The organism is Streptomyces sp. NBC_01006, assembly GCF_045162725.1.
Lineage (GTDB): Bacteria > Actinomycetota > Actinomycetes > Streptomycetales > Streptomycetaceae > Streptomyces.
Genome location: NZ_CP108701.1, coordinates 57,672 through 113,735 on the forward strand (window position 1 = coordinate 57,672; position 56,064 = coordinate 113,735).

Here is a 56,064-nt window from a genome sequence, read left to right on the forward strand (position 1 = left end):
TGCCAGGCGGCCATCCATGTGTGATCAGCAGAAGATCAACGGTAACCATCGGAGCCCAACCATCGGGGTCAGCAGTCCCAACGGGGCGGTGAGGAGTTTGCACAGCAGCATGCCGCGGGCGGTGCCGAAGCGCCGGACCGTGGGCGTGGCGATGAGCGCTCCTCCGAACGCCCTCGGTTCGCACCGGACACGCCTGGACACCGGCCGGGACCGCGAGGGTCTCTCCGCGCCGGGCACGCTCGGGCACTCCGGGTACACCGAGGTCCGCGAGAAGTTCCGCCGGCCGCCCGGGCACCGCCTCGGCGGAGCGGACCTCGCGCTACCACGACCTCTGCCGGGCTGACCCGGCAGAGGGCTCTGGATGCCTGTGCCCCACCGGGGGGGGAGGGGCACGAGGCGGTCTATGCAGGCCGCTCGACGTGGAGTGCGACCCCGATGCCGACCCAAAAGCCGCGGCCGGCGGTGGTGCTGGCCGCCTGCGGCCAGGCGGCGCGGTGCGCTGCCGTTCCGACATGACGACGCCGTTTGCGACCGGCCCCGACCATCCGGCCTGCGGGATCTGTCCGGCGGCACGGCTCTCTCGCGAAGGATTCGTGGCCTATGACCGTCCCAGTCGCGAGTGCCCGTTCAACGCGGCCGATGGCCACCGGTACACCGCCGACGGCAACCCGGCCTGTGTCCACCCCGACAAGGTCAGGCTGGACCCGGACCGGACTGCCCCTCCGCCGGAGCCGGTCGTCGTGCCTGCGGAACCAGTCGGCGGCGGGACTGTAAAAGAAACGGTGTAACTCCGATCATGGCGGATTGCACCTGTGCCCAGCGAGAACATAGCCACACCGTCCGAGGCGGAGGCCGCGACGGCGGCGTGGATAACCGGTTGCTGAACGAGCTCGTGGCCCGGGTTCAGGCCGAGGGCTTGCAGCTGACGGGTGAGGGTGGGCTGCTTCAGCAGCTGACGAAGCGGCTGTTGGAGTCCGCCCTTGAGGGCGAGATGAGCGACCGTCTCGGCTATGACCGGCACGATCCGGCCGGGAAGAACGGCGGCGACTCGAAGAACGGAAAGCGCTCGAAGACGGTCGTCGCGGACGTCAGCCTGTTGAGATCGACGTGCCGCGGGACCGCGAGGGAGCGTTCGAGCCGCAGATCGTCAAGAAGCGGCGGCGCCGGCTGACCGGTGTCGACGAGATGGTCCTGTCGCTGTCGGCGAAGGGCCTGACGCACGGCGAGATCTCCGCGCATCTGGCCGCGGTCTACGGCGCCGAGGTCTCCAAGCAGACCATCTCCACGATCACCGATTCGGTGATGGAGGGCATGGCCGAATGGCAGGCCCGCCCGCTCGACCGCGTCTACCCGGTCGTGTTCATCGACTGCATCAACAAGCTCAAGCAATGGCGCGGCCTGGCCACCAGATACGACAAGACCGCCACCATCTACCTCGCCGGACTCCACCTCGCCGCCATCTTCATCTGGTCAGCGAGGTGATCCGAAGGAAACCGCCTGGACGGCCTGGTCCCGGCACTGAGCTGACGCCGCCCGAAACCCCCGTCCTCGGGCGGCGTCAGCTCAGTGCCAGGACCGCGAGAGGCCCCCGGTCGTCGGCGGGGGCTCCGGTTTCCCGTCCCCTCACCGACCCTCCGGCGCCCACTCTGCCAAGCCCCGGAGCACCGCGCATTGGCCTGGCGTGCACAGTGTCTTGACGGAGAGTCGCCCCGCCGCCCGCGCCCCGGGGCCCCGGCTCTTGTTGCGCGGGCCGCCACGGCCGGTGTAGACCCATGATCATGCTGCCCGAGAGAACGTTCCGCAGCGCGGAACTAGCGCCCGCCGACCGTTTCGAGAGCTGGCGGGCCCTGATGTCGGAGACGCATGCGCCCATGGAGATGCGCAGTGAGCACGCCGCCGACTTCTGGGTGAACCAGCGCGTCATCTCGCTCGGCGGGATCACGGTCTATCCGATGGAATGCCGTCCCCTGACTTTCCAGCGCACACCGAAGCTGATAGCGAGGTCGGACCCCGAGGCGTTCCACCTCTCGCTGATCAAACGCGGGGCGGGAGCGGTAACGCTGGGCAAGGACACCGTGGTGCATGGTGTGTTCGACATCCACACCAGTGACACGTCACGGCCGTTCGAGATCAGTTCCGGCCCGCATTCCGTCGAGATCATCGGGGTCGAGGTACCCAAGGCGCTGCTGCCGCTGCCCCCGCACACCGCTGGCCGGGTCATCGGCAAGCGCATCTCGGCCCGGGAGGGAATGGGGGCCCTGCTGGCCACCTTCCTCGACCAGGTGACCAAGGACAGCCGGTCCTACCGGCCGGCCGAGGGCCCGCGCCTGAGCGGCGTACTGGCCGATCTCGTCGCCTCGCTCTTCGCCGGCGTCCTCGAAGCGGACCGGTCCTTGACCCCGGAGACGCACCGGCGCGCCTTGGCGCTCCGCGTGATGGCCTTCATCCGGGACAACGCCGACGATCCGCTGCTGGACGTCCCCGCGATCGCCGCCGCCCACCACATCTCCGTCAGCTATCTCCACCGGGTGTTCCAGCAGGAGGGGGACGGGGCGACGGTCGCGGCCTTCCTTCAGGGCCAGCGGCTCGCGCGGGCACGCCAGGACCTGGTGGACCCGCTGCACCAGGAGGTGCCCGTGCACGTCATCGGCGCCCGGCGGGGCTTCCGGCACGCGTCCGCGTTCAGCCGGGCGTTCCGCGAGGCCTACGGCCTGCCGCCCGCGGCCTTCCGCGGGCAGGCCCGGGCGGAAGACCTGGCCGGGACGCCCCTGCGGCCATCAACCTGATGAACGCCGTGGGCAACTTGGCCGTCGTGTCTACCGCAGGCAGGCACAGCGCCGGGTCCTCTACATGGCCACCGAGCCGGTCGTCCGCCAACTGCAGGGCAGCCCGGGCCCGGATGGGTGGTGGGCCGACGGCGTCGCCCAAGAGCTCGGTCTGCTCCCGCAGGGCGAACCCCGCCCGGATGCCGGCAGGCACCTCGGCGTTCGGCCGTTCACCTCCGGGGACGCGGTCGTGGCCCGCCGGGCGGCTGCCGCCCTCACCCGTTCGCCATAAAAGGCCGTTTGATCTGCGGCTTCACGAGAGCACAACCTGGGACACAGAAGCGGGCACACACCTCCGCCCCGGATCCCTCAGCGGATCCGGGGCGGAGGTGTGCGCCGACCGCTCGGCGCCAGGATGGACAGCCGGCGCATGGGCGACCGTGCCGGACCGGAGCCGGTCTACTCCTTGACGGTGTGCCAGACGTCCTTGAAGCCGTCGCCGGTGCGGTCCCCTGGGTTCTTGTCCTTGAAGAAGGTGTACAGCGGCTTGCCCTTGTAGGCCCACTGCATCGAGCCGTCGTCGCGCTTGATCTCCCAGAAGGGGCAGCACCCCAGCCCGGCGACCGTCCTGCGGATGCTCCGGGACCACGACGACCAGATGGCCGCCGACGCCGAGATGCAGACGCAGCCGACCACGCCGTAGGCCTCCAGGCGTGCATCAGCCCCTGTTAGGTCCAATGGGCCCAACAGGGGCTGACGGCCCCGGTCTCCTATCTCTGACCCACGGTGCAAAGTGGCCGGGGAGCTACTTGCTGCTCTCCAACTGCCGGGGGATGCGGGAGTTCGCTCAGTGCCGGGTCGGAGGGGGTGTCCCCCGCCTGTGAGCGGCGGCTGGGTACGCCGTCTCCAGCAGAGGGTGGGGTGTGGAGCGTCAGGGCAGTCGGACGAGCACCCGATGGCTACTCCTCGCGGGCGGTGTTGCCGATGTCTCCGAGAGTGCCGGGGCGTCCGTTGGCGGCGCTGATCGTGCCGATGCCGGACGCGTCGCCGGCCGTGCCTGCGCTGCCGGCGGCTCCTCCGGTGATGGTGGCCTGGTTTGCGTGGGTAACGGTGACGGTGCCCTTGTTGCCGGTTCCGCCGTTGCCGCCGTTGCCGCCGGCGCCTGCGGCGTCCTTGCCAGCGCTGGCGGTTCGGCCGGCCTTGCCGCCGTTGCCCCCGTGGCCGCCTGCCCCGCCGGCGACTGTGATGGTGGCCTCGGGACCGTCTGCCTTGACGGTGCCCTTGTCACTGTTGCCCGTTCCCCCGTTGCCGCCCTGGGTGCCACCACCAGCCCGCCCGTTGGAGTTCGAAGCGTCGGATCCGTCCTCCCCGGTCTTGCCGCGACCGCCGCTTCCTCCCTCGACCAGGAGTTTCCCGGTGGCGGTGATCTTCCCGCTGTTTCCGTTCCCGCCGTCGTGACCGTTCCAGGCCCTGCCGGATGAGCCTGCGCCACCCCTGACGGCTGCGTCGGTGGCGGTGACGGTGCCTGTGTTGCCGATACCGCCGGGGGCGCCTTCGCCGCCCGTCACCACGGACTCGGTGGCGGTGATGGTGCCCGTGTTGCCGATACCGCCGGAGGTGCCTTCGCCTCCGCCGCTGCCGTCGTAGCCCCTGCCCCCGGTCGCCTTGGCGGTGGCCGCGCTGACGGAGCCCGCGTTACCCACACCGCCGGGACTGAAGGCATCGGTGTCACCGCCGGTCGCCTCGACGGTGCCTGCGGTGATCGCACCACCGGAGGCGTTGCCGTCCGCGCCGGCTCCGCCGCGCGCGATCACGGTGCCTCCGGGAACGTCGACCCTGCCCAGGTTGGCCGCCTGACCATCGCCGCCGACCAGCGTGATCTTGCTGCTCTCGCCCTTGATGACGCCCCCCTTGCCGTTGGCGGGCAGAGCGGCGGGGCGAATGGCCTCCGGCACCGCGATCTGCTGCAACTCCTCATCAGAGAATTCGACCAGCCCAGCTCCGCCGACCTTCACGGTCGCGCCGGTGGCCTCGATGGTTCCGCTGTTCGCCGCAGCGTCCCCTGAATCCGCCGTTACGGTGATCTCGTCACCCGTTCCGACCCGCAGGACGCCCGACCCACGGACAGGGGCTTCTCCCTTCACCGTGATGGTGTCCTTGCCCGCCCCGCCGTCGACCGTGCCCCCCACACTGCCCTTGACGGTGATCTCGGCACCGCCATCACCCGCGGCAATCTTGGCCCCTTCGGCGACATTCCCCGTGATGACGAACCTGTCCTTACGGCCCGAACCCTGAAGCTCATTGCCCTTGGCCAAGCCCTCCGTGCACGTGATGACGACCCCTCCACCTTCCACGGCGTACGGCTGCTGAGAACAGCCGCTCGGCAGATTCGCCCCGTCGGCGTGGGCGAAAGGAGCAACGCCCGCAAGCCCACCGACAAGCAGGGCAGCAGTCCCCAGGGCCCGCCCTCCTGCCAGTGCGGCAGCAAGCATCTTGTCCCGGCGTAGTGTCACAGCAGAAACCCTGCGTAGCGGAGCGCATCAACCGCTTCCCGGCCACGCTCCAAGATCACGTACGCGTGATCAACTACGCACCGGGCATGAGGACACGGCCGCCGAGCCGGCCAGGCAAGAGTTCATGTGCGGCATGTGGCGAGACCGCCTCATTGGCCCGGCTCAACGGCGGAACAAGCTGGTCCAGCAGGGTGGAGGGTTGGGGCGGACGAGCGCTTCATCCGCACCCTGGCCGGTCCTGCCGACCCGCGGGGGAGGACCGGCAGTGATGGGTACGCCGAGCGGGACAACAGGTCCTACTTCCCCAAGTCCTCCGCCGGCACCTTCACCACGTCGGCCACATAGTCGACCGCGGCCTGCGGGAACTCAGGAATCCGAGCGGCTCCGTGCCGCGAAATTCCCGCCCGGCGGACGATCCGGCCGTAACCGAGATGGCATGGACCCCGTGCCCGGCCACGCCCCCTTCCTGCCTCCCCCCGCAGCTCGACCAGCTCCTGGTCATACGCCGCTGGCTCGAGCTCACGCTCGCCCGCGTCGACGAAAAGATCACCGCCGTCCGCTACGAGAACGTCGAGATGAACCGGCGCCGCCCACCCTTGCCCCCTCCCCAACCGGAGTGGTGGATCGAGTACGGCGCCCGCGGCGCCCCGGCTCCGCTACCCGCACCACCCCGACCGGCTGTCCGGCTCCTGGAGCAGGTGATGCCGCGCCCGAGGAAGAAGCGCCGCCGCCGCGAGGTGAACCGGGTGCCCCGTTGTGACGCGGCGCTGCCCGAGTACGACCGCAGCACGCTGCCCGAGGGGCTCGTCACCAGGCGCCAGTTACGGGAGACGGGCCTGAGCCCCGGTGGCGACGAGGGCCCGGTCGCGATCCTGCGCTGCAAGCTGTGCGCGCCCCGGCCCCAGTGGTCGTGCACGCACGCCACCCGCGGTTAACCTGCTCCGGGTCGACCTGGCGAAGCCCAAACGGACGCCGACGCTCGCACAGGAGAGGTCCCTCGACCAGGCGATGGCGGCCCGGCAGACATGCGGCGAATGCGGGAGGCGGTTCTACATCTGCCTCCAGGCTGCCGTATTGCATTCGATGCAACATCCGCCGCGTTGGGCCGGGTCGCTGACCTGCAGGTGGAGTTCACGTTAGCGCTGCGCTGGCGTCTGGTCCTGCGGTCCTGACCAGGCCCCCGTTACCAACTCAACGATGTTGCGTTAGATGCATCGTGAGCGTGGTTGATGAACTGCCCGGGGCCGCGCATCTGGTCCTGGCTGACGGAGTCGTGCACCTGGATCCAGAACCTGCGGTTCTGGAAGCGATGCTGGAGGGGTGGGCGCGACAGCAGCGCACGCGATTCCTGAACTTCGAGTCGACGATCCGTCCCAGAATCTTGTTGGTTCGGAGGCTGGCTGCCTTCACGAATGAGTACCCGTGGCAGTGGGCGCCAGGGGAGGTGGAGGCCTTCTTCGATCACCTGCGGACACGCCGTCCGGGCAGGCCCCTAACGGTGTCGACAGCCCGGAACTACCAGAATGATCTACGGCTGTTCTTCGACTACGTCACCGACACCCGGTATGGATGGCCGGCCACGTGCAGGGAACGTTTCGGACGGGCTCCGGTTCAGGTCCTGCACGAATGGAACACCGTCACCCACACCAGTGGATACGAGGGGGCCGCGGAGCGCCGGCCTCTCACGTACGACGAAGTGCAGGATCTCTTCGACGCGGCGGACGGCCGTGTCGAAGAGATCCGAAAGCGTCGACGCAAGGGCTCGCTCGCCGCCCTTCGGGACGCCATGGTCTTGAAGGCGGTCTACGCCTACGGCCTGCGGCGCCAGGAAGCATGCGGCCTGGACCTGTGTGACCTGCGACGGAATCCGAAGGTCACTGCCTACGGCCGTTTCGGGGCAGTCTTCGTCCGCTACGGCAAGGCGTCCAAGGGAGGGCCGCCCAAACGCCGCACTGTTCTGACCGTTCCAGAGATGGACTGGATCGTCGAAGTTCTCGACCAGTACGTCACCGAGGTCCGCCCGGCCTTCCTGCCGGGCAAGCATCCGGCGTTCTGGATCACCGAGCGGCGGGGACGGATGTCCTTGCGGCGGCTCAACGACGCCTTCGAATCGGCTCGCCGGTCAGCCGACCTGCCGGAGGAGCTGGATCTGCACTCCCTGCGGCATAGCTACGTGACGCATCTGATCGAGTTCGGTTATCCGGAGAAGTTCGTCCAGGACCAGGTCGGCCACGCGTACGCCAGCACCACGGCCATCTACAGCCACGTCTCGGACGAGTACCGAAACCGGCTCCTGCTGAGCTCGCTGCAGGCCCGGCATGGCGACCTTTGGGAGCAGTAAACATGATCCGGAAGATGGGCATCGCCTGGCAGCTGAGGATCCGGATGGCGGAGAAAGGCATGTTCCAGACCACAGACCTTGTCCCACTGCTGGCCGAACGTGGCGTTCACCTGTCGCGCGAGCAGGTTTTTCGTCTCGTGACCCAGACCCCGCAGAGACTCTCCATGGACACGCTTGCCGCGCTGTGCGACATCCTCGTGTGCGAACCGAACGATCTGATCCAAGTCGAAGTCGCCAACGCCGAGCTACGCAAGGCCGCCGGCGAGCAGACGCCGGTCAGGCCGCAGACGCGCCGCACCACGGTCCGGCGCCCGGGGACGACATGACCGCCCCGCTCCGTACCGACGAGGCGCGTCGCCGGGTGGTCGCCCACCTGACCTCACAGCTCGTGGGAGTGACCAGCGAGCAGGCACTGGAGGTGCTTGAGCACGCGAAGATCACAGACCGTTCCTGCGTCAGCCTGACCCGCCATTTCGAGCAGCACGCAGACGCCCTGATGAATCCAGGACCGACTCCTCCAGCGACCCTCGTGCGTCTCGCCCATGCCCTGGTGGCAGCCGGGCACGGGATGGTCGCTTTGCCGGCGTGCACCGGCTGCGGAAAGACCTCGCCCTACCTCACGCACCGCATTGCAGCTGGACGTTGCTGTTCGAGCTGTTCCTACCGAGTTCGGCCGACGAAGACCTGTGCGGGTTGCGGGCGGCAGATGCGGATCAACGCCGTGGGACCGAGCGGGCCCCTCTGCGGCACCTGCTACGGCAAACACGCGGCCACGGAATGTGGACAGTGCGGACGCGTACGTCGTGCATGCTGGCGTATGCCTGACGGCAGTGTCCGCTACCAGGGATGCCATGAGCGCCCCGAGTACACATGTGTCGGCTGCGGAACCCAGGCCGCTGCTCAGGCCCTCTCGGCAGACGGCCCCGTCTGCCGGCGGTGCTATAAGCAGCCCAAGCGCCCTTGCGGAGAATGCGGAGAGATTCGCATCATCAACAAGCGCGCCGGCCGGGACACCCCGGACCTGTGCTCCACCTGCTACCGCCCACCTCCCGTTGCCTGCTCCGCCTGCGGACGGATCCGACCCTGTGCTCAGAAACGGGCAGGCAAACCACTCTGCCAAGGCTGCTATCCCCGTCCTACACGCAAGTGCATTCGCTGCTCTCGCGACCGCCCAGTCCATACCGGCTGGCCCATGGGCCCGGTGTGTAAGACCTGCTACGCGGCGATCCGCAACCACCCCAGCGCCTGCCATCAGTGCGGACAGCACCGTCCGCTCATCGGCGTCACCTTCGAAGGCCACGGCATCTGCGGACCCTGCGCAGGAACCGATCTCACCTATGCGTGCCAGCGGTGCGGCGTGAACGACAAGCTTCACCGCAGTCACCTGTGCACCCGCTGCTTCGCAACGAAGCAGCTGGGCACAGCGCTTGGCGCGGATGGCGCCACCATTCCCTTTGCAAGACCTGCACACGGCTCTCGCGGCTGCCGGACGCCCACGTCGGGTACTGCACTGGCTGACCCGCAGCGGCGTTGCTGCCCTCCTGTCACAGCTGGCGGCCTGCGAGGAACAGCTCACCCACCAGCAGCTGGAGGACCTGCCCAACACGCCGTCCACCCGCTACATCCGCGACGTCCTCGTCGCCGCCGCCGTATTGCCAGTGAGGGATGAACGCCTGGAGGGCCTGCCCCGCTGGGCAGACGCTCTTCTGAGCCATGCACCCGCACACCACCGACACCTCGCCACCCCCTTTACACACTGGTACCTGCTTCACCGCATCCGGCGGGCACACCGGGACCGGCCCCTGCGAGTCAGCACCGAGAGCGTGATGCGATCCAAACTGCGCCGGGCATTGGAACTGCTCGGCTGGCTCGACGAAACCGGCATCAGCCTCGGGCAGCTCACGCAGTCAGCACTCGAAGGGTGGCTGGAGCAAGGACCTGCCAACCGGCGGGACGTGCGAGCGTTCATCACCTGGGCCCGGAGTCGCCGCCTCATCGGAGACCTCACCATCCCCCTGGCAGCCGTTCCCGCACCCAGCATCTTCACCACAGAAGGGGAACAGGCAGACCAACTGCACCGGTGTCTGACCGACGACGCCATGCCCATCGACGTCCGCACGGCCGGCGCGCTAACGCTTCTGTTCGGGCTCCAGCCCACCAGACTGCTCGAACTCACGGTGCACGACCTGGTAGACGGCGAAACATCCGCAGCCCTCAATCTCGACGGCCATCGGATTCCACTGCCGCCCAAGGTCGCTCGGCTGGTCCGCGCGCTAAGAGACCGATGCCAAGAACGCTGGCAGCTCGACCAGACGGCCAGCACCATCCCCTGGCTGTTCCCCGGGCAGGAGCCCGCGCGCCCCCTCGGAGCTATTTACCTCAGCCTGAAACTCCGGCAGCACGGGATCACACCCCGTGCCGGCCGCAACAGCGCCCGCCTCGCCCTGACCGCCGACCTGCCGGCATCCGTCCTCGCCGATTTCACCGGAACCAGCATCAGCAACGCCACCCGATGGACCGGATACGCCAGACGCGACTGGTTCGACTACATCGCATCCCGTACGCAGATCTGACCGCTCCGTCATTTCGCTTCGGCGCATTCGTCCAGTTTACCGACCGTCGAACTTGCCGTGTTGCCTCTGAGCTGGGGTTATGCGTCGCGTAGGCGTCAGTGACGTGGTGGGGGTTGGGCGGTCCCGCCGGGCGGAGTCCGGCGGGACCGCCTGGCACGAGGGTCAGCCCTCAGACAGTGTCCCGCTCACGGTGTTGTAGCTCAGTACCTCGTCCTTGCCGAAGTCCGGGTTGACGGGCTGCACGTGGAATTGCTGGGTGGGGACGTTGGCTGTGATGTGGACGCTGCTTCTTGCGTCGTCCATGCGAGATTGGATGGCGGGTGTGGTGCCGGCGACAGACGTGGTGTCGGTGGTCACCAGGGCGTAGGCCCGGGCGAGTTCTTCCAGGGCCTTGGATGCCTGGCCCGGGAACTTGTCCGTGGCGTTCTGGGCTTCCTGGCCGATGGCCCGCAGCAGCGCGTCGCGGGCGTCTGCGACGGCGGGCAGCTCCGTCACGCTCATTACGATCGGGATCTGCTGGATACCCTCGCCGGCGGTCGCTTCGGCGGATTCTTCGGGGCTGGCTGAGGTCATGCGATGGTTCCGTCCTCGTTGGCGGTGATGCATGGTGTCGCGTGCCAAGCGAAGCGGACCGACTACGGAGAGCGAAAGAGCCAAATCGGGCCACTCGATCTGGCCAACAGTCGATTCCTGCTGTCCCAAGAGCTGGGCTTCGAAGGTCGGCGATGCGCTTGTCCGCGAAGCGGAGGTTGGAACGGGCACCTTCGGCGACAACCTACGTGCCTCGTCATGCACACCCGCACATCTATGGCTCCTGCGGCGACTTGGCGCCGGAATACCGCGCCTACGGAACAAGCGCACTCCGCCAATACAGGACCTCGTTATCACGGAGGTGTGGATGACCGCGGCTCTCGAAGTGACGTGCGGGACGCCGTACCAGTTTTTCGTACCACCCCTCAGCGGATATGGACTGAGAGGTACAGGTCGCTACGGTTCCCCTCATGGTCTGGGTATCCCATCCCTGGCAGCACGAGGAACGCGCCCGAGCTGATGCCCGGCGCAAAGGTGATGGTGAGTGACTGCGGTGTTCCCGGGAGGTGACCGGAGCCCACGCATGATCGGCAAATCCCCGTAGCAGTCATTCCCCGTCCGCTGCAGGCGGAACACGTCTCATGTACGTTCGCCAGGAAAGCCATGGGTCCGCCTGACGTGGCTGCCGCGCGGCTAAGGCGCAGCTCCTGAATGGCGGGGCTCTGATCGACGGGCACTCCATTAAAGGCGTCTTTCAGCCGTCCCCATAGCGGCGGGCGGCGGGGCGCGGGGACAACTTCGAGGAACATGGGCCTGTGCGCGGACTCCGCGTGTGGGTCGATGAGCCGGGTGTTCTGGGGCACCTTTAGACGTAGTACGTGCTCCGCGGCTGCGGCGATGTCAGCGAGGATCGCGGCGGGAAGCCAGGGCTGCGCCGGGTCAGGGGCAGAGATTTCGCGGAGAGCAGCGCTCAGCGGTGGGCGCCGATACGGATTCTTGTCGAGAAGTGCTGCCAGCAAGTCGGCGATGCGGGGGGAAAGGCCTGCGAGATCTGGCGGCTCGTGAACGGATCGGTATTGCACCTGTTCCCAGCGTCCCTGTCCGAAGGGGTGCCGCCCGGTCGCAGCATAGGCAAGTACTGCTCCGAAGGCGAAGAGATCAGCCCGCTCGTCTGCTGTCGCGGTAGTGAGGTACTCAGGTGCCATGTACCCGATCGTGCCGACGGCTTGGCCCACGTTGGTTAGGGCACTGTCGTTGTGTGTGCGGGCGATTCCAAAGTCGATCAGGCGTGGACCCGTGCGTGACAGCAGGACGTTGGCAGGTTTCAGATCCCGGTGGACCGTGCCAGCCTCGTGAACAGTGTGAAGAGCGGTTCCCAGCTGGTGAGCCACACCTGCCCAAGCTGGCGTTTCCAATGGGCCGTGCCGGATGACTGCGTCAGCAAGCGTGGGGCCCGCGATGTATTCGGTAGCCAGCCATGGCTGGGCCGCCTCCATGTCTGCAGCAACGATCTTGACCAGCCCGGGTCCCGTCATTCCTTGCGCGATGCGAACTTCGCGCATGAACCGGCGGCGGAACTCGCTGTCGCTCGCGTATTGGGGGCGCACCACTTTAAGGGCAACCACGTCGCCCTCCGGCCCGCGACCGATGTAGACCACACCCATTCCACCCTGACCAAGCCGGCCCAGGAGCTGGTAGCCGCCGAGCTCTACTGGGTCATCCATCAGTAGCTGCTGCACTCGTCCCCCATCTACATGGCTCACGCAGCATGCCACCTGCCGGTGTCCGCTTAGGCAAGCGACTTTGCGGTCTTCTTTCCGGTCGTAGCTACCCAGGTGACAGGAATACGACCGCTGCGGAACAAGTGCTCTCCGCCAGTAAAGGCGGTCACATACTCGCTGGCCTCCGCGCGTATGTGGCGAGCGACAGAGCGGCCTTCGTCAAGGCTCGCGTCCCTAGCGTGACGTCGGCGATGCGGTGGGCCGCCTCTTCGGCACGAAGGGGATCGGTCACGGCAAGGGCTGCCACGACGGCGGCCAGCAACGGGTCCCGGTCAGGGCCAGGCAGCTGGTCGACGAGTTGCTCGGCGGTGTGCGGATCTGTGCCGGCCAGGACCTGCAGAGATTCCCACGCCTGATAGACATACTGCTCGACTTCGGGAGGTCGGCGAACTATCTGCCAGGCACGACGGATTAGCCCCTTTGCGTGCTGCAGATCTGTGGCGGCCGATGCCACGGAGGCAGTGACCAGGGCCTTGGCCAATGAAAGCCGTTGGAGGTCATTGGGCGGCTCGGAGCGGCGGGACTCGGCCAGGCCGACGAGCCGCACAGCCTGAGCCGGGTCCACGGCGGCGAGGTACTCGGCGGCCAGCACCAGCGTCCACAACACTTCGTCGTTGCCAATGGCAGAGACGAGGTGCCCAGCGGCCTTGACGGCGAGTGCCGGGTCGATGTCGGCGGCTGCCGCGGCGATGGCTCCCAGCGCCTCGATGCGGTCGCCGCCTTCGGTTTCGCTGTAGATACTGGGTCGGATCTGAGGCGCCGTCTCATAGGCGGCATCCAGCCAGCGCCGAGCTTGATCGGGTTTGGAGGCGGCTGCCTGGTTGGCCATGCCGACCAGAGCGTTGACCCGGGCGATCAGATCGGTAATTCGCAAAGCGAGGTGTTCGGCCCGCATGGGGTCTGCCGCCGCCGCAGATACCGCAACCTCTACCAGATCACCGCTGCCGTCCTCCTCCGGGTTCTCCACCAGGTCCACGGCGTCATACTGACGGGTCTTGCGGGAGCGCCACCACCTGGGGGTGGCGCGCTGTTCAGCTTGCACCGGCTCGGCGGGGACCTGCTCCCGAGCCTGCACCGGCCCGACAAGGGCCTGCTCGGCCGCGTCGATCAGGTGCAGCGCGTTTCCGGGGCCCGCAGCGGCCTCCTTGATCACTCCTGCCCACGCCGATGCCTGGATGTAGCGCTCGGAGATGTGCCCAATGACCTGCTCCGCCCGCAGGGGGTCGACCCGCGCCGTCGTGATAGCCACGGATTCGAGCGCGTGATTGCGATCTGTCGCTTTGGCCAGGCCCAGTGCGGTCTGCTCCGCGAGGTCGATGAGGCGCCGAGAGCAATACGTGTCGGCGTCGCGGCCAGCGTTGGCGATGTCCACCAACTGTCCAGGCAGCCAGAACGTGTAGTTGGGGTCGGGGGGCAGTTCGCGGGCGGCCAACTCGACCCGCCCCATGAGTCGGCGCGCGCGATCAGGGTCGACGACGGCCATAGAGCCAGCCAATTCACCCAGAGCTTCGATGTGCATTGCGGCGTACTCGTCGCTGTGGAAGTCGTGATCGAGGCACATGCGTTCTACGCGGTCCAGCAGCAGCACGATTCGGTCACTGGCGATGCCTGCCGCTTGGACTGCCAAGTCCCAAAAGCCTCGGGCCTCATCGAGGCCCCACTGAGCGTTTAGAGGAATCTGTAGCAGTCCGTCGATGTGGACTATCGCCTTCGCGGGATCCGGGCCGAGCAGGTGCAGCGCCAGGCTCAGGTGGGATGCAGCCCGTTCGTCAGGATCGGGGCTCAGCATGATGAGCGGCTCGGCTTCGCCGATCAGCCGCCGAGCCAGGTCGATGTCGTCTACCCCGGCGGCCACATCCAGCAGCATGTGCCCGAGGTAGTCCGCGGGTATCGACGGGATGATCTCGTCGATGAGCCAGGGTGCGGTCTTGGCTATCTCACCGAGCGCCGCTGCTCTCTCGAACGAACCGTTAATGGAGCAGGCGATCCGGACGGCGCAGTCAAGCAGCTCGCTCTGCTCAGTGGTGAGCGGCGGCCGGCTGGCCGGGATTGTTCCGATGTTCGCCGGTTGTGTGGGTGGTTGCACCGCCGTCTGTGTTGAGGACACGGTGACTGCGGTTTGGCCGCTCTGCAGCAGTACCTTCGTCTGTCGGGCGGTGGGGCGGGCGCCGGGATCCTTGTCCAGCAGTCGCAGGATGGGCTCGGCCAGCCAACCGGCCGAGGCCGATGGGGCTGGAGGGTCCATGGCGATTGCCCGGATCGTCGCCATCACCGTGTTTCGGCGGAATGGCGATATGCCATCGAGCGTCTCGTACAGGGTCACGCCCAGCGCCCACAAGTCTCCTGGCGGGCCGTCAGTACCGTCGAACCGCTCGGGGGCCATGTATTCGACGGTGCCCACAGCCATGCCCGTTTGAGTGATCTTGGTGTCTGAGTGATGCCTGGCGATACCGAAGTCAACAAGCAGGATCCGCCCGTCGTCGGCCAGCATGATGTTCCCCGGCTTCACATCCCGGTGCGTGATCCCCTGCGCGTGTGCGGCATCCAGGGCCTCCAACACCTGCCGGCCGATCCGTGCGGCCTGGTCCGGTCCGAAGCGGTCGCCGATGGCCAGGGCCTGCGCCAGGGATCGTCCAGCAACCAGATCCATCACCGTCCACGGGATCCCGTCGTCGTCCTCGATCACATCGTGGACGGCCGCGACGTTCGGGTGCGTCCGCAGCGCGGCGGCGTGGCGGGACTCCTTGACCGCGTAGGCCAGGGCGGTCCGCCGCTGCTCCCGCGTGGCATGCGGGTCCAAGACCAGGCGCTTGGCCGCGACATCGACCAGTAGCCTTTGATCGCGAGCCCTCCACACCTCGCCCATACCGCCACCGCCCAGACGCTCGGCTAACCGGTAGCGTCCGGCGATCACGGTCCCGTCGGAAAGATCCAATGCCCCGCCCCTCGTGCCCGTACCCCGCATCAAGCAATGAGAGCGTAGTGGGGGGGACGGCTGGTCGGGAACGCCTACAGAGGCGATCGGGACCGCTTGAGCGGTGCGGATCGATCTCGATCTGGGAATAGACCACCGCCTCGGTGGCGACGGATTCATCCCGGATCACTTCTCGACGGCCTGCATACGGCCCAGTACACATGACGGCCCCAGGTCTCGAACAGTACAAATCTGGGCCCACTTGGGCCACAAGGACGCCGACTGGGTTGTCTTTCCGAGGCATACGAGATGAGCTCGCGTGATGATGGACGGTAAAGGCTCTGAGAAGGCTGCGGAAATCGTCGCGGAACGGTGGCGGGAGTTCCTGGGGTTCGGGGAAGACGTGATCGACCCCGCCATGGTGCGGGCCGCGTACGCGCAACCACGGCTGCGGGTGCTCTTCCCCGGGGTCAGCCACGGCATCCTCTACCTCAGCCGGTGCACCGGCTACCCCGCCTCGCATGACGTGCCGCTCGTGTATCCGCTCGCGGCCGGCGGGTTCCAGGTCACGGGCCGGGCAGGGGAAGGCGTCCTCGGTGAGGTGGCGACCCTGGAGGAGGCGTTCGCCTTGGTCGTGGCCCACCTCCCCGAAGGCAGCGGACCCGCCGTCCTCGGAACGAAGGACTATCTGTGACCGTGGCCTCGGCACTCGGCACTCGGCACTCGGCACTCGGCACTCGGCACTCGGCACTCGGCATCATGACGGACAGCCGACAGGCCGCCCCGTCCCGGGGCCGGACCCCATAGACCCCGCCGTGGCGCGGCCCGCGCACGGCCACCCCACCCCGCATTCCTCAGCGTGACGCGTTGGCAGGGCGGCCGCAGGCGTCTGTGTTCTCCGGCAGTCCCTGCCCCACATTCCGTGAACGATCTCGCTGGCTCTCCGCCAGCAGGACGTGCACCCCACCTGAGCGGCGTTGGGCCGCCGAACACGGCCGCCTGCTGGCCCCGCTGGACGCCAACGTCCAGGACGCGGCGGTGGGCATGTGGCTGAAGAACGCGCGGGCTGGGAGATCGTGGACGGCCACTCCGAAGCGGGGGGCTATCTGATGGCGATGCTCAACGGCAGGGTCCGGGCGGCGGGTACGGCCCAGGGGACGACTGCGGGTGCGGTTGTATGGACATGCGGGGTGGGAGCTTCTTGATCAGGGGGGAGTGCAGCTTCGGCGGGTTCTTGGCCACGTTGGTGCATATCATTCGCACGGCGGCCCTGCCGTGCGGCTCGGTCAGAGGATCACAGCTGAGGTGGCCTCCGTAGATCTGGACGAAGGGTCGCCTGGTTGTCGATGGCATCCGCCGAGAACCCCGAACTTTGGGCCTTCCTGAGATCCCTGTGCCCCGGGGAGATCCTTTCCGGCACGGTCGCCGCCATCGAGCGGTTCGGCGTGTTCGTAGCGCTGGACAAGGGCCCCGAACACCCGGTCTTCCCGGGCGTCGGATTCATCTCGATCCCCGAGCTGTCCTGGCAGCGGTTCGAAGCGGTATCGGACGTTGTCCGGGTCGGGGAACGCGTCTCGTGCGCGTTCCTCTACTTCGACACCTGGAACGGGGAAGCCAGGCTGTCCCTGCGAGCGACCCAGCCGGACCCCTTCCAGACCCTCGCAGACAGCATCTCCGTAGGGCAGACCTTGCAGGGGCAGGTCACCAAGCTGGTCCCGTTCGGCGCTTTCGTTCAGGTCGCAGACGGCGTCGAAGGGCTGGTTCATCTTCGAGAGATGGCATCGACACCCGTGGAAGCTCCCGAAGAAGCTGTCCGAGTCGGCGACGCGGTCTCGGTCGTCGTCGTCGAAGTCGACCGAGAGGGGCGAAGGCTGTCCCTGTCCCGACGCCAGGCCTCGCTCGACCTCCGCTGAACCTGCGTATGGCTCCGCAAAGGGGACTCACCGGGACCGCGCGACCGACGCAGCGCATGTCTTCGGGAGGACCCCGCCCCGACTTCGTCCGCGGACAAAAGTCTGCCGCTCAGTGGTCCACTTCATGGCAACATGTGCCGCATGACGACCATCAGAAAGGTCCATGCCGCGTAGACGGCCGGGACACCTCCGGGCCGCCTTTCCGCGGCCGCACCGGGGACAGGCTGCACGGCCGGGCATCGACGGTCTCTCCGGGCGCGCGGTGGCAGAGATCGCCCGCCTCGAATACACCCGGAGCTACCTCGAGCCAGGAGACGTCATCTTGGCCCTGGACCGGTGGAAGCAGTACGTGCGCGGCCCCAGGCGTCGGCTGTGGGACGAATGTGAGTGGGGCAACGTGCACTGGTACTGCTGCGGCAACCCTCTGGAGGGCCGGGCGCTCCTCGACCGCGTACTCCTGGCCATGACACCCCGGAGCACGCGCGAACTCCGGGCAGTCCTCACCAAGTACGACGACCTCTGGATCACCCCGTACCCCTACCTCGCGGATCGAATCTGAAGGAACGCTCCCCCGCCGAAGCCCTCGGCGGTGGCCGGATCAGCTTCGAGGGCACCGGAGTCGTCATCACATGGGCCGATGGACCACAGCTGACACGCGCCCGTCACTGGTCCACTCGATGCCGACTCGGAGCTGGGCCGTCTGTTTTTCGGAAGTGGCTCCATCGGTCGGGGTCCGCGTCGTCCCCGCCGCCGGCGAGGTCGGGTGCGGCGGCCACGTCGCCGAGCGCGAACGCGCCGTCCGCTCCCGGTACCCGCAGGTCCGCGGCGACGACGAGCCGGCCGCTCTTGGCGGTTTCGGCGCCCAGCGTGGCCATGAGCGGGCTCGCGGCGACACCGGCCGTCCAGATGAGAGTGCGGCAGGGCAGCACCCTCCCGTCGGTGAGGGTGACGTCCTCGGGGCTGGCCTTGGCGACGGAGGAACCGAGCGAGACCTCGATGCCGCGTCGGCGCAGCACGTCGAGGGCGGCCCGGCCCAGCCGGTCGCCGAGTTCGGGCATCAGCTTGGGGGCCACGTCCACGAGGTGCCAGCTGATCTCGCGCCGGCCCAGTCGGGGGTAGCGGCCGATGGCGTTGGTGGTGAGCCGCTCCAGGGAGGCGGCCGTCTCGGTGCCGGCGTAGCCGCCGCCCACCACGACGAAGCCGAGGCGTGAGGCCCGTTCCGACGAGCCGGGTGCGGCGGCGTCGGCCAGGTCGAGCTGGGCGATCACGTGGTCGCGCAGGTGGGCCGCCTCGGCCAGCGTCTTCATCCCTCGGCCGTGCTCCGCCAGGCCTGGGATGTCGAAGGTACGGGTCACCCTGCCCGGTGCGAGCACCAGGTGGTCGTACGGCTGGTCCACCATCTCTCCGGTGATCTTCCGGATGACGCAGACCTTGGCTCGGGTGTCGACGCCCACGGCCCCGCCGGGCACGCTCCGGGTCCGGTGGTGGCGGCTGCGGCTGCGGCACAGCGACACCGCCACCGACTGGGGGGTGAGCACCCCGGAGGCCACCTGGAGAACGGAGTGACCAGCAGGATCTCCGCCTCCCCGGGTGACAGCGTCCGCTCCAGGCGGCGTACTCAGGCGCCGCAGGCGAAGCCCGCGCCGACGACCACGATCCTCGGTCGCACCATGGTGTCCGTCCCCTTCTCGGGTGCACGGGTCCCCAGCAGGCCGTTCCATGCGCGCGGCAAGCGGGAACCGGACTCCTCAGCGGGCGATGGAGATCGCGAAGGGTGCGAATCCGCTGGACCTCATCACGTGCGGTACGAAGAGTATTGCGGCCTCCGTTGCGCGGGCGGTCCGGATCCCGCCCAGATCGGTGATCCACTCCTTGCGCCAGCCGAGGGTGACGAGCAGTTCTCGGACGGTCTGCTTGGCCTGGGGGTCCTCGCCGGAGAGGAAGGCGTCGGGTGCCTGGGTGAGCGTGGTCGGCGCGGTCATCACCGGGAAGAGCATGGTGTTGAGCGTCTTGACGACGCGCGTTTCGGGGAGCGCCTCCTGGAGTTGCTCGGCGAGGCTCGAGCCGGGGTAGATCAGGTCGGCGGGCAGTCCGTCCGGTCCGTCGACGGTGGCGTTGGAGACGTCGACGAGGATCTTGTCGCGCAGTTCCCCGCGCAGGGCGACGAGCCGCTCCAGGGAGCCGGCGCCCGGGGTGGCGTTGATGACGATCCGGGCCGTCCGGGCGGCCTCGGCGGCGGCGCCCGGCGTACGGTTCGCCACCGTCACCTGATGCCCTGCCCGGGTGAGGGCTGCGGACAGGTTGCCGCCGACGCGGCCGTTTCCGAGAACAGCGATCGTGGTCATGATGGTCTGGTCCTTCCGTATGTGCAGGGTGTGGTGAGCGGGTTCAGCGTGAGAGCGTGGCTGCGGCCTGGGCGTGGACGCCGGGGGCGGCGGCCAGGAAGCTCTCGCTCTGCGGGGTCCAGGGACGGCCCTGGGCGTCGGAGATCCGTCCGCCCGCTTCGGTGACGAGCAGCGCGCCGGGCAGCAGGTCCGCGCGGGCACCGGCGAACTGCCAGAAGGCGTCGATGCGGCCGGCGGCCACGTTCACCAGGTGCAGGGTCGCGGGAACGGCGGTGCGGACGACGAGCGCGTCGAAGAGCATCGCGGTGATCGAGGAGCCGACGCGCCGTACGACCTTCTCGTCTTCGTCCGGCCGGGCCTGGCTGGTGGCCACGATGCTCAGGCCGAGGTCCGCGATCCGGGAAACGTGTAGCGGACGGCCATTGAGGTGGGCGCCCGCGCCTGCGAGCGCGGTGTAGGTCTCGCCGGTCAGCGGCAGGTGGACCACGGTGAGTACCGGCTGGTTCTCGCGCACGAGGGTGGCGGTCACCGCCCAGTCCGGCAGGGCGTGGAGGTGGTTGACGTTGCCTTCGGCCGGGTCCACCACCCACCATTCGCCCGGCGGCAGCGCCCCGCCGTCCAGTTCGTCCTCCACCCAGCCGGCGTCCGGGCGCAGACCCGTGAGGCGGGGGCGCAGGATGTCGAGGGCCGTGTCGTCGTTCGCGGCGAGCGCGCGCATCAGCTCTTCACGGGTCTGGTAGCGGACCACGTCGCCGAAGCGCTCGCGCAGCGCCGCGCCGGCCTCGCGCACGGCGATCGCGGTCTGGTCGAGCAGTTCGAGCAGATTGAGCGAGTCGGCGTCAACGGCGGCGACATCGGTGGTCTGAAGCGATTCGGACATGGCGGTGCTCCGGTGTGAGGAGGGGTGATGAGGGGTGATGAGGGGGTGGAGAGGCCGGTCGGCCCGAGTGAGGCGGTCTGCGTGGTGCGGTCTGCGGTCTGCCTTGCGCTTGTGTTTCGAAGGTATCCAGGCCATTGATTAACTTCAACTGCATGTCAAGCACGGCTAGGATTACTCGCATGCAACTGGATTTGAATCTGCTCGCCGCGTTCGACGCACTGCTGGAGGAGGGGAGCGTGGCCGGGGCGGCCGCGCGCCTGCACGTCACCGCCCCCGCGATGAGCCGGAGTCTGGGCCGGATCCGGCGCACGACCGGGGATCAGATCATGGTGCGCACGGGCCGCACCATGACCCCGACGCCGTATGCGATCGCCGTACGGAAGCAGGTGCACGAGCTGCTGCACCAGGTCCAGGGGGTGCTCGCGCCGAGCCGTGAGCTCGATCTGGCAACGCTGGAGCGCACTTTCACACTGCGCTGGCACGATTCACTGGTCGCCTTGAGCGGCCCCGCACTGCTCGCGGAGGTGCGCGGGCAGGCACCGGGCGTGCGGTTGCGCTTCGTCGCGGAATCGAGCATCGACACCCCCGAGTTGCGGCGCGGCGAGGTCGATCTGGAGGCGAATGCCCATCATGGCGGCGCACCGGACATCCGTGCCGAGAAGGTGGGCGAGACCCGCCTCGTCATCGTCGTGAGGCGGGGACACCCCCTCACCCGCGTGAAGACCGTCACCGCAGAGCAGTACGCCGCCGCCGAACACGTCAACGTCTCGCGACGCGGAAACCTCGGCAATGCCCTCGACGACGCCCTCGCACCCCTCGGGCTCACGCGCCGCGTGGTGGCGACCGCGCCCACCGAAGCGGCCGCGCTGGAGTTCGCGCGCGGCTCCGACCTCCTGATCAGCGTCCCCGAAGCCACCACACGGGCAGCGGTCGCCGACCTCGGCCTGGCCGTACTCCCCCTCCCGCTCGAACTGCCGTCGGCGCCGGTATACCTGTCATGGCATCAGCGCTACGACACCGACCCCGCCCACGCCTGGCTGCGCGGGCTGGCACGCACCGCGCTCACCACGGGGTCCGTCGACCTGACGTGACCGGTTGGTTGCGGGTCCCCCGGGGAGGACGCCCGGCAGCGTCGCGCGAGGGGTGAGGTCGGCGGGCCAGCTCCGGTCGGGGGGATGTAGAGCACTTCGCCGGGCCTCAGGCGGCAGGAGAAGGATTCTTCGGCCCCCGGCCCCGCATGCAGCCGCCAGGTCCCGGCCCCGTGCTCTTGCTGCACCAGAAGGTGCACGGACGAACCGGCGCACAGCGGCCGAGCACCGTCCTCGTCCGCGCGGTGCCGCTCGATGACCGTCCGAAGACCCGTCAGCCGTGCGAGCTCACGGGCTTCTGCCGCCAGGGCGGCCGTGGCGTCCTGGGGCCCGTGTGCGCCGCACGTTCCTGCTCGGGCCACAGGATGCCGGGCCCCTGGCTGCGGCACAGTGCGAGGAACTGCACCAGTTCCCGTACATGGGGCGGGGGAACCGCCTCGTCCGTCGATGGCGCGCTGTGCATCCCCGCGTTCAGGCGCAGTCGAAGCGGTCTTCGTACGGGCGGCCGGGGCACGTTCGGCACTCGAACAGGTAGACGCCACCCAGGTCGCCCAGCCTCAGGTCGGCGCCTTCGTAGTCGACGCCTCGGTCCTCGACGGGCGTCCAGGTCAGCCGGGACACCGAATCCGCCTCGGTGCTCTCCACCGTCAGCAGGTGATCCATCGGCTTGCCGCATCCGGAGCAGTCCGGCCAGTCCGGGTCCTGGCACCAGCCCGGGTACCCGCCCAGCTTGGTCCCGGGCGCGGTGGACAGGTGGTACTGGTAGTCCCAACCGGTCTCTGCCTCCACCTGCTCGAAACGCGGCTCCAACGTGTCCCACAGGCCGTACTGGAGGTCCCAGCTCGGGTACTCCGTGACCAGCTCCGGATGGACGACGCACGGCTTCGGTACACGTCCGAACCCGACCGGGACGGGCGCCGGCGGCGCCTCTCGGACCTGCCCGACCACCTTGGCGTCCCGCCAGTGCACCGCGGGAACGACCCATCGGTCGTCGTGATCCCGCGGGCACCAGAGCACCTGGAGAAGGTCGCATCCAGCGGGGAACGGCACGAGGCCCAGGGCATCCGCAGCGTAGACCTGGACGACCGGCACCATCGGCGACGCGTGGTGCTCGGGACACACGGGCCAGGACTCCTCGGCGGGCCACAGCAGCGGGCCGCCCACCGAACTCTCCCGCCGCGTCGGACTCCCCGCACGCGGATGCAGACGCACGGTCTGCCTCCGAAGCGGGGCGACTTCGGGGAAGTGGTGCTCGACGTCCAGGGGCGACGGAGGCGTATGACGGGTCACCGGCAGCAGCCTACGGGTGCGGCCGGTGGCCGGCCGGCGTTGGCGGCGGCCGCGTAACCCTGCCCGGGGCGGTGGGCGCGCTGCTGCCCGAGTCCTCGCGGCGAGTTCCGCCGTCCGGGTCCCGCCGGTACCGCCGGACACCGCACCCGGAGGCCTGGGAGCAGCGTCTTCGCTGTTCGGCGGGGGTGCTCGACAGCGGCAACATGCGACGCCGTGCAGGAGTCTCCGGTGCGGGCGTGGCGGAACATCGACGGCTTCGAGGGGCGCTCGGCGTTGCGTACGTGGGTGTACCGCATCGCCACCAGCGTGTGTTGGCCCGAGCGGGAGCGGCGGCGGAACCCGCCGGCGCCCCCGCAGGACTCCGTCCTGTGGGTGGAGCCCTGTCCCTGTGGCGCTCCGTAGGCGGCCGCGACGACGGGCGAGTCGGTCCGGCCGGCGTTCGTCGCGACGCTGCAGCACCTGCCGCCCGGGCAGCGGGCCCGGGCACGGTGGCCGACCGCCGCCACGTGACGGACGGGCCGGCCGCCCGGGCCTGGCCGGTCTCGCGGGGTGTGCGCGGCGGTGTCGCGGCTTCGTCCGCGGGGGCGGTTACTCGGGTCGCAGGGCGGCCAGGCGCTGTGCGAACGGGACCACTTCGAAGCCGTCCGCCGGGTCCACCGAGGTGATCGCGCCCGTGAGGGAGCGGGGGGCGATCGCGGCGGCGGTGTCCACGTCCAGGGTGGTGTCGCCCGCTGCGGCGGCCATGAAGCGGGCCAGTTCCGCGCCCGCGCGGGCGATGCGCCGGGTCAGGCCGTCCTCGCCCCAGTCCTCGGACGCCGCGTAGACGGCCGTCGGGAGGGTGAAAGCGCGCAGGTACGTGAACAGGGGGCGCAGGGCGTGTTCGGTGACCAGGGAGTGCCGGGCCGTGCCGCCGGTCGCGCCGAGGAGGACGGGCTTGCCGGTGAGGGCGTCCTTGTCGATGACGTCGAAGAACGATTTGAACAGGCCGCTGTAGGAGCCCGCGAAGACCGGGGTCACGGCGATCAGACCGTCCGCGGCGGCCACCGCGTCGAGCGCGGCGGCGAGCCGGGCGGGCGGGAACCCGGTGACGAAGTGCTGGGCGATCTCCGTCGCGAGCTCCCGCAGTTCGATCACTTCGGGTTCGGCGTCCAGGTGGCTGAGGGCCGCGGCCGTGAGGCGGTCGGCGAGCAGGCGGGTCGAGGAGGGCGAGCTGAGGCCCGCGGATACGACGATGAGCTTCATGCCCGCGTCTCCTCCTTCCCGGTGTCCTGCGGCTGAGCGGGGGTGCGGGCCGCCGTCACTCGGGCCGCGTGCGTCGGGGCGTCGGGCACGCCGGCCGGGCGGAGGCTCGCGAACTCCTTGCGGAGCACCGGTACGACTTCCTCACCGAGCAGGTCGAGCTGTTCCAGGACGGTCTTCAGGGGCAGGCCGGCGTGGTCCATCAGGAACAGCTGGCGCTGGTAGTCGCCGGCGTAGTCCCGGAAGGAGAGGGTGCGCTCGATGACCTGCTGCGGCGAGCCGACGGTCAGGGGGGTCTGGGAAGTGAACTCCTCCAGGGAGGGGCCGTGGCCGTAGACGGGTGCGTTGTCGAAGTACGGGCGGAACTCGCGGACCGCGTCCTGGGAGTTCTTCCGCATGAAGACCTGGCCGCCGAGGCCGACGACGGCCTGCTCGGGGGTGCCGTGGCCGTAGTGGGCGTAGCGCTCCCGGTACAGGTTGACCATCTGCTTGGTGTGGGAGACGGGCCAGAAGATGTTGTTGTGGAAGAAGCCGTCGCCGTAGTACGCGGCCTGCTCGGCGATCTCCGGCGAGCGGATGGAGCCGTGCCATACGAAGGGCGCGACGCCGTCCAGCGGGCGGGGGGTGGAGGTGAAGGACTGCAGCGGCGTACGGAACTTGCCCTTCCACGTGACGACGTCCTCGTCCCACAGGCGTCGCAGCAGCGCGTAGTTCTCGATGGCGAGGTCGATGCCGTCTCGGATGTCCTTGCCGAACCAGGGGTAGACCGGGCCGGTGTTGCCGCGGCCCATCATCACGTCGACGCGGCCGTCCGCGACGTGCTGGAGCATCGCGAAGTCCTCGGCGATCTTGACCGGGTCGTTCGTGGTGATCAGTGTGGTCGAGGTGGACAGGATCAGGTTCTCGGTGCGCGCGGCGACGTAGCCGAGCAGCGTCGTCGGCGAGGAGGGGACGAACGGCGGGTTGTGGTGCTCGCCGGTGGCGAAGACGTCGAGGCCGACCTCCTCGGCCTTCTGTGCGATGGCGAGCATCGCCTTGATGCGCTCGTGCTCGCCGGGCACGCGCCCGGTCGTCGGATCGGCCGTGACGTCGCCGACGGTGAAGATCCCGAACTGCATGGCTCCCCTTACCGAGATTGTTGATGATTCAACCATACTCTGGAACCGGGAGTGGGTCCCGGGTATTCCTGATGTCGGTGGTGTGGGGCCGGTGCCTGGTCGGGTGGCACGGGGGACCCGGGCGAAGCCGCCGGGCAGTCGGCGACCGCGGGCGCCGGATGTGCTCGCGGCCGAGGAGCGCCGGCAGCCGTTCCGGTGCGGGACGGGTCCTCATACCGGGCCCCATACGGGGGCGGGCGAGGATGGAGGCGTGCCATGGGGGTCCGCTGTGCAGCAACACCTGCGAACTCGACGGACCGATCGGCGCGCACGCGCCCGCCTCGTTCCGCGACGTCGAGGGCGGCGTGCTCGTTGGCCGCCACCCTGGGGCGCTTGGCCGGCCCGGCGGTACTCCCCCCTCCAGACCTCGCGCCCCGGCGGCTGCTTTGTCAAGCGCGCTTGCGTTTGCGGTTCGGGTGGGGAAGGCTCGGTCCCATGACGACCCCCATGGGCGCGACGCGCGTCGCGCTCGCGCCCGGCGAAACAGACGAGCTGGACCACCTCTTCCGCACGGTAGAGGAGCTCACGGCTGCCCTTGAACAGGCCCGCGGTGCACTCAGTGAGGCCGCGGGACGGATCGCAGCCGGGCACGGGCGGGGCGGGCCGGCCGCCGTCGCAGCCCAGGTCGGCTGGTCACGCCAGCACGTCTCCACCCTCACCGCCGCCTACCGCCGGCAGGGAACCGGCAGCCGAAAGGACGCGGCGTGAGCACCGCCGCCGAGCACCCCCACGACGGCGGCCTCCCGCAGCCCGCCGCCACCGTCGAGGATCTGCGCGCAGCCCTGGTACGGATCGCGCCGGACGCGGTCGCCACCTTCGACGCCGAACGCGCCGCAGCCGTCGCCCAGGCCCGCCGCGAGGTCAGCTCGGCCCCGGTACGCCGGTTCCTACGGCAGTGGGCGCTGCACGTGGCGATCGAGCGGCACTCCGACCTCGCCGCCCGGCTGCGGCACCTCGAAGCGAGGGCCGCGCACGTCACCGACCCCGAAGAGGGCCGGATGATCACCGCTGAGATCGGGCGAATCCTCGACAAAGCCGCAGCCGAAGCCGGACTGCACCATGGCGGGGAGTCTTGAGCAGCTGGCGGTGGGAGTACGACCCCGATGCCGAGCACGTCGTCCAAGGCCTGCCCGGCCACGTAGTCGCCGAGGTCGAGCGCCTCGCTGACGAGCTCGTCGCGCTCGCCGACGTCGGCATCGACGTCACCGACATCGGCGAAGGAGCCCGCCGCGGCGTCGCCGGCGGGCTACGCCGTATCCCCCTCCTCGCCGACGGCTGGTTCTACGCCCTGCCCCTGCCCCGTCTCCAGCTCATCGCGGTCATTCGCGTCATCCCCCCGTACACCGACCTGTAGGACCACGGTGCTGGGGCACAGAGGACGGCACTGCTGGTCCTGGCGGTACGGCCGATCCCTCCATACCGCCGGCACCGCAGTGTCATCGGGTGGCCAGCCATCGCGTTCGGCAGCCGGCATTTCTTGTGGGACTTCCCTGACGTCTTCCGGTTCGACAAGGACAGCCGGAGGCTCGTCGGGGCCGCATTCCGGATGCCATGGACGTCCGCCAACTGCGAGAGCATCGACCGCGTTCCCGTCATGCCCGTGGTAATTGCGGACGGGATCCCTGCGGACGAGGTCCAGGCCGGTGGAAGCCCGCATCGGCATCGCCCCGGATGTGGCGCTGCTCGTCCGGAACGGCGCCGTCGTCGGTTGGAGCCTCACCGACCCGGCCCGGTACCTGACCACCCATTGCTGCGACCCGGACCCCGACCCGCCGGCGCCCTGTCCGCGCTGATCGCGAACCTGGTGGACACCTGTGGGGCTGATGGCGATCGGCCGGTGTGAATGGCGTACCAGTCCGTGGCTGGGTGGCGGCAACTCGCCCGGCAGGTCTCAGGAGGCCATGGCCCTTCACACTTCGAGCCAGTTGGGTCGCGTTACCGCTACGGGCGCGCCGTCAAGCAGAAGCTTGCTGTTCCAGAGGCCGAGGCCGGTGACCGCCCGGACCGCCCGGACTGCCTCCATCTTCCGCGCAGCTGCGGGCCGCCATGGGTGCGTCGTCGGCAGACCGAGCGGACTATCGCCGGGTACGGAGCCTGCAAGTCCGATTTTCACGGAATCCGGTGATCGAGACCCAGTCCCGACTCAGCGGGCACTGCCCATGGTCCGGTCGGCTTCGGAGCCGCTCAGCATCAGGGTGGTTTCCTCGATGCGGTGGAAGCGGCCGTCGGGGGCCAGGTCGGCGAAGACGTAGACCCATGGTGACGGTGGTGCCGTCGTTCTTGGTGATGTGGCAGGTGTGCCGGTCGGCGTACTTGTTGCCGTCGTACAGCTCGTCGTGGACCTCGACCTCGCCGCCGGCGACGATGCCGCGCAGGTGGCTGATGTGGCCCGAGGCAACGGGCCCGGTCCGCCCAGCAGCAGATCGTCGGCCGGCGGTCAGTCCATCAGGGCGAAGTGGCTGAGCGCCGTGAAGGGCGCGTCCCAGGTGGGGATCCGGGCCCGCACCCACCCCTCGCCGTCCCACGCGTACAGGCCGTGGCGGTTGAGGTGCAAGGCCCGAGCCCGGTACGCGTCGCCCACCACGGGGTAGCAGAGCCCGGTGAACGGACTGTTCTCGTAGCGGCGTGTCCCTTCCAGCTTCCCCCGCGCCGCGCCCTGCCCTTCGAGCAGCAGGAACGAGAACACCCGCCCGCGGCTGCCGCGTAGACGCGTTGGCGGCCGGCCCGTGCGGGCCGCGGGAGCGCAGCTGAAGCGGGCCTGTCCACCGGCTGGTGCCGGTGGACGGGCCCGCGTCGTCGCTCATTGGGGACTGGTCTCCGGGCGGTCGCGGGGCTCAGATCATGTTCTTGTAGATGTTCCAGCCCTTGCCGAACAGCACCCGGGTGGTGAAGGTCGCGGTGCCGGCGTTGCCCGTTGAGGTGTACAGGTACATGTCGCCGTTCGGGAGACGGCCGAGCACATCGCCCTTGCCGTCGCCGTCGATGTCACCCGGCACGAGCAGCGTGTCGTACACGTTCCAGCCGGTGGCGACCTGCTCCCGGGCGGCGAACGGCGCGGTGGACGTCCCCGTGCCCTTGTAGAGGAACATCCGGCCGCTGGTGTCCCGGGCGAGCACGTCGGGCCGCCCGTCGCCGGAGTAGTCGCCGGCGCCGACGAGCGCGTCGTAGGCGTTCCAGCCGGTGCCGACCTTGATGCGCGCGCCGAGCTTGGTGTCCACCGCGCCGTCGCCGGGGTGCAGCCACAGCACGCCGGCGGAGTCGCGGCTGAGCAGGTCGCCCTTGCCGTCGCCGGTGAGGTCACCTGGGCCGACCATGAGCGTGTAGTTCCACGTCGTGCTGACCTTCAGGCCGCGGATGTACAGGTCGCTGCCGATGTTCTGCACGTAACTGGCGTGGTTGTGGCTGTTGAGCCCGGTGGCGTAGGTGTTGCGGGAGCCGGGCGTCTCGGTGCCGACGTTGGTCGGCGGCGTCAGATAGGTGCCGTTGGCCAAGGCGGAGTACTTGGCGAGGGTGTTGTTGGCCTCGGTCATGAGGTTCTGTGACTTGCCGTAGAGCTGCGTGGTGCCGGCGCCGACGATGAACTTGTTCCGTTCCCACCCACTGCCGTAGTAGGTGGGGGCGGCGAACTTGCCGCCACCGATCGACTTGTAGAAGTACTGCACGCCGTCGCGGTTGCGGGCGATCAAGTCGCTCATGCCGTCCCCGTCGACGTCGTCCGGTCCGCTGATCACGTTGTACGTGTTCCAGCCGGTGCCGACCTTGACGCGGGGCTTGAGCGGGGTGGTGGCGCTGCCGGATCCCTTGTGGAACCACAGCTCGCCGGTCAGGGTGCGGGTGAGGACGTCGCCGAGGCCGTCGCCGTCGACGTCGCTCGCGCCGACGATCTGGTCGTACATGCCCCAGCCGGAGCCGACCTTGACCCGCGTGTTGAAGGGTTTGCTGACGGTTCCGGTGCCGGTGTACAGCCACAGGTCGCCGGCGTGGTCGCGGGCCAGCAGGTCGGGGTGGTGGTCCCCGGTCACGTCGCCGGTGGCCACGAGGTGGTTGTACTTCTGCCAGCCGCTGCCGGACCACAGAGGTGCGGAGGTACCTTGCAGGCCGGTCTCGTAGAGCGTGAGTACGCCGTCGAAGGAGAGGGAGAGCAGCTCGGCCTTGGTCGTACCACCGACGTCGCCGACCGGCAGCAGGTCCTTGAAGGAGGCCTCGCGGTCGGTCTTGTAGATCGCGTAGTCGCCCCAGGACGAGTTCGACGACAGGTAGACGGCCGTGCTCTGGTCGTACTCCATGACGATCATGTCGCTGATGCCGTCGCCGTCGAGGTCGTGCCGCGGCTTGGCGGCGGCCGCCCGCGCCAGTTCCGTGGCACGGCCGGGCAGGGCGACGGTCGGGTGCCCATTTTCGCCGCGCGGCGCGGCGGCGTAGGCCGACTCCGGTTGCGGGGCGGAGGCGGGTGCTGGGTGCTGCGGGGCGGCGGTGCTCGGGGCGGCGCTCGGGGCGGCGGTGCTCGGGGCGGCCGAGAGGGCGCCGGTGGCCAGGGCGAGTACGCCCCCGGCGGCCAGGGCACGCAGGCGTCCGCGGTGCGATGAAGTCAAGATCCCCCCTGAGGATCTACCCGGGATCGCCCGGACACGTCTTGCTGTGTGCTCGGAGACACGGATCCGTGCGTGAACGGTTCCCTCTTCCTCCGTGCAAATCAGAACGCTAAAGAACGCGGCCCAGGAGAGACACCGCATGCATCGACGAAGAGCCCGGTGAGTAGCATGAGCAAAGTGGCCCTCGACCAGCGTTGCGCCTGCGTGTCGATGACACACGTACGGGGGGACTCAGGGAGGTAGAGCACCGGCACGGTACGGCCGATCGGAAAGCGCCGTCGGCCGGAGTAGCTGCTGCGGCACTCGTGGGTCGAACACGGCGCCGATCAGCAGCAGCGCCCACGCTGCGGATATGCACACGAGCCACGTCATGCTGCCTCCCTCCGTCGGCGCAACGGCAGATCAAGTGTCAGACGCGCCTGCAGGGTCCGGCGATGGCGGTTGCGAGGGCGGCCGGCTGTGCCAGGAACGGCGAGTGCGAGCTGTCGGGTTCGAGGACGGTGGTCGGCGCGTCGGAGACGGCGTCGATCTCGCGTACGAAGCGACGTTGCAGGGCTGCCGGGATCGCGGTGTCCTTCGTACAGACCAGGTAGGTGTGCGGCACGGAAGGTCTCGCGGATCGCCGCGTGGCCGTCGCCGTCGCCGGGGTCGATGCGCACCGCTCCGACGGTGGCCGGGTCGGGCCCGCTGGAGGCGGAGCGTCAGCTCGCCCTGACTGACCGTGGAGCCCTTCCCCGAGGTGTTCGCGCTGGGAGCGGGCGGCCTGGCCATGTACTCGGTGTGCCGGCCGCCTGCTCGTTCTGCTGCTCTCGGGCCGGCGCCGGATCACTTGTCGTCGTCCGAGGGCGGTGGGTGGTCCTCGCGATCGGCTTCGTCCAGTTCGCGCATGCGGCGCTCGACGCCTTCTTTCAGACTCTCCCCCTCCGACGGCTCCTCGTCCGCCGGGTCCGGGCCCGGCGAACCGGGCTCGGGCCGACGGAACCTTTGACGCAGTTTGTCCGCGCGAGCCTTGCGCTGCTGAGCGTCATCGCTCACGGCGACCTCCCTGACGGAGCGGCTGACGGCGGTGTGCGGGTTCGGCCACCCTCACTTCCCCGTCCCCTTGCCCTTGCCCTTGCCCTTCCCCTTCCAGGCCTTTGCGGCGGGGTTCGAGGTCTTCAGGCTCTCGATCTGGACGCGCCATGCTTCGGCCCGGGCGTTGGTGGACTCCTTGGCCCGCGCCGTGAGTGCCTTCGCGGCGGTGTACGGCTTGGAGGCCGGACCACTGGAGGCGAGGCGGCTGACCGTCTTGGTCTTGGCGTCGATGGCCGCGCGGAGGCTGCCGCTGCCGGTCAGGCTTCCCAGGCTGCGGAACGTCGGTTCGTTGCCCTCGAACCAGGTCTGCTGCCACCACTCGTCCGAGACCGGCTCGCGCCAGCTGATGTATCCGCCGCGCAGCACCTGCCTGGGCTTCTTGATGTGACCACCGAAGCTGTAGCGGGCACCCTCGACGGAGACCGGGTCGTAGAATCTCGGCGTGAAGAAGTCCGAGACGAGCATGCCGTTGATGGTGTAGCCGAACTCCTCGGCCTCCGAAGGGTCGGAGACCTCCACCAGGAACTCCACCATGCCCTGGTCCGGGTGGGGAGACTTGCCGGCCACCAGACGATTCCCGAACGGGTCGGCGCACATCTCCAGCATCTCGTGGCTCGCCGTCAGCGACCAGCTCGCGCCGAACTCGATCAGGGAGAACGGCTGTCCGTTCTCGTCCGTGTGGTACCCGGCCGCGTCGGGGACGTCGTCGACCACGATCAGCGGCCAGTACCCGACGGGAACGTCCTCAAGTCTGTCGAAGGCGTCCACGGTTGCGTTGACGTCCCAGATGGGCCCGAAATCGCGGGTCGCCTGCTTCTGCAGGGCAGCGGCCACCCGGGTGAGCTGCGAGGGGCTGATCTGGTTGGTTTGAGTCTCTGACACGAGGGCGAGCTGGACGATCAACATGGACGTTTGCTGCCTTTCCCTTTGTGGCAACGGCGACTTCCGGACGCCACGAGCTTCACCGAGGGGCGGCCCGATCATGCGCACGCGCGTCCGGCAGTGTGCATATGCCAGTCGAACGATGGACACCCATCCACCAGCTGCCGGGGAACGCCAGGGCCGCGAGGGCCGCCACACTGGCTGCGAGTGCCAGGGCAGCTGGGAGGGACCAGATCACGACCGTTCCGGCGATCGCCGCCCCCGAGGCGAATCCAGTGATCTTCAGGCTGGCGCCGGTGGTGAAGATCTGGCCGCACAGGTGTTCTGGGGCCTCCCGGTGGCGGATGGCGAACAAGGCGGCCAGTTGGGGGCCTTCACCGATGCCCGCCATGAGTACGGCCACGATGAGCACGATGGGTTGACTCGACGTGGCCAAGGCCAGCGCGACAGCCTGGACGAGGGCACTGGCCCAGATGATCGTGTCGGGGGCGACCGAACGCGGGAACCGGGCGAGTACGGCGTTGGCCAGCAGTGCGGAGACCGCCGTACACGAGAGCAGCACCGCGCCGCGGCCGGCTCCGCCCAGGGCGCGCTCGCCGAGGAGCGGGACGCATGCCGTCAGCATGCCCTGAGCGACACAGGAGAGGACCGAGGTGAGGGTCGCTCGGGCCAAGGCCGGTCTTCCGACGATGACCCGCATTCCGGCAGCAAGGTCGCTGGTCACCGAGGTCGTCCGAGCACCCCGCGCTCGGTCGGAACGGGCGGGCAGCATCCACGCGGCGGGCAGTGCCGGGGCGATGAGCATCATGGAGACCACCACGGCTGCCGGCGCCCCCAGCGCCTCCGCCACTGCGCCGGCGAGAGCCGGACCGGCCAGACTCGCCACGCTGAACGTCATGGAGTCGAGCGCGTTCGCCCGGGGCAGATCGTCGCCGTCCACCAGACGGGGCAGTTGGGCCGTCCATCCGCCCGACAGGGCGGGCCCCAGCAGCCCCGTCACCACGGCGATCAGGATGGTGACAGTGAACGGCAACGAACCGAGGCCCACGAGAATGGTCCCCAGCCCCGCCGCATACATGACGAGGGCCCCGGCCAGCAGGCGTCCCGGCCCTGCTGCTCTGTCGAGGAGCGTCCCGAGCACCGGCCCCCCAACCGCTGCGGAGATCGTGATGCCCGCGAGCAGCGACGACGCCTCGATGGTCGATCCGGCCAGGGCGAATCCTGCCAGCATCAGCGCCGGTCCTGACATCTCGTCCCCGGCACGAGCCAGCACTGCTCCGGCGAGATACAGACGGAGTGGGTAACGCTTTCTCATTGCCGAGACGTTACGGAGGTAACTCAAACCTCGGCAAGATGCGTTACATTGCGCCTGTGTCCACCAACACCGACGACTGGTCCACCCGGCACTCTGTGCTGACCACGGCTCAGCGGACCGCAGCCCTGGTCAACGCCCTCGCCGACGACTGCCCCGACCCGGCGGAAGTCGCCGATGTGCTCCGCGCATACGGTGAGCCGGACCCCATCGACCTCACCACCCGCGATGTCGCCGGAATGCGCGCAGCCGCCGCCTTGCTGCGGCAGGTCTTCGCCGCCGAGCACGCCGATGGCGCCGCAGCCGGCCTCAACCGTCTCCTGCAGGAACACACCGGACCGCTGCGCCTGACCTCACACGGTGGCAGCGCCCCCTGGCATCCCCACCTCGACCACGACGACGACGCGCCCTGGGACGAGTGGCTCCTCGCCTCGTCGTGCATGGCACTGACCGTGCTCGTCTGGGACCGCCAGCGCCCGCCCGGCGGGATCTGCGCCTCACCCAGCTGCCGGAACGTCTTCATCACCCAGGGCAGCGGCCCGGAACGCCGCTACTGCTCCCGACGATGCGCAACCCGGGAACGCGTCGCATCCCATCGGCGCTCGCGCTCCGCCGAGCGGTCGAGCGGGTTCGCGTAGGGCGCACGGGCGCGCGCCCAGCCGTCAGTTGTGGGGACAGGCTGCGGGCGTCGGCGCGGCGGGTGGCTGGTGCCTGCACCCCGATCGACCTGCGGGCGATCGACCGGGGACCGGCCGAGGACGGAGCACGGCACGTACACCCCGATGCTCGCCGCTCGGTGAGGTCCGGCCCTCATCCGTGCGGTGGGCAGGACGGGACGGGAGTCGGGGTGTCTCTGGGACGGTGTGGGAAGCGGCCTTCACGGGGGCGGGAAGGCCGGGTGGGGCACGTCACCGGGCCTTCCCGCAGCCCGTTGAGAAGGCCGGGAAGGAGCCGTGGAGGGGGCGGCGGAGGGCGGGAGCACGGTGTTAGTTTTCGGCTCGCCGCCCTCCAGCGGCACGATCCGGCCGCTCGATCCGGCCGCTCGATCCGGCCATGCTCCACAAGGGGGATCCCACTCATGAAGCGCACTCTCGCCGCGTTCGGCGCCGTCGCCGCTCTCACCCTGAGCGCACTCACCACCAGCGTGACCACGGCGTCCGCCGCGATGCCGGTCTGCACGCAGGGCGTCGGCTACGTCGACGCGGCCGGTTACGCCACCGGGGTTCCGGTCAGCGATTCCAGCAGCAACTTCTGCAGCCTGCGCTCGGGCAACACCGGCAACGGCGTCCGCGAACTCCAGAAGACCCTGAACGGGTGCTACTTCGACGGCGTGACCTACCTCGACGAGGACGGCCAGTTCGGCCCCGCCACCACCAAGGCCCTCAAGCGGGCGCAGACGATGGCCGGCGTCACCGCCGACGGGGTCTACGGGCCGAACACCCGGGACGCCCTCAAGTGGTACTGGAGCCAGAACTGGCAGCCGCGCTGCCTGCGCCTGACCCAGGCGCCGGGCCCCATCCGCTAATACCCGGCCGGTACAGGCACCCGAAGGGCTACGGCAGTCTGCCGTAGCCCTTCCGTCCTCATCAGGAGCGGAAGGCACAGGAAGTCATGGCGGACGCAAAAGTCCTCGCTGCTCAGCAGTGGGTCAACAGCACCTACGGAGCGGTTCCCGGCTACGTGAGGTGCCCAGAGAACGGGCTGACCGGCTGGTCGACGATGTACGCGCTGACGATGGGGCTCCAGCACGAGCTCGGCATCGCCCCGGTCAGCGCCTCCTTCGGCCCCACCACACTCGCCAGGCTCGCGGCGCGCGCAGACATCGCCGAGCCCGAGCCGAACGCCAACATCAAGAAGATCGTCGGGCACGCCCTGTTCTGCAAGGGCTATTGGGGCGGCGACGGCAGCGGCGTCTACGGCCCCGGCGTCGGCGAGTCGGTGATGAAGCTCAAGGAGCACGCCGGCATCGACGCCTCCAACGGGTGGGTGCAGCCCAAGGTCTTCAAGGCGCTGCTCTGCATGGACGCGTACGTCACGGTGTCCGGGGGCACCGACCGGGTCCGCACCGTGCAGCGCTGGCTCAACAGCCGCTACTACAGCCGGCCTTCCTTCTTCATCGGGCCCGCGGACGGCGTCTACTCGCGCGACGTGCAGAAATCCCTGATGAAGGGCATCCAGTACGAGCTGGGCATCCCCGACGACCAGGCGACCGGCTCGTTCGGCCCGGGCACCCAGGCGGGCCTCAAGGCGCACACCGTGAAGCCGGGTGACTCCGGCGTCTTCGTGGAGCTCTTCTCCGGGGCCTGCGCACTCAACTCGCCGATCGTCAAGGAGAAGGCCAACGTCGAGGTCGGGTTCCGCAGCACGTTCGACTCCGAGCTCAAGGACTGGGTCGAGGAGTTCCAGCACTTCTCCGAGCTGGAGCAGCGGGACGGCGTGGGAGACTACGCCACCTGGGCGCAGCTGCTGGTCTCGACCGGAGACCCGAACCGCAAGACAGCGGCCTGCGACACCCGCTTCGCGATCACCCGGGCGCGGGCCGACGCCCTCTTCCAGGCGGGGTACCGCGTGGTCGGCCGCTATCTGTTCGACCCGCCCGGCAGCACCCTCGACAAGGAGATCAAGCCGGGCGAGCTGCAGGACGTCTTCGCGGCCGGGCTGAGCGTCTTCCCGATCTACCAGGACAACGCACGGCGGCTCCAGGACTTCACGTACCAGCAGGGCTTCGCGCACGCGCTCAACGCCCACTCGTGTGCGGAGGGCTACGGCTTCAACCGCGACACGGTCATCTACTTCGCGGCGATCCGCGCGCTGCGCTACCCGCTCGGCGCCCGGGACGGGCTCTTCCCGCACGAGCTGGTGGTGGTGAGGGACATCCTGGCCGACCTGGAGGGCGTGGTTCAGTGGGGCGGGGACTCCACGCCCGCCAAGGAGTCCCATTTCGGGATCGCGGTCCGCCCGGGCGACGCCCGGCTGAGGCGGGTCGCGTCGAAGATCCGGGGCTGGGACGCCACCCCGGGCGTGGGTGCGGGCGCCACCGATGCGCTGGCCCCTGGCCGCCTCAAGGCGGCCAAGGCCCTCGCCGCCGACCGGAGCTGACGGCGGGTCTCATTGCGGGAGCCGTGCGCCGCGCGCGGGTACGGATCCGCGCGCGGCGCACGGCGGTGCTAGGGAGTGTCGTCAAAGTAGCGTCGGCCGCCCGAAGGGCGGCGCCGGCGGGGTCTGGTGCGTGCGATCGCAAGGCGGAGGAGGGAATCGACGCGGTGGGGGCACCTCCCAGCGGTAGCTGGGGGACGTCGGTGACCGACGACAACGCGGCGAGCGTGCGTGCCGGACCCCGCCGGCCTGGGGGCACCTCCCAGCGGTAGCCGGGGGAGGGACTTTGACGACACGACCTAGCCCTGCTTGATCGCGGAGATGTCGAACTCCAGGACGACCTTGTCGCCGACCAGGACTCCGCCGCCTTCCAGGGCCGCGTTCCAGGTGATGCCGAAATCCTTGCGGGAGATGGTCAGCGATCCTTCCAAGCCGACCCGCAGGTTGCCGTAGGGGTCGACGGCATTGCCGGTGTACTCGAAGTCGATGGTGACCGGGCGGGTGGTCTCCTTGATGGTCAGGTCGCCGGTGACGCGGTATTCGGAATCCGAGCGAGCCTCGACCGAGGTGGTGCGGAAGGTGATGTCGGGGAAGCTGGGAGCGTCCAGGAAGTCGTTGGTGCGCAGGTGCTGGTCGCGCTGCTCGACGCCGGTGTCGATGCTCTCGGTCTTGATCACCACCTGGCCGGTGGATCGGGCCGGATCGGCGCCGTCCAGGTGGGCGGTGCCCTCGAACTCGTGAAACGCGCCGCGGACCTTGGTCACCATGGCGTGGCGGGCGACGAAGCCGATCCGGGTGTGGGCGGGGTCGAGGACGTAGTCCCCGGTGAGCTCGGGGATTGCGACGGTCATGGTGGGACGCCTCCGAAAGACCGGGATCCTGGCGGTATGCCCGGATCGTTCCGGACCCACATTAGGGCGCGACCGTTGCCCGTCCCGGCCGGACGCACGGGGCGGCGACGGAGTGCACTCCGACCGGCGACCTCGGGCCGTCGGGCAGTGGTGTCGGGGTCAGGAGCCCCAGCGGGAGGCTCGTGCCGCGAGTTCGAGGACGGTTACGGCGCCGGGTTCGCCGCGTTCGCGGAGGAATTCGCCGGGGACGGTGTAGTGGGCGCCGGCCTGCGGGGAGCGGGCGGCCTGCCGGACGACGTCGTCGACCAGGACAGTGGTCATGTCCAGGCGCGGGTAGCGGCCGTGGAGCGCCTCGCCCTGGGCGTCGGTGACGAACTCGGTGCCGAAGCCGATGTCGACGCCGATGCCCCGGCGGGTGAGGTAGGTCAGCACGCCACGGCGCTCGGCGATGCCTTCCGAGGTGTGCAGGGCGATCGCCTCCCACACCGGGTCGGTCTTGTCCGCGCCGTAGCCGTGCTCGGTGAGGAACCGGGCGGCCATGTCGGCGCCTTCGACCTCGAAGCGCGCCTGGCCCGGGGCCGTCGGCGAGGCCCCGAGGTCGTGCAGTACGCAGGCGTGGAAGAGGAGTTCGGCGTCGAAGTCGATGCCGGGCCTCAGCCCTTCGTGTTCGGCCAGCAGTGCGGCGAACACGTAGCTGCGGATGCTGTGGTTCGCGACCGGCTCGCTCTCGCTCGACCGGACGAGCTCGATGGCTGCACGGGCGATCGGTGTGTCCGGGAGCGCCGGCAGGAGGCGGGGTTCAGTGTCCATGAGGCGACCGTAGGCGCGTATCGGGCCCGACCGTCAGTGGCACGCATGCCATGAGGCGATAGAATCGTGCCATGACGGGTCGGACATCGGGCGGGGCACACCACGTGGTCGTGGTGGCCCTCGAAAACGTCCTCGCGCTGGACATCGGGATCCCGATGCAGGCCTTCGGGAGCTGGCGGGACGGCCCGTACACGCTGACGGTCTGCGCGGAGCGGCCCGGCCCCGTCCCGATGCACGGCGGGCCCGCGCTGTCCGTCGCGCACGGTCTGGACGCCCTGGCGTCCGCCGACACCGTGATCGTCCCGGGCTACCTGGAGCCGGACGTGCCCGGCGCCGAGGTGACCGCCGCACTGGCGGGGGCGGCGGCCCGCGGGACCCGCATGGTGTCCATCTGCACCGGTGCGTTCGCCCTCGCCGCCGCCGGCCTGCTCGACGGCCGCCGGGCCACCACGCACTGGGCGTACGCGCAGGTGCTGGCGAGGCGGTACCCCCGGGTGACGGTCGTGCCCGAGGACCTGTACGTCGACGAGGGCCAGGTGCTCACCTCGGGCGGCGTGTCCTCCGGCCTGGACCTGTGCCTCCACCTCATCCGCCGCGACCACGGCCTCCGCCTGGCGAACCAGCAGGCCCGCCTGCTGGTGGCCGCGCCGCACCGTACCGGCGGTCAGAGCCCGTTCATCGACCTGCCGGTGCGACCGGAGCCGTCCGACGGTGCCGCGTTGTACGACTGGGCCCTGCGCAACCTGCACCAGCCGCTCACCGTCGACCAGTTGGCGCGCCGGGCCGGCCTGTCCCGCCGGACCCTGATCCGCCGCTTCCACACCGACACCGGGCTGCCGCCCATGCGGTGGCTGCTCGACGCCCGGCTGGCCCGCGCACGCGAACTCCTCGAATCCGGTGATCTCACCGTCGAGGCCGTCGCACGCCACTGCGGCCTGGGCACCCCGGCCAATTTCCGGGCGTTGTTCAAGACGCACGTCGGGGTGCCGCCCAGTGTCTACCGCGAGACGTTCGTCGGCTGACGGATGCCGGGACGGGACTGTCGGGCATGTCGTTCCTCGCGGCCCGGGTGTTGCTCGGTCCTCACACCGTAGGCAGCAAGTCCTCTCCTGTCGCGCGAGTGATCGCCGCGGCGAGTTCGGGGGCGTGGGTGGCGAAGGGGCCGAGGTCCGTGGCGGCGGGGTAGGCCGGGTGGTTGCGGTGGGCCGACAGGCGGGCCAGGGCGCGGGTTCCGTAGTACGCCGACGGGCCGGCGGGGGCGGGCGGGGGTGGGAGGGGGGCTCCCGCGGCGATCGCCGGCAGGGTTTCCTCGAACAGGGCCTGGCAGGCGCGCACGCCGTGGAGCATGACCTGGAAGTGGCGGGCGTCGGGGGCGATCGGGAAGCGGCGTACGGCCAGGACGCGGCCGGTGTCGATGCCCGCGTCGACCTCGTGGAGGGTGGCGCCGTACTCGCGCTCGCCGTTCAGCAGGGCGAAGAGGACGGCCACGGAGGGCAGTCCGCGGTGGCGGGGCAGCAGGCCGTTGTGGATGTTGAGGATGCGCAGGCCCCTGGAGAGGAGCGGTGCGCGGAATATCCGGCGGTTGTTGAGGGACCAGACGAGGCCGTCGGTGCAGGCGTGCGCGAGGGCCTCGGCGTGGCAGTTGATGTCGGCGGGGGTGGGGAGGTGGAGGTGCGGGGCGCCGCCTGGCGCGTCCTGCGGGTCCTGCGAGCAGACGAGGTCCACGGGGTGGCCTTGCGCTGCGGCGTGTGCGACGGCTCGGCGCAGGAGGGCGCCGTCTCCGACGAAGATCATGCGGGGAGCTCCTCCCGGGCGGCGGTGAGGTGGGCGCAGACCTGTGCGAGCGTCAGGTTCCGCACCAGGCAGTCGAGGCCGGCCATGAAGCGGCGGGCCTGGGCGGGTTCCAGGAGGTCTTCGGAGACGGCGGTGAGCATTTCCACCAGGGCGAGGGAGTCTCCGCCCAGGGTCTGGAAGTCGGATTCCGCGGAGAGGCGGGCGGGGTCCACGGCGAGGATCGCGGACCAGTGGGCGGCCACCCGTGCCTGGAGGGTGGTGGCCGGCTCCGCCGTGTCGTGGGCGGGAGCGGGAGCGGAGGCGAAGGGGTCGGGCAGGGCGTCCAGGTCGGTCTTGCCGGCGACCGTGCTGGGGATGGCGTCCACCGTGATGATGTGGGCCGGGACCATGGCGGCGGGCAGCAGGGCGGTGAGCGCGGAGCGGAGGGTGGCGGGGAGGTCGGGGGCGGGAAGGTCTGGGGCGTGCGGGCTGCCCGGGGCGTTCAGGTCCGCCGGGCCCTGCGGACGGCCCGGGCCTCCCGGCTTCGTCGGGTGGCCCGGGGCCCCGTCCGGGCCGTAGGGGCCGCCGGGGCCCGGGACCACGTACGCGCACAGGACCGGCGTCGTGGTGTGCGGGCGGCGGCGGACGGCCACGACGGCGCGGCTCACCTCGGGCCGGGCTTCGAGCGCGGCGACGATCTCCGCGGGCTCGATGCGGTGCCCGGCGATCTTGAGCTGGCCGTCGATGCGCCCTGCGAACTCGACCGCCCCGCCGGGCAGTCGCCTGCCGAGGTCGCCCGTGCGGTAGGTACGGGTGCCGTCCTCGTGCTCGGCGAACGGGGAGGGGCTGCCGTCCGGCGGGCCGAGGTAGCCGCGGGCCACCTGGGGGCCGCTGACGACGATCTCCCCCGTACGGCCGGTGTCCTGGGGGCCGGTGCCGATGTGGTCGCCGTCCTCGGTGACGAGGTGGATGTGGGCGTAGGGGCCAGGGGTGCCGATGGGGAGGGTGGCGGCGGTCGTGGGCCGCGCGTCGTCCACCACATGGGCGAGGCAGACGACGGTCGTCTCGGTGGGGCCGTAGCCGTTGATGATGCGGCAGTCGGGACCGAAGGCGGTACGGGCGGTGCGTACGGCGGCCGGGGTCAGCGGTTCGCCGCCGAGCAGCAGGGTGCGTACGTCGCCCTGGTCGGGCAGCAGGGCCAGGTGGGAGGGGGTGAGGGCGAGGGTGTCGGCCCGGTGGTCGGTGACGAGCCGGCGCAGGGTGGCGCGCGAGGGCGCGTCGGGCGCGAGGACGACCGTGCCGCCGGCCAGGAGGGGCAGGAAGAGGGGGAAGCAGGAGATGTCGAAGCCGTAGGACGAGGCGAAGCCGAAGCGGGTCCGGGCGTCCACGCGGCAGACCTGCGTCATCCAGCGGACGAAGCCCGTGAGGCCGCGGTGTTCGATCTGCACGCCCTTGGGGCGGCCGGTGGAGCCGGAGGTGTGGATGACGTACGCGAGGTCCTCGGGCGCGGGGGCCGGGGGTACGGGGTGGGGCGGCGGGCCGGTGAGGAGGTCCTCGGCGAGGAGGAGCGGGCAGGGGACGAGCCCGCTGAGGGCTTCGGCGAGGTGGCGCTGGGTCAGGCAGAGCCGGGCGCCGCAGGCGCGGAGGATCTCCGCGGTCCGCGCGGCGGGGTGGGCGGGATCCAGCGGCACGTAGGCGGCACCCGCCTTGAGGATCCCCCACAGGGCGCAGACCCCGGCCGGGGTGCGGTCGACGACCAGGCCGACGAGGTCTTCGCGGCCGATGCCGCGGCGGAGCAGTTCGGCGGCCACGGCATCGGAGCGGCGGTCGAGTTCGGCGTACGTGACCACGCCGTCGGGGCCGTCGAGCGCGGGCGCGGCGGGGGTACGGGCGGCCTGCGCGCGAAAGAACTGCACGACGGTGGCGGGGGGCGGTACGGGCCCGGGTGCGGGTGCCGCGGCCGGCGCGGGCGTCGGCGATGGCGGCGGTGCCGGTGCGGCGGGGGCCGGAGGCGCAGGCTCCCCAGGTGTGCGGGCGGGCTGCGCGGGCGGAGGTACTGACGCGGGTACGGGCACCGCGGACGCGGGCGCCGGTGCCGGTGCGGCGGAAGTCGGCAGGTGGCTCAGGACTTCGTCCAGGAGGCGGGTGCCGCGTTCGGCCAGGCCGGGGCCGCCGCGGACGCCCATCGTGAGCTCCGTGGCGGTGTCCGTCTCGGTGGCGGCCACCGAGACGGGGACCAGGGGGGCGTGGACGGGCAGCGCGTACAGGGTCGTCGCCGTGAAGCCCCCGCCGGAGAACTCGGCCGGGTCCAGGCGCCCCAGGTGGGAGACGACGGCCGAGGCGAGGTGGCGGTCGGCCCGTACGGTGCCTGCCTGGGCGGCCCGCAGCAGGAGGCGAGTGGCCGTCGGCGGCAGTGGGAGGAGGGCCGACTCGAAGCCCTCGGCGAGCTCCTGGTTCTCGGCGAGGGCCCGGAGCAGGGTGACCTGTGCCCTCGGCCACTCCTGTCCGGGGCTCAGGTCCAGGAACACCGGCAGGGTGAGGTTGCCGGTCGAGGCGATACCGGGGCGGTGGCGCCGCAGGTCCACCGGGATCATGACCCGGGTGCCGCCGCCTCGCGGCGCCGCGCTGCCGGAGCGGGCACCGCCGGTGCCGCCGCTGCCCGTCACGGCGCCGGCCGTCAGGGCACCGCCCGTAAGGCCGCCGCCCGTCGCCGCCTTGCCGGAGCGGGCGCTGCCCGTCAGGGCACCGCCCGTCGTGGCGCTGTCCGTCAGGGCCTGGGCCAGTCTGGCCGTGAGGGCCGGGTGGTGGCCCGGGAGGGTGCGGCGGAGCCACAGGGTTTGCTCCGGGCCCGGGGCCTGGCGGCCCAGGGGGGACGGGTGGGCGGGGGCGAGTGCCGGGCGGCGGGCGGTGGCGCCGAGGCGGCGCAGCAGGCCTCGGTCGGTGTCCGGGGCGAGGGCGGGTCGGCCGGGCTCCCCGCGCAGGGCGCGGAAGACCTCCCGTACCCAGATCAGGGCGCCGTGACCGTCCATCAGGGCGTGCGAGGTGCTGAACACGAGGGTGGCCGGGGCGACGGAAGAGGTGCCGGGGATCACCAGGACCTCGCACCCCGGCGGGTCGCCGCGGCGCGAGCGGCCCGTGAGGAGTGCCGCCGTGGCCGGGTCCGACACGTCGATGGCGCCGGCGGCGGGAGCGGCGTACCGGATCGTGGGCAGGGGGCCCTCGGCGGTCCAGAGCGGCCCGCGTCGTACCAGGCGGGAGCCGGGGCAGGTCTCGGCGGCCCGGGCGACCGCCGCCCGCAAGGCCGCCGGTTCGGGGGCGGTGCGCCCTTCGACGACGATGCGCAGGGCCATGGCGCCGCGCGCGTGCCCGGCGGAGAGGTAGAGGTGTTCGGTGGGCGATACCGGCCGTCGGTAGGCGATGCGAGGGGGTGTCATCTTGGGGTGGTTCCTTCGTCGGTGCGCGTGGACGCGTGCGGGTGTGCCCAGGCGTCGATGCCGCCGATGCCGTGGATCCAGCGGAGCAGCCCGCTCACGCCGTCCTCCTGCGCGCGCGGCGGGTCGTAGCCGAGGTCGCGGCGGGCGGCGCCCGTGTCGTACGTGGTGGAGCGGGTGAGGAGGGCCGTCATGTAGCGGCTCAGTGGTGGGCCCGTACCGGCCGACGGGCGCAGGCGCCAAGCCGCCTCGACGGCCCCGGCGAGGATGCGGGTGGCCGCTACGGGGACGCGGGGGTGCGGCGGCGGGCAGTCGAGGAGGGAGCCGACGCGGGTGAGGAAGGCCCACAGGTCGGTCTCCTCGCGGTCGGCCACGAAGTACGCCTTGCCGCCCACGCGTTCGGCGGGGACGGCGCTCGCGCGCAGGCAGGCGTCGACGGCGTTGTCGACGTGGCACAGCGAGACCCGTACCCGTTTGCCGCCGGACAGGTCGGGCAGCCGGCCCGCCCGCATGGAGGCGATCATGCGGGGCAGGAAGCCCGCGTGGTCGCGCGGGCCCCAGATGCCGCGCGGGCGCAGCGCGCAGGTGGTGAAGTCCGGTGTGTTCGCGGCCAGTACGTACTGCTCGGCGGCGGCCTTCGTCGCGCAGTAGTGGTTGAAGAACCGGGTGGGGTACGGGGTGCTCTCGTCGATCCGGAGCCGGTCTCCCTCGCGCAGGTGCATCAGCGCGCTCGGGCTGCTGACGAAGACGAAGCGGGTGGCGCCCGCCGCGCGGGTCGCCGTCAGCAGCCGCTGCGTTCCGGTGACGTTGGCCTCCTCGAACTGGGCGCGGCTGCCGTGGTCGACGACGCGGGCGGCGCTGTGCAGCACGGTGTCGCAGCCGATGGCCGCGCGGGCCAGCGAGGCGGTGTCGGCGAGGTCGCCGGGTACGAGGTCGAGTCCCGGACCGAGGGCGCTCAGGCGGGCGGTGTCGCTGCCCGGCCGGACCAGGGCGCGGACCCGGTGGCCGTCGCGCAGGCAGGCGTCGGCGAGGTGGCCGCCGAGGAAGCCGGTGGCCCCGGTGATCAGGATGTTCACAGGGTTCGCCACCAGGTCGCGCCGTAGAGCATGGTCAGTGCGGCGGTGGCCACACGGCCGTGGCCCGCGGCCCTGCCCCGTGGCAGTGCGAGGGGGATCTGCGCGGCGTGCACCGGGATGCTGAGGAAGGCGTCGGCCCACCAGAGCCAGCGCAGCAGGGGTACGTCGGGGACGTCCCCGACGGCCGCCCAGATCGCGCCTCCGAGGAGGTACGCCCAGCCGGCGAGCGGTACGAGGCGGGCCGCGCGGGTCCGGGAGAAGAGGGGCGGGGGCGGGGCGAGGCGCCGCTCGGCCCATCGGGCCAGCTGCTCGCGGCCGATCTTGGCGTTGTGGCGGATGTCGACGGGGAAGGCGGGGTGGTGCAGGAACTCCTCCAGCCCCTGCGTGGGGGTGTGTTCGGCGGCGAGGGCGCGCAGTTCGGCGGCCAGGTCCTGCCAGGCGGGGCCGCCGGCCGGGACGGCGGTCTCCACGCAGACGACGGGGCGCTGGGCGCCGGCCGGGCCGATGCCGACCAGGGCGCTGCGGCGCACCAGGGGGTGGGCGTTGAAGACGCCCTCGCAGCGCACGGTGTGCAGGTCCCGGCCGGCGGCGCGCACCCGTTGGGAGGTGCGGCCGCAGAACCAGAGCCGGCCGCGGTCGTCGAGGTAGCCGAGGTCGCCGGTGCGGTGCCAGGTGAGTTCGGCGGCGTCGGGCCGGGTTTCGTGCACCTTGTGCAGGGCGTCGGAGTGGGGCGCGCCGTGGTAGCGGGGGCTGACGGACTCGCCCTCGACGAGGATCTCGCCGACGCTGCCGGCTGGCAGGGCGGTCCCCGGGTAGAGGTGGGGGCGCGGGCCGTCGGTGACGGGGATGATGCGGACGCGGGTGCCGGGGACGGGGCGGCCGATGCAGGTGCCGGCTCCGCGGGCGCTGCCGGCGGAGGTCTCGCCGAGGATCTCCTCGGATTCGATCGAGGTGATCGGCAGGACCTCGGTGGCCCCGTACGTGACGTGGACGGACGCCTTCTCGTCGAGGACGGTGCGCAGGGCGGCGACGACGGAGTCGGGGACGGGCGCGCCGCCGGAGACGACGCAGCGCAGGTCGGGCAGGGGGCGGCCCAGGGTGGTGAGGTGGTCGGCGAGGTTCCGCAGCAGGGCGGGCGAGGCGAACATGGTGGTCGCGCCAAATCGTTTCAGCGCGTCCACGAGCAGGGCGGGGTCGGCCTGGGCGACCTTGGCCGGTGCGAGGGGGGCGAGGACGGTGGTGGAGCCGTAGACGAGGTCGAGGATGCCGTAGAAGGGCAGGGTCACCAGTGACGTGTCGTCGCGGGTACGCCCGTGGGCGGCCTCGATCTGGCGGGCGATGGAGAGCGCCATGCGGTGGGTGTACTCGACTCCCTTGGCGGGGCCGGTGCTTCCGGTGGTGAACCCGATCATCAGGAGGTCGTCGCCGCCTACGTCCGCGGCAGGGGTACGCGGGCCTGCGGCGGTCCGCAGCGCGGCGAGGGTGTGGCCGCCCCACAGCCGGTGGCGGCCCAGGGTGACGGGGATGCGTACGCGGCCGAAGGTGCGCCGGCCCAGGACCCGTACGAGGTGGGCGAGCGGTGGCCCGATGAACGCCTCGGCGCCGACGGCGCGGTAGCAGTGGAGCATCCGGCGCACGCCCATGCCCGGGTCGACGACGACGGGGACGGCGCCGAGCCGGAAGAGCGCGAAGGCGAGGGCGAAGAGTTCCGGGCCGGGCGGTGCCATCAGTACGGTCTTGGTCCCGCGGGTGATCCCGGCGCGGGCGAGTCCGTGGGAGATCTCCTCTACCGAGTCCTGCAACTCCCCGTAGGTGACTTCGCGGTAGCGCGGGCCGCCGCCGGGCTCGCGGCCGTCGGGGTGGATGACGGCCGGCTTGTGCGGGAAGGCGGCGGCGTTGCGCTCCAGGCGGTCGGCCAGGCCGGCGGCGGTCGCGGAACGGGGAACGGTGCTCGTGGTCATGGTCATGGCTTCGCCTTCACCAGCCTTCGGGCCGGTAGGTGGCGCAGGCGGCGCTGGGGCCGGCGCCGGCGGCGACCATGAGGAGCCGGTCGCGGTCCTTGGGGCGCGGGGCGGCCAGGGCCTGGAGGTAGCCGAGGATCGGGGCGGCGGTGTGCGGCTCGCCGGCGGTGCTCGGGTCCGCCTCGGCGCGCGGGGCATCCCCGGCGCGCGTGTCCTCACCGACGCTCGGGCCGACCACGAGGGTGCGGTCCAGGTCCAGGCGGTGCTCGCGGGCGTACCGGACGGTGCAGGCGGCGGCGAGTGCGCTGCGCCGCGCCCCGTGTCCCTCCGTACGGCGGACCGTGATCCGGGAGCGGCCGTCGCTGCCCATGGCCGCGGTGTCGAGGTACCCCTCGGTGTCGGTGGGCCCGTCGCCCGCGTACACGGACACGGGGCCGAACCCGGCGTCGGGGTCGGCGCTGCGCTGGAGGAGGAAGGCGCCGGCCAGGTCCGCGTACGGGTAGTCGGGGTCGCGGCGGGCGTCGCCGCCGGGGTGCACGTCGGCGGCGGTGATCAGGACGCGTTCGGTGCTGCCGGTGTCGAGGAGGCTCTGGGCGAGCTGTACGGCGCTCAGGACACCGCAGGCACCGTTCATGAGGTCGAAGGAGAAGCCGGCGGCGGGGGCCGGGTCGGCGATGTAGTCCAGGTTGATGCCGACCTCCTTCTGGACCAGGGCCGCGAGGGCGGGCTCGAAGGTGTTGGACTCCCGGTAGACGCCGACGTTGATGAGGACGCCGACGGACGACGGGGAGACCTGCGCCTGCGACAGGCAGGCGCGGGCGGCACGGCTCGCTAGTTCGACGGCGGAGGCGGGTCCGGTGCCGTGGTGCGTGGCGGTGTGGGCTGCGGCGATGACCATTCCCATGGCTCAGACCCCCATGTTCGTGATCGTGGCCGACAGGGCGCCGGTCACCACGCCGGAGGCGGCGGGGACCATGAGGAACCGGGATCCGGGGCGGGCTGTGCCGGCCCGCATGTGCTCCCGCAGCGTCAGGAAGTGGGAAGTGGTGGCGGTGTTGCCGTACTGCTCGACGACCGCGAGGGAGGTCGGCATGGGCGCCCCGAACTCGGCCTCGGCCGTCTGGTTCACGTAGTCGATGAAACGGGTGCCGACCTGGTGCTGGATGACGTAGTCGAATTCCTCGTCGGCGAACTCCCGGCCCTGCTTGGCCAAGAGGTCCCGATGGAACCGCGGCCACAGTTTGAGCCGGTCGCGGTTGTGCATCTTCTTGTTGTCCGTGTAGAGGGCGATGCCCTGGCTGCGGTCGCTCGGCATGCCCATGCACAGGTGCGAGTACTCCGAGCAGGTCATCAGTTCCACGTAGTGGATCCGGTCGGCCTCGTCGGTGGAGGCGTCCAGGACGACGGCGGCCGCCGAGTCGCCGACGGAGAGCGAGGCGAACTGCGGGTCGTAGGAGTCGGTGACCTCGCGGGCCGCCGTGTCGGCGACCGCGGTGGCCTGCTCACCGCTGACGACCAGGCCGTTGCGTACCGCGCCGGAGCGGATCAGGCGGTCGAGCAGGTACACGCCGGTCATCATGCCGGCGCAGGCGTTGGACACGTCGAACTGGACGGCCGGTCGTGCGCCCAGCTCGCGGGCGAGCAGCGAGGCGAAGGACGGTTCGAAGGTGAAGCGGCCGCCGTCCGTGAACCGGGTGATCGAGGCCGATATGACGACGTCGAGGTCGGCGGCCTCGTAGCGGGAGGCGTCCAGGCAGTCCCGGGCGGCGGACAGGGCCATCGAGAAGGAGTTCTCGGCGGCTGCCGGATCGGGGTCGTACACCCGGCGCTCGGCGACTCCGGTGATCCGCTGGAGGTCCGCGTCACGGACGGCGGCTATCCCCTCGGTCAGCTCCCGGGTGGTCATCACGGTCTCGGGGAGGTGGGCCCCCAGGGCCTCCAAGCGGCTGTGGCGATTCAGTGTGCTGGTGTTGGTGTTGGTGCTCATACTTCGCGTTCTCCATGGGACATCCCCGTTACAGACAGCGAAGTTACCGTAGCGTAGGGATCGGCGCACACGTCCCGCAAAAGGCCTTGAAGGGTGCAGACAGGACGATTACCAGCCAGGCATCCCATGGACCGCATGTCACCGACACCCCGCCGTGGCCCCTCCCGGCACTGCGATCGTCGGCCGGAACATCACGCAGGGTGCACAAAACCTGTCCGGAACCGCTCGGTCCGCCTTTGGGTGTGTCAGGAGTTCACAGCCGCCCGCCTGGACCCGTCGCACTGAACAGCGGCGCGGACGCATTCATTTGAATCCTAAACGACATTTTTCGCATATTTTTGCAACCTTGGCGGTCGAGAACGCATCCCAAAAGGAGTACCCACCCGTTCTGCCCGGCCGAGGGCAGCCGCACTGTTCGGAGCGAAGTTCGTGCACGAGTACCCGCAGCCGCAGCAGCCCAGGCGATCCCGTAAGAAGGTGTGGATCGGCTCCGCAGTGGCCGTGGCCCTGCTCGCCGGCGCCGGCGCCGGGTTGGTCTACTGGAAGACGGACTGGTTCGACGGGAACGGGGAAGCCGTCAGCTACGCGAAGCCCCCCGCCGGAGCGGACAACGGCAAGGACGCGGGGGCCGGCGGCGGGAAGCAGGCCTCGGCGCCGAGCGCGGACCCGGACGTGTCCCTGCCCGCCGGTCCGTTCACCGACTTCAAGCAGACGGTCAAGCTGGACGACGGCACCCGCATATCCAAGGCCCGGGTGAAGGGCGCCAAGTCCGGTTTCGAGGGCAGCGTCTGGGTATGGACGCCCAAGGAGTACGACCGCCCGGAGTACGCGAAGAGCGCCTTCCCGGTCATGATCGCGCTACCCGGGGGCAACGGGAACGCCGACAACTACTGGGCGACCATGCCGAAGCTGGGCCTCCACGCGGCCATCTCCGAGGGCGCCGCGGCCGGCAAGAGCCTCCCCTTCATCGTGGTCATGCCGATCCTCAACCCGGACGCCAAGTACTACTACGACGGCTCCGACATCCCCGGCCAGGCCAAGATGGGCACCTGGATCGGCGAGGACGTACCCGATCTCGCGAAGGCCAACTTCCGGACCTACAAATCCCGCGACGGCTGGGCCTTCATGGGCAACTCCTCCGGCGCCTTCGTCGGCCTCAAGCAGCTCCTGCAGAAGCCGGACCGCTTCCGGGCCGTCATCGCCAACGGCGGCGAGATCGTCCCGGACTCCCCGCTCTGGAAGGGCCACCAGGCGGAGATGGACGCGAACAACCCCGAGAAGCTCGCCCCGAAGCTGATCAACAACAAGGGCCCCGAGGTGGACGTCCTCTTCCAGTACGGCACCAAGGAGGGCGGCCGCGACCGGATGGAGAAGTTCCAGCAGCAGTTCGGCAAGGGCCCGATCAAGGTCTCGATCCACGAGATCCAGGGCGGCGACCACAACGGCTGGGACTACGTCCGGGGCATGAAGGAAGGCCAGCTGGAGCAGCTCAGCAAGCTGATGAAGGGCCCGAAGCCGCAATAGCGGAACGACACGGCCTGCGCGCCGGGAAGAGCGGCCGCAAAACCGTGTAAGAAGGAATTCGTGACGCGGCGACAGCGGTTTACGGGCGAGCGTCACCGCTGGTGGGTCCTGGCCGTGATGACCTGCGCCTCGTCGATGATCGCCATCGATGCCCTGGTGGTATTGGTCGCCCTTCCCACCATCCAGCGGAGTCTGGGCGCTTCGACCACCGGAGTGCAGTGGATCATCAATGCGTATCTGCTCAGTTTCGCCTGTATGAGCCCGCTCGGCGGACGCATCGGCGACGTCTTCGGGTACGAACGCGCCTTCCGCTTCGGAACCCTCCTGTTCGTCGTGGCCTCGGCCGCGGCGGGGCTGGCCCAGTCCGAGGTCTGGCTCATCGCCGCGCGCGCGGCCCAGGGAGCCGGTGCGGCGATCCTCCGGCCCGCCTCCCAGGTACTCATCATCGAGGAATTCGGACGCCGGGAGCGGGGCCGGGCGATGGGCATCTCGTCCAGCGTCTCCACCGTGCTGTACGGCACGGCTCCGCTGATCGGAGGCCTGCTGACGACGGCGTTCTCCTGGCGCGCGATCTTCTTCGTCAACCCGCCCCTGGGCATCGCCGCACTGGTCCTTGCGCATCTTCTGCTCACGAACAAACCACCACGGCGCGAACGCGTCGACTGGTCGAGCGCGCCCCTGTTGATCGGCGGTCTGGTGTGCGTGGTCCTCCCCCTCATGCAGGCGCGCTCCTGGGGGTGGTCCTCGGCTGCCGTCATCTCGTTGCTCGCCACCGGAGCCGTACTGATGACGCTCCTGGTGGTGCGCGAGCGGCGGCAATCGGATCCGCTCATGCCCTTCGGGTTGTTCGCGAACAGGGAATTCACGGTGGGGGCGGCGGTCATCTCGACGGTGCGTTTCGCGTTCGTGGGATTCGCGGTGTTCGGAGTCATCTGGCTTCAGGACGTCGTGGGAATGTCTCCCTTCGAGGCGGGTCTCGCCGTACTGCCGCTCACTCTCCCCACGGTGGTGTTCGCGCCGCTCGGTGGAAGGCTCTACGACCGTCTGGGGCCGCGCGTTCCGCTGGGAATCGGCATGGTGCTGTGCGTGGGGGCCCTGTTCTGTTCGGCGGTGGAGCTGCACCGGCAGAACTACGGCTGGCTGGTGCCCTTCTACTGCGTGATGGGCATCGGCATGGGGCTCTGCGTCAGCCCGGCCTGGGTCACCGCGCTGAACGCCACCTCCCGGGGGATGCGCGGTGGCGCGGCGGGGCTGTTGCAGACCGCCCGGGAGATCAGCGCGGCGCTGGGTCTGGCGGTCATGGGGGCGATCGTGGCGCATCGTGAGGGCGCGCACCTGAGCCGGATCCTCGTACGGGACGGCCGTATCCCGTCGGACCGCTTCGACGAGGTCGAGCGATCCATCGGGAAGGCGGTGGCGGCGACACAGCGGGGGGCGCCCCTGCCCGCCGGGATCCCCGCCGACCTGATCCCGGGTCTCAAGGCCTCGGTCACCACCGCCGTGTCGGCCGCGTTCTACGTGGGCGCGGCCGTGATGCTCGCGGCGGCCGCGGCGGTCGCCTTTCTCCCCGGGGAGGCGGAATTCGCCGAGTCGGGCCGCGGCCGGGACGATCGGGCGTAGACGGCAGGGTCCTGTCGTTCGCGGGGTACGAGGGGTCGTCCCGGCTCAGCTCCGTCGGGCGGTGGGGTCCGGGACGGCCGCCCTGCGGGCGTGCAGCACGTGCGCGTCCAGGGGCAGCGGGCTGTGGCCGACGAGCTGGAGGCCGGCGTCGGCGAGCAGGCGTGCGTAGTGGTCGGCGCGGCGTTCGCGGCCTCCGACGTTGCACAGCATGTGCAGGTCCCAGGCGGTGGCCAGCGAGGGGGAACCGTCGGCGGGCAGGAGCCGTTCCACGACGAGCAGGTCCGCGTGGGCGGGCATGGCGCGGGCGCAGTGGCGCAGGATCTCCCGGCAGCGGTCGTCGTCCCAGTCGTGCAGGACCCGGGAGAGTACGTAGACGTCGCCGCCGGGCGGTACGTCGGCGAAGTCGCCGGCGCGGTAGTCGCAGCGCGCGCCGCAGCCCGCGGCGTCGAGCAGGCGGCGGGCGGCTTCGACGGCGTGCGGGCGTTCGAGGAGGACGCCGCGCAGGCGCGGGTGCGCGGTGAGGACGCGGCCGAGGAGCTCCCCGTTCCCGCCGGCGACGTCGACGACGGTCGCGGGCGCGGACGTGGACTTGCGGGCGGCGGCGGTGATGACCGGGTGGTCCGGGAGCGGCTCGAACATCCGTGAGCTCGCGGCCATGGACCGGTCGAAGAGGGCGGCGAGCTCGGGGTCGCGGGCGAAGTGGTCGAAGTGGTTCTCGCCGAAGAGGTGGTCGAAGGCCGGCTGTCCGGTCCGCACGGCGTGGTCGAGTTCGCCGAAGGAGCGGTAGAACGGGCCGCCGTACATCAGGGCCAGCGGTCGCATCGACCCGGGCGCCTCCGAGCGCAGCAGGGCGCCGAGTTCGGTCAGGCGGAAGCCGTCCTCCTCGTGGTCCTGGGCGACCGCGCCGAGCATGGCCAGGTAGCGCAGGAGCGTGGCGAGGCTCCGGGGGCGGGTGCCGGTCAGCCGGGCGAGGTCCTCGGTGCGGTGCGCGGTGCGGGTGTCCATGGCGTCGGGCAGGCGCAGCCGGGCGAAGGCGGCGAGTGCCTGTGTGGTCCAGGCGCCGGTGAGGAGGCGAAGGAGCGTTTCGGCGGACTGCCGTGGGGTGCCGTGGGGGTGGTGGTGCTCGTCGGGGTGGTCCAGGTGGGCGGCGAGGGCGGCGCGGTGGTCGCCGCGTACGTAGAGTTCCAGCCGCCGGTAGCCGCAGGCCGGATCGGCGGGGGTGGTGAAGTACAGGACCGTGCCGTCCTCGTGCGGGTTGTAGCCGCCGCCGTCGGGGCGGGCGCCGTGGCGGACGAGGATCGCGCACAGGCCGCGCAGCGCGAGCGGGTCCGAGTGCTCGATCTCGAAGGCGAGGTGCGCCTCGTGCCGGCGGGTGCGTTCGTACGCGGCGATCCGCTCCAGACCGGAGTGCGGGGGCACGGTCAGGGCGAACACCTCGACCGCGCGGCGCTCTCCGGCGCCGCCGTCCACGTGCGGGCGCAGGATGCGGACGTCGAGCTCGGCCGGATCGCGCCGGTGGCGGCGGGCAAGTCGTTCGCGGACCACCACGCTGGGGTGGGAGGGGGTGTCCACGGCCAGCCCGCATGCGGCGAGCTGGGCCCGCAGGCCGTCCGCGTCCGGCGGGAAGAGCAGCAGCCCCGCGTGGGCGAACCGGCAGTGCCCGGCCAGCGCCCGCAGGTCCGGTCCGTCGAGGCCGGGCAGGAGGAGGGGCAACAGGGCGGCGCTGTCGTGCTCGCGGACGAACTCGGCTGCCGCGCGCAGGCGGGCCGTGTCGTCCAGGAGCAGCATCGTTTCGTCGGGGAGCGTCGTCGTCATCGTGGGGGTGTCCTCGGGCCGGTACGGGGCTGGGCAGGGCAGGGCGGAGCAGGGTGGGGTGCGGCAGGGTGGGGTGGAGCAGGGTGGGGTGGAGCAGGGTGGGGTGGGGCGGCGGTCACACGCCTACGTAGTTCTCGGCGAACCAGTCCTGGTGGATGCGCGAGGTGCGCAGCGAATCGAGCCGGGAGCGCCGCAGGGCGGCGTGGAAGAACGATCCGGCACTCCGGTGGTCCCCTTCGGGAGCCGCGTGCAGCAGCCGGGTCATCCACCCGGTGAACTCCTGCGCCCGCCAGATGTGCGCCAGGCACCGGTCCGAGTACCCGTCGAGTCCCGCGGTGTCGCCCCGGGTCAGGGCGTCGGTCAGGGCTGCGGCCAGGATCTCGGCCTCCAGGACCGCGAGGTTCGCGCCCTTCGCGGCGGCCGGGGCGAGCAGGCTCGCCGCGTCGCCCGCCAGGAACAGCGAGCCGTGGCGCAGCGGTTCGATCACGTCGCAGGTGAGGTCGAAGATCCCGCGTTCCAGGAGAGTGCCCCGGTGGAGCGGTCCGTGGTCCGCGGCGCGCATCCGGAGGTCCAGCTCGTCCCAGATCCGCTGCTCGGGCCAGGCGTCGGCGGGGGTGCCGCGATGCCACTGGAGGTAGTAGCGGGTGACTCCCGGGGTGCGGGCCATGTGCCCGGCGAAGCCCCGGTCGTGGACGGCGTAACCGACGGCGTCGAGGCTCGGCGGGGCCTCGGCGAGCAGGCCGAGCCAGGTCACCCCGTGGTCGTGGTGGTGGCGGACGGCGCCCGGCGGCAGGGAGCGGCGGGCCGCCCCGTGCCGCCCGTCGCAGCCGGCGACGTAGCGGGCATTCCATCGCGTGGGACGGCCGTCGGGCTCGCGCGTCGTGACGTACGGCCGGGTGCCGCCTGTGCCGCCTGTGCCATCGATGGCGTCGGCATCGTGTACGGCGAGCGCCTCGGTGTGGAAGCGGATGCGTCCGCCGCGGTCGAGGTAGTGCGTCAGGAGGTCCGTGACCAGGTTCTGCTGCGGGTAGACGTGGTGCTGCCCGCCCTGGCCGAGGGCTCCGTAGTCGAGCCGGAACCGGCCGTCCTCCGTACGGAACTCGCACGTGCCGTGGCGGCTGCCGTCGCGGTGCAGGCCGTCGGAGAGACCGTGGCGGTCCAGGATCCCTACGGTGTTCGGGGCGAGGAACCCGGCGCGGGCCCGGGTCTGGACATGGGTGCGGGAGGCGCGTTCGAGGAGGACGCAGTCGATCCCCGCTGCGTGCAGCAGGATTCCGAGAACGAGCCCGGCCGGACCGGCACCGAGGACGACCACGTCGGCTGATTCCCGTAAGGCGCGGGAGTTCTGACTTTCCGTCATAGCGCGTGCAGCATAAGCACGCGAAGATCCGTGAACCTACGCAAGCCATCCGTAGGCGGGAATAGAGTGACAATCACCCTTGACGTTTCCGGCCCGTGGCGGCGGGGCCGGGAGCGGTGTCCGCGGCGGGGCGGTGGTGTGCGCCGGGCGCGCGGGTACGAACACACGCCCGGGCGCACACCCCCCTGGAGGACAACCCCTAGGAGGCGGCCAGGGCCTCCAGGGCGGGGACCGTTTCGGCCGGGGACGGGAGGGCGGCGTTCTCCGCCTGGAGGCGGGAGGCTGCCTCGCGCAGGGCCGGGTCGGTGGCGAGGCGGGTCAGGAGCGGGGTGTCGACGGCGTCGGAGGTGGAGCGCAGGGCGGCGCCGGTGGCGGTGAGGGCGTCGGCGTTGCTGAAGTGGTCCGCGCCCTGGGGAAGCAGGAGCTGGGGCAGGCCGGCCTGGAGGGCGGTGAGCATGGTGCCGGATCCGCCGTGGTGGATGAGCGCGTCGGAGGTGGTCAGCAGTTCGGCGAGCGGGACCCAGGGCAGTGGGCGGACGTTGTCCGGGAGGGTGCCGAGCGCGGTGAGGTCGGCGTCGCCGACGGCGAGCAGGAACTCGGCGTCCACCGAGGCGGCGGCCTCGATCAGGCGGACGATGGCGCGGACGCCGTCCATCTCGGTGAGCACGGTGCCCAGGGTGACGGTGACGCGGGGGCGGGCGCCGCGGCGCAGCAGCGCGGCGGGGACGGTGCCGCCGCCGTTGTAGGGGAGGTAGCGCATCCGCAGGCCGCCGGGGTCGCCGCCGAGGGAGGCGGGGACGATGTTCAGCGCGGTGGGCTCGGCGGGGCCGGCCACCCCGTACGTCTCGTACGCCTCGGTGAAGTTCGCGGCGAGCCGGCCGACCATGTCCAGTCCGGAGGTGACGCCGAAGTTCTGGATCACCGACGGGATCTTGAGCTTCGCCGCGACGAGCGGGGCGGAGGCCTGGAAGGAGTCGTAGACCAGCAGGTCCGCGCCCCAGTTGCCGGCGACCTCCAACAGGCCGTCCACCGTGGGCCGGGAAAAGAGCGCGAAGCCGCGGGCCGCCCTGTCCAGAATCTGATCCTGGGTCATGTCGTGGGCGACGTACCGCATCTTCTCGTCGGAGGACTGCTCCATCACCTCCCGGATGGTGCGGCCGTCGCCTATCTCGACGATCGCGAAACCCGCCTCGCGCAGCCGGTCCAATGGCTGCGCGCCCGCGAACAACACCTCATGACCAGCAGCACGCAAAGCCTGCGCAGTCGGAATCATCGGAAACAGATGACCGGCTGCAGCCGGACCGGTGAAAAGTACACGCACAGCTGTTCTCCTTGCCTACGACCTGACACACGGGGACAAGCCGCAGGAGCCCACCCCCGTTCCCCTCACTGAACTGGCCGCAAGGGACGCCGTGTTCCCCGAGACACCGTCGAAAATCAGACAATCCGCCACTCGTCGGTGGGGTGTCGGGGGTGTCGGTCCGACGTCGGTCCCATGTCGGTGGGACCTGACACCTTTCGAGGGGTCCGGCCGGGTGCCCATCCGGCCGGGGGTTCGGGATCCGAGGAG

Annotated in this window: 48 protein-coding genes and 6 pseudogenes; 23 read left to right on the top strand and 31 right to left on the bottom strand. The window is 70.5% G+C overall.

All coding sequences use genetic code 11. The features are described 5' to 3' along the window. The first annotated feature begins 151 nt into the window (after positions 1-151). The 4 genes and pseudogenes from OG509_RS40100 to OG509_RS40115 all read left to right on the top strand — a co-directional run bounded on the left by OG509_RS40100 (position 152) and on the right by OG509_RS40115 (position 3,057). Positions 152-343: a hypothetical protein gene (locus tag OG509_RS40100; protein ID WP_331741692.1), complete on the top strand. Its 192-nt coding sequence runs from the start codon at positions 152-154 to the stop codon at positions 341-343. A 453-nt stretch (positions 344-796) separates the two neighbouring features. Next, positions 797-1,374: pseudogene (locus OG509_RS40105) on the top strand (transposase); the annotation flags it as partial. Positions 1,375-1,778: 404 nt separating this feature from the next. Next, positions 1,779-2,786, top strand: a complete 1,008-nt coding sequence (locus tag OG509_RS40110) for an AraC family transcriptional regulator (RefSeq protein WP_406187877.1) — start codon at positions 1,779-1,781, stop codon at positions 2,784-2,786. A gap of 64 nt (positions 2,787-2,850) precedes the next feature. After that, a complete protein-coding gene (locus OG509_RS40115; RefSeq protein ID WP_406187878.1) occupies positions 2,851-3,057 on the top strand; it encodes a hypothetical protein in 207 nt (68 codons plus the stop codon). A gap of 167 nt (positions 3,058-3,224) precedes the next feature. Here the strand turns inward: OG509_RS40115 and OG509_RS40120 are convergent. Both OG509_RS40120 and OG509_RS40125 read right to left on the bottom strand, forming a co-directional pair. Then, positions 3,225-3,356: pseudogene (locus OG509_RS40120) on the bottom strand (hypothetical protein); the annotation flags it as partial. A 368-nt stretch (positions 3,357-3,724) separates the two neighbouring features. Continuing rightward, positions 3,725-5,257 carry a hypothetical protein gene (locus tag OG509_RS40125; protein WP_406187879.1) on the bottom strand — a complete coding sequence of 511 codons (1,533 nt, stop codon included), beginning with the start codon at positions 5,255-5,257 and terminating at the stop codon, positions 3,725-3,727. A 452-nt stretch (positions 5,258-5,709) separates the two neighbouring features. Between OG509_RS40125 and OG509_RS40130 the strand changes: the two genes are divergently transcribed. The 4 genes from OG509_RS40130 (at position 5,710) to OG509_RS40145 (ending at position 10,192) form a co-directional block, all read left to right on the top strand. After that, positions 5,710-6,213 (top strand): hypothetical protein, encoded by a 504-nt coding sequence (locus tag OG509_RS40130; protein ID WP_406187880.1) that lies wholly within the window; start codon positions 5,710-5,712, stop codon positions 6,211-6,213. Between the two features lie 281 nt (positions 6,214-6,494). Further along, on the top strand, positions 6,495-7,619 hold the full coding sequence (locus OG509_RS40135) for a tyrosine-type recombinase/integrase (RefSeq protein ID WP_331741703.1): 1,125 nt from the start codon (positions 6,495-6,497) through the stop codon (positions 7,617-7,619). A 2-nt stretch (positions 7,620-7,621) separates the two neighbouring features. Continuing rightward, positions 7,622-7,945 carry a helix-turn-helix transcriptional regulator gene (locus tag OG509_RS40140; RefSeq protein ID WP_331741706.1) on the top strand — a complete coding sequence of 108 codons (324 nt, stop codon included), beginning with the start codon at positions 7,622-7,624 and terminating at the stop codon, positions 7,943-7,945. Positions 7,946-9,073: 1,128 nt separating this feature from the next. Next, the gene (locus OG509_RS40145; RefSeq protein WP_331741709.1) at positions 9,074-10,192 is read left to right on the top strand and encodes a hypothetical protein; all 1,119 of its coding nucleotides are present in this window, start codon (positions 9,074-9,076) and stop codon (positions 10,190-10,192) included. A 162-nt stretch (positions 10,193-10,354) separates the two neighbouring features. Here the strand turns inward: OG509_RS40145 and OG509_RS40150 are convergent, their stop codons facing one another. The 3 genes from OG509_RS40150 to OG509_RS40160 form a co-directional block, all read right to left on the bottom strand. Beyond that, positions 10,355-10,765 (bottom strand): hypothetical protein, encoded by a 411-nt coding sequence (locus OG509_RS40150; protein ID WP_406187881.1) that lies wholly within the window; start codon positions 10,763-10,765, stop codon positions 10,355-10,357. A 383-nt stretch (positions 10,766-11,148) separates the two neighbouring features. Further along, positions 11,149-12,462, bottom strand: a complete 1,314-nt coding sequence (locus OG509_RS40155) for a protein kinase domain-containing protein (protein ID WP_331741712.1) — start codon at positions 12,460-12,462, stop codon at positions 11,149-11,151. A 148-nt stretch (positions 12,463-12,610) separates the two neighbouring features. Next, positions 12,611-15,439, bottom strand: a complete 2,829-nt coding sequence (locus OG509_RS40160; protein ID WP_331741715.1) for a serine/threonine-protein kinase — start codon at positions 15,437-15,439, stop codon at positions 12,611-12,613. Positions 15,440-15,740: 301 nt separating this feature from the next. On the opposite strand from OG509_RS40160, the gene OG509_RS40165 reads away from it, so the two are divergent. The 3 genes from OG509_RS40165 to OG509_RS40175 all read left to right on the top strand — a co-directional run bounded on the left by OG509_RS40165 (position 15,741) and on the right by OG509_RS40175 (position 17,890). Further along, positions 15,741-16,112 carry a DUF6193 family natural product biosynthesis protein gene (locus OG509_RS40165; protein WP_331741718.1) on the top strand — a complete coding sequence of 124 codons (372 nt, stop codon included), beginning with the start codon at positions 15,741-15,743 and terminating at the stop codon, positions 16,110-16,112. A gap of 652 nt (positions 16,113-16,764) precedes the next feature. Then, positions 16,765-17,331 (top strand): S1 RNA-binding domain-containing protein, encoded by a 567-nt coding sequence (locus OG509_RS40170; RefSeq protein ID WP_331741721.1) that lies wholly within the window; start codon positions 16,765-16,767, stop codon positions 17,329-17,331. Positions 17,332-17,653: 322 nt separating this feature from the next. Then, positions 17,654-17,890: a hypothetical protein gene (locus tag OG509_RS40175; protein WP_406187882.1), complete on the top strand. Its 237-nt coding sequence runs from the start codon at positions 17,654-17,656 to the stop codon at positions 17,888-17,890. A 154-nt stretch (positions 17,891-18,044) separates the two neighbouring features. Here OG509_RS40175 and OG509_RS40180 read toward each other — a convergent pair. From OG509_RS40180 to OG509_RS40190, 3 genes and pseudogenes are all read right to left on the bottom strand, one after another. Continuing rightward, positions 18,045-18,940: pseudogene (locus tag OG509_RS40180) on the bottom strand (NAD(P)/FAD-dependent oxidoreductase); the annotation flags it as partial. Between the two features lie 139 nt (positions 18,941-19,079). Beyond that, a complete protein-coding gene (locus OG509_RS40185; RefSeq protein ID WP_331741725.1) occupies positions 19,080-19,676 on the bottom strand; it encodes an NAD(P)-binding domain-containing protein in 597 nt (198 codons plus the stop codon). A gap of 43 nt (positions 19,677-19,719) precedes the next feature. Continuing rightward, the gene (locus tag OG509_RS40190; RefSeq protein ID WP_331741729.1) at positions 19,720-20,556 is read right to left on the bottom strand and encodes a 3'(2'),5'-bisphosphate nucleotidase CysQ; all 837 of its coding nucleotides are present in this window, start codon (positions 20,554-20,556) and stop codon (positions 19,720-19,722) included. A gap of 179 nt (positions 20,557-20,735) precedes the next feature. On the opposite strand from OG509_RS40190, the gene OG509_RS40195 reads away from it, so the two are divergent. Beyond that, the gene (locus tag OG509_RS40195; protein WP_331741732.1) at positions 20,736-21,647 is read left to right on the top strand and encodes a LysR family transcriptional regulator; all 912 of its coding nucleotides are present in this window, start codon (positions 20,736-20,738) and stop codon (positions 21,645-21,647) included. 468 nt (positions 21,648-22,115) lie between these two features. Here OG509_RS40195 and OG509_RS40200 read toward each other — a convergent pair whose 3' ends face one another. Next, on the bottom strand, positions 22,116-22,808 hold the full coding sequence (locus OG509_RS40200) for a DUF1963 domain-containing protein (protein WP_406187883.1): 693 nt from the start codon (positions 22,806-22,808) through the stop codon (positions 22,116-22,118). A gap of 309 nt (positions 22,809-23,117) precedes the next feature. Between OG509_RS40200 and OG509_RS40205 the strand changes: the two are divergent. Next, positions 23,118-23,336: pseudogene (locus OG509_RS40205) on the top strand (sigma factor); the annotation flags it as partial. Between the two features lie 186 nt (positions 23,337-23,522). Here the strand turns inward: OG509_RS40205 and OG509_RS40210 are convergent. Beyond that, a complete protein-coding gene (locus tag OG509_RS40210; RefSeq protein WP_331741738.1) occupies positions 23,523-24,176 on the bottom strand; it encodes a CE1759 family FMN reductase in 654 nt (217 codons plus the stop codon). Next, the gene (locus OG509_RS40215; protein WP_331741741.1) at positions 24,173-25,291 is read right to left on the bottom strand and encodes an LLM class flavin-dependent oxidoreductase; all 1,119 of its coding nucleotides are present in this window, start codon (positions 25,289-25,291) and stop codon (positions 24,173-24,175) included. Before OG509_RS40215 ends, OG509_RS40210 begins: the two co-directional genes overlap by 4 nt. Before the next feature lie 474 nt (positions 25,292-25,765). Between OG509_RS40215 and OG509_RS40220 the strand changes: the two genes are divergently transcribed. The 4 genes from OG509_RS40220 (at position 25,766) to OG509_RS40235 (ending at position 27,123) form a co-directional block, all read left to right on the top strand. Beyond that, positions 25,766-26,038 (top strand): hypothetical protein, encoded by a 273-nt coding sequence (locus OG509_RS40220; RefSeq protein ID WP_331741744.1) that lies wholly within the window; start codon positions 25,766-25,768, stop codon positions 26,036-26,038. Next, the gene (locus OG509_RS40225) at positions 26,035-26,406 is read left to right on the top strand and encodes a DUF6247 family protein (protein WP_331741746.1); all 372 of its coding nucleotides are present in this window, start codon (positions 26,035-26,037) and stop codon (positions 26,404-26,406) included. The genes OG509_RS40220 and OG509_RS40225 overlap by 4 nt, the downstream gene beginning before the upstream one ends. Continuing rightward, positions 26,403-26,684: a hypothetical protein gene (locus OG509_RS40230; RefSeq protein ID WP_331741750.1), complete on the top strand. Its 282-nt coding sequence runs from the start codon at positions 26,403-26,405 to the stop codon at positions 26,682-26,684. Before OG509_RS40225 ends, OG509_RS40230 begins: the two co-directional genes overlap by 4 nt. 289 nt (positions 26,685-26,973) lie before the next feature. After that, entirely contained in the window at positions 26,974-27,123 is a 150-nt protein-coding gene (locus OG509_RS40235) for a hypothetical protein (protein WP_331741753.1), read from the top strand. Positions 27,124-27,239: 116 nt separating this feature from the next. Here OG509_RS40235 and OG509_RS40240 read toward each other — a convergent pair whose 3' ends face one another. The 9 genes and pseudogenes from OG509_RS40240 to OG509_RS40280 all read right to left on the bottom strand — a co-directional run bounded on the left by OG509_RS40240 (position 27,240) and on the right by OG509_RS40280 (position 33,193). Beyond that, complete coding sequence (locus OG509_RS40240; protein ID WP_331742744.1) at positions 27,240-27,353, bottom strand: hypothetical protein; 114 nt, start codon at positions 27,351-27,353, stop codon at positions 27,240-27,242. Positions 27,354-27,473: 120 nt separating this feature from the next. Next, a pseudogene (locus OG509_RS40245) lies at positions 27,474-27,745 on the bottom strand (nuclear transport factor 2 family protein); the annotation flags it as partial. A 22-nt stretch (positions 27,746-27,767) separates the two neighbouring features. Continuing rightward, the gene (locus OG509_RS40250) at positions 27,768-28,016 is read right to left on the bottom strand and encodes a hypothetical protein (RefSeq protein ID WP_331741756.1); all 249 of its coding nucleotides are present in this window, start codon (positions 28,014-28,016) and stop codon (positions 27,768-27,770) included. Positions 28,017-28,164: 148 nt separating this feature from the next. Continuing rightward, the gene (locus tag OG509_RS40255) at positions 28,165-29,922 is read right to left on the bottom strand and encodes a VCBS repeat-containing protein (protein ID WP_331741759.1); all 1,758 of its coding nucleotides are present in this window, start codon (positions 29,920-29,922) and stop codon (positions 28,165-28,167) included. A gap of 101 nt (positions 29,923-30,023) precedes the next feature. Beyond that, positions 30,024-30,200 (bottom strand): annotated as a pseudogene (locus OG509_RS40260) (hypothetical protein); the annotation flags it as partial. Between the two features lie 131 nt (positions 30,201-30,331). Then, a complete protein-coding gene (locus tag OG509_RS40265; protein ID WP_331741762.1) occupies positions 30,332-30,751 on the bottom strand; it encodes an alpha/beta fold hydrolase in 420 nt (139 codons plus the stop codon). Next, positions 30,748-30,957: a hypothetical protein gene (locus OG509_RS40270; protein WP_331741765.1), complete on the bottom strand. Its 210-nt coding sequence runs from the start codon at positions 30,955-30,957 to the stop codon at positions 30,748-30,750. The genes OG509_RS40265 and OG509_RS40270 overlap by 4 nt, the downstream gene beginning before the upstream one ends. 51 nt (positions 30,958-31,008) lie before the next feature. Continuing rightward, on the bottom strand, positions 31,009-31,878 hold the full coding sequence (locus OG509_RS40275; RefSeq protein ID WP_406187884.1) for a hypothetical protein: 870 nt from the start codon (positions 31,876-31,878) through the stop codon (positions 31,009-31,011). Positions 31,879-31,957: 79 nt separating this feature from the next. Beyond that, positions 31,958-33,193 carry an MFS transporter gene (locus OG509_RS40280; protein ID WP_331741771.1) on the bottom strand — a complete coding sequence of 412 codons (1,236 nt, stop codon included), beginning with the start codon at positions 33,191-33,193 and terminating at the stop codon, positions 31,958-31,960. 38 nt (positions 33,194-33,231) lie between these two features. Between OG509_RS40280 and OG509_RS40285 the strand changes: the two genes are divergently transcribed. The 3 genes from OG509_RS40285 (at position 33,232) to OG509_RS40295 (ending at position 36,289) form a co-directional block, all read left to right on the top strand. Beyond that, entirely contained in the window at positions 33,232-33,828 is a 597-nt protein-coding gene (locus tag OG509_RS40285; protein ID WP_331741774.1) for a CGNR zinc finger domain-containing protein, read from the top strand. A gap of 440 nt (positions 33,829-34,268) precedes the next feature. After that, entirely contained in the window at positions 34,269-34,715 is a 447-nt protein-coding gene (locus OG509_RS40290) for a peptidoglycan-binding domain-containing protein (RefSeq protein WP_331741777.1), read from the top strand. 86 nt (positions 34,716-34,801) lie between these two features. After that, positions 34,802-36,289, top strand: coding sequence for a glycoside hydrolase domain-containing protein (locus OG509_RS40295; RefSeq protein WP_331741780.1), 1,488 nt, complete (start codon positions 34,802-34,804; stop codon positions 36,287-36,289). A gap of 296 nt (positions 36,290-36,585) precedes the next feature. On the opposite strand, the gene OG509_RS40300 is transcribed toward OG509_RS40295, so the two are convergent. Both OG509_RS40300 and OG509_RS40305 read right to left on the bottom strand, forming a co-directional pair. After that, entirely contained in the window at positions 36,586-37,137 is a 552-nt protein-coding gene (locus OG509_RS40300; RefSeq protein ID WP_331741783.1) for a YceI family protein, read from the bottom strand. A gap of 159 nt (positions 37,138-37,296) precedes the next feature. Beyond that, complete coding sequence (locus OG509_RS40305; protein ID WP_331741786.1) at positions 37,297-37,947, bottom strand: HD domain-containing protein; 651 nt, start codon at positions 37,945-37,947, stop codon at positions 37,297-37,299. A 71-nt stretch (positions 37,948-38,018) separates the two neighbouring features. On the opposite strand from OG509_RS40305, the gene OG509_RS40310 reads away from it, so the two are divergent. Continuing rightward, positions 38,019-38,969 (top strand): helix-turn-helix domain-containing protein, encoded by a 951-nt coding sequence (locus tag OG509_RS40310; protein ID WP_331741789.1) that lies wholly within the window; start codon positions 38,019-38,021, stop codon positions 38,967-38,969. Positions 38,970-39,030: 61 nt separating this feature from the next. On the opposite strand, the gene OG509_RS40315 is transcribed toward OG509_RS40310, so the two are convergent. Genes OG509_RS40315 through OG509_RS40340 form a run of 6 tightly spaced genes read right to left on the bottom strand, consistent with a single transcriptional unit; the run spans position 39,031 to position 48,175 of the window. Further along, on the bottom strand, positions 39,031-39,741 hold the full coding sequence (locus OG509_RS40315) for a formyltransferase family protein (protein ID WP_331741792.1): 711 nt from the start codon (positions 39,739-39,741) through the stop codon (positions 39,031-39,033). Then, positions 39,738-43,154, bottom strand: a complete 3,417-nt coding sequence (locus tag OG509_RS40320; RefSeq protein ID WP_331741795.1) for a non-ribosomal peptide synthetase — start codon at positions 43,152-43,154, stop codon at positions 39,738-39,740. The genes OG509_RS40315 and OG509_RS40320 overlap by 4 nt, the downstream gene beginning before the upstream one ends. Beyond that, positions 43,151-44,239, bottom strand: a complete 1,089-nt coding sequence (locus OG509_RS40325; protein WP_406187885.1) for an NAD-dependent epimerase/dehydratase family protein — start codon at positions 44,237-44,239, stop codon at positions 43,151-43,153. The genes OG509_RS40320 and OG509_RS40325 overlap by 4 nt, the downstream gene beginning before the upstream one ends. Beyond that, on the bottom strand, positions 44,224-46,194 hold the full coding sequence (locus OG509_RS40330; protein WP_331741801.1) for a fatty acid CoA ligase family protein: 1,971 nt from the start codon (positions 46,192-46,194) through the stop codon (positions 44,224-44,226). Before OG509_RS40330 ends, OG509_RS40325 begins: the two co-directional genes overlap by 16 nt. Before the next feature lie 10 nt (positions 46,195-46,204). Next, entirely contained in the window at positions 46,205-47,092 is an 888-nt protein-coding gene (locus tag OG509_RS40335) for a hypothetical protein (protein ID WP_331741805.1), read from the bottom strand. Between the two features lie 3 nt (positions 47,093-47,095). Beyond that, complete coding sequence (locus OG509_RS40340) at positions 47,096-48,175, bottom strand: 3-oxoacyl-[acyl-carrier-protein] synthase III C-terminal domain-containing protein (protein ID WP_331741808.1); 1,080 nt, start codon at positions 48,173-48,175, stop codon at positions 47,096-47,098. Between the two features lie 429 nt (positions 48,176-48,604). Here OG509_RS40340 and OG509_RS40345 point away from each other — a divergent pair, with 429 nt between their 5' ends. Then, on the top strand, positions 48,605-49,699 hold the full coding sequence (locus tag OG509_RS40345) for an alpha/beta hydrolase-fold protein (RefSeq protein WP_331741811.1): 1,095 nt from the start codon (positions 48,605-48,607) through the stop codon (positions 49,697-49,699). 60 nt (positions 49,700-49,759) lie between these two features. Next, positions 49,760-51,319 carry an MFS transporter gene (locus OG509_RS40350; protein ID WP_406187886.1) on the top strand — a complete coding sequence of 520 codons (1,560 nt, stop codon included), beginning with the start codon at positions 49,760-49,762 and terminating at the stop codon, positions 51,317-51,319. 45 nt (positions 51,320-51,364) lie between these two features. Here the strand turns inward: OG509_RS40350 and OG509_RS40355 are convergent, their stop codons facing one another. From OG509_RS40355 to OG509_RS40365, 3 genes are all read right to left on the bottom strand, one after another. After that, positions 51,365-53,134: a methyltransferase gene (locus OG509_RS40355; protein ID WP_331741814.1), complete on the bottom strand. Its 1,770-nt coding sequence runs from the start codon at positions 53,132-53,134 to the stop codon at positions 51,365-51,367. Between the two features lie 115 nt (positions 53,135-53,249). After that, positions 53,250-54,494 (bottom strand): 4-hydroxybenzoate 3-monooxygenase, encoded by a 1,245-nt coding sequence (locus tag OG509_RS40360; RefSeq protein WP_331741817.1) that lies wholly within the window; start codon positions 54,492-54,494, stop codon positions 53,250-53,252. A gap of 199 nt (positions 54,495-54,693) precedes the next feature. Then, positions 54,694-55,767 carry a nucleotide disphospho-sugar-binding domain-containing protein gene (locus OG509_RS40365; RefSeq protein ID WP_331741820.1) on the bottom strand — a complete coding sequence of 358 codons (1,074 nt, stop codon included), beginning with the start codon at positions 55,765-55,767 and terminating at the stop codon, positions 54,694-54,696. Between the last annotated feature and the right edge of the window lie 297 nt (positions 55,768-56,064).

Bases quoted from the DNA above. Each gene is read 5' to 3' on its own strand.
- OG509_RS40100 (WP_331741692.1), top strand. From the start codon at position 152: ATGAGCGCTCCTCCGAACGCCCTCGGTTCGCACCGGACACGCCTGGAC.
- OG509_RS40110 (WP_406187877.1), top strand. From the start codon at position 1,779: ATGCTGCCCGAGAGAACGTTCCGCAGCGCGGAACTAGCGCCCGCCGAC.
- OG509_RS40115 (WP_406187878.1), top strand. From the start codon at position 2,851: ATGGCCACCGAGCCGGTCGTCCGCCAACTGCAGGGCAGCCCGGGCCCG.
- OG509_RS40125 (WP_406187879.1), bottom strand. From the start codon at position 5,257: ATGCTTGCTGCCGCACTGGCAGGAGGGCGGGCCCTGGGGACTGCTGCC.
- OG509_RS40130 (WP_406187880.1), top strand. From the start codon at position 5,710: ATGGCATGGACCCCGTGCCCGGCCACGCCCCCTTCCTGCCTCCCCCCG.
- OG509_RS40140 (WP_331741706.1), top strand. From the start codon at position 7,622: ATGATCCGGAAGATGGGCATCGCCTGGCAGCTGAGGATCCGGATGGCG.
- OG509_RS40150 (WP_406187881.1), bottom strand. From the start codon at position 10,765: ATGACCTCAGCCAGCCCCGAAGAATCCGCCGAAGCGACCGCCGGCGAG.
- OG509_RS40165 (WP_331741718.1), top strand. From the start codon at position 15,741: ATGATGGACGGTAAAGGCTCTGAGAAGGCTGCGGAAATCGTCGCGGAA.
- OG509_RS40170 (WP_331741721.1), top strand. From the start codon at position 16,765: ATGGCATCCGCCGAGAACCCCGAACTTTGGGCCTTCCTGAGATCCCTG.
- OG509_RS40185 (WP_331741725.1), bottom strand. From the start codon at position 19,676: ATGACCACGATCGCTGTTCTCGGAAACGGCCGCGTCGGCGGCAACCTG.
- OG509_RS40190 (WP_331741729.1), bottom strand. From the start codon at position 20,556: ATGTCCGAATCGCTTCAGACCACCGATGTCGCCGCCGTTGACGCCGAC.
- OG509_RS40195 (WP_331741732.1), top strand. From the start codon at position 20,736: ATGCAACTGGATTTGAATCTGCTCGCCGCGTTCGACGCACTGCTGGAG.
- OG509_RS40210 (WP_331741738.1), bottom strand. From the start codon at position 24,176: ATGAAGCTCATCGTCGTATCCGCGGGCCTCAGCTCGCCCTCCTCGACC.
- OG509_RS40215 (WP_331741741.1), bottom strand. From the start codon at position 25,291: ATGCAGTTCGGGATCTTCACCGTCGGCGACGTCACGGCCGATCCGACG.
- OG509_RS40220 (WP_331741744.1), top strand. From the start codon at position 25,766: ATGACGACCCCCATGGGCGCGACGCGCGTCGCGCTCGCGCCCGGCGAA.
- OG509_RS40240 (WP_331742744.1), bottom strand. From the start codon at position 27,353: ATGGAGGCAGTCCGGGCGGTCCGGGCGGTCACCGGCCTCGGCCTCTGG.
- OG509_RS40280 (WP_331741771.1), bottom strand. From the start codon at position 33,193: ATGAGAAAGCGTTACCCACTCCGTCTGTATCTCGCCGGAGCAGTGCTG.
- OG509_RS40285 (WP_331741774.1), top strand. From the start codon at position 33,232: ATGCGTTACATTGCGCCTGTGTCCACCAACACCGACGACTGGTCCACC.
- OG509_RS40290 (WP_331741777.1), top strand. From the start codon at position 34,269: ATGAAGCGCACTCTCGCCGCGTTCGGCGCCGTCGCCGCTCTCACCCTG.
- OG509_RS40295 (WP_331741780.1), top strand. From the start codon at position 34,802: ATGGCGGACGCAAAAGTCCTCGCTGCTCAGCAGTGGGTCAACAGCACC.
- OG509_RS40300 (WP_331741783.1), bottom strand. From the start codon at position 37,137: ATGACCGTCGCAATCCCCGAGCTCACCGGGGACTACGTCCTCGACCCC.
- OG509_RS40305 (WP_331741786.1), bottom strand. From the start codon at position 37,947: ATGGACACTGAACCCCGCCTCCTGCCGGCGCTCCCGGACACACCGATC.
- OG509_RS40310 (WP_331741789.1), top strand. From the start codon at position 38,019: ATGACGGGTCGGACATCGGGCGGGGCACACCACGTGGTCGTGGTGGCC.
- OG509_RS40315 (WP_331741792.1), bottom strand. From the start codon at position 39,741: ATGATCTTCGTCGGAGACGGCGCCCTCCTGCGCCGAGCCGTCGCACAC.
- OG509_RS40320 (WP_331741795.1), bottom strand. From the start codon at position 43,154: ATGACACCCCCTCGCATCGCCTACCGACGGCCGGTATCGCCCACCGAA.
- OG509_RS40330 (WP_331741801.1), bottom strand. From the start codon at position 46,194: ATGACCATGACCACGAGCACCGTTCCCCGTTCCGCGACCGCCGCCGGC.
- OG509_RS40335 (WP_331741805.1), bottom strand. From the start codon at position 47,092: ATGGGAATGGTCATCGCCGCAGCCCACACCGCCACGCACCACGGCACC.
- OG509_RS40340 (WP_331741808.1), bottom strand. From the start codon at position 48,175: ATGAGCACCAACACCAACACCAGCACACTGAATCGCCACAGCCGCTTG.
- OG509_RS40355 (WP_331741814.1), bottom strand. From the start codon at position 53,134: ATGACGACGACGCTCCCCGACGAAACGATGCTGCTCCTGGACGACACG.
- OG509_RS40360 (WP_331741817.1), bottom strand. From the start codon at position 54,494: ATGACGGAAAGTCAGAACTCCCGCGCCTTACGGGAATCAGCCGACGTG.
- OG509_RS40365 (WP_331741820.1), bottom strand. From the start codon at position 55,767: ATGATTCCGACTGCGCAGGCTTTGCGTGCTGCTGGTCATGAGGTGTTG.